The organism is Companilactobacillus mindensis DSM 14500, from assembly GCF_001434275.1.
GTDB lineage: Bacteria > Bacillota > Bacilli > Lactobacillales > Lactobacillaceae > Companilactobacillus > Companilactobacillus mindensis.
On the sequence record NZ_AZEZ01000025.1, the window covers coordinates 1 to 43658 of the forward strand.

The 43658-nt window shown below is 37.8% G+C and carries 38 protein-coding genes and 1 pseudogene; 10 read left to right on the top strand and 29 right to left on the bottom strand.

The annotated features are described in order from the left end of the window. Positions 1-748: 748 nt before the first annotated feature. The 9 genes from FD29_RS03150 to FD29_RS11730 form a co-directional block, all read right to left on the bottom strand. Positions 749-1612 carry a helix-turn-helix domain-containing protein gene (locus FD29_RS03150; protein ID WP_057887515.1) on the bottom strand — a complete coding sequence of 288 codons (864 nt, stop codon included), beginning with the start codon at positions 1610-1612 and terminating at the stop codon, positions 749-751. A gap of 220 nt (positions 1613-1832) precedes the next feature. Further along, complete coding sequence (locus tag FD29_RS03155) at positions 1833-2738, bottom strand: glycine betaine ABC transporter substrate-binding protein (RefSeq protein WP_147007956.1); 906 nt, start codon at positions 2736-2738, stop codon at positions 1833-1835. 10 nt (positions 2739-2748) lie between these two features. Next, the gene (locus FD29_RS03160) at positions 2749-3609 is read right to left on the bottom strand and encodes an ABC transporter permease (RefSeq protein ID WP_186810612.1); all 861 of its coding nucleotides are present in this window, start codon (positions 3607-3609) and stop codon (positions 2749-2751) included. Beyond that, positions 3602-4813: a quaternary amine ABC transporter ATP-binding protein gene (locus FD29_RS03165; RefSeq protein WP_057887517.1), complete on the bottom strand. Its 1212-nt coding sequence runs from the start codon at positions 4811-4813 to the stop codon at positions 3602-3604. The genes FD29_RS03160 and FD29_RS03165 overlap by 8 nt, the downstream gene beginning before the upstream one ends. Before the next feature lie 436 nt (positions 4814-5249). Next, positions 5250-6506 (bottom strand): D-alanyl-lipoteichoic acid biosynthesis protein DltD, encoded by a 1257-nt coding sequence (gene dltD / locus FD29_RS03170; protein WP_057887518.1) that lies wholly within the window; start codon positions 6504-6506, stop codon positions 5250-5252. A 3-nt stretch (positions 6507-6509) separates the two neighbouring features. Then, positions 6510-6749, bottom strand: a complete 240-nt coding sequence (gene dltC, locus FD29_RS03175; protein ID WP_057887519.1) for a D-alanine--poly(phosphoribitol) ligase subunit DltC — start codon at positions 6747-6749, stop codon at positions 6510-6512. A gap of 15 nt (positions 6750-6764) precedes the next feature. Continuing rightward, positions 6765-7973: a D-alanyl-lipoteichoic acid biosynthesis protein DltB gene (dltB, locus tag FD29_RS03180; protein WP_057887520.1), complete on the bottom strand. Its 1209-nt coding sequence runs from the start codon at positions 7971-7973 to the stop codon at positions 6765-6767. Continuing rightward, positions 7966-9486, bottom strand: a complete 1521-nt coding sequence (gene dltA, locus FD29_RS03185) for a D-alanine--poly(phosphoribitol) ligase subunit DltA (RefSeq protein WP_057887521.1) — start codon at positions 9484-9486, stop codon at positions 7966-7968. The genes dltB and dltA overlap by 8 nt, the downstream gene beginning before the upstream one ends. An 18-nt stretch (positions 9487-9504) precedes the next feature. After that, positions 9505-9654, bottom strand: coding sequence for a teichoic acid D-Ala incorporation-associated protein DltX (locus tag FD29_RS11730; RefSeq protein WP_057887522.1), 150 nt, complete (start codon positions 9652-9654; stop codon positions 9505-9507). Positions 9655-10534: 880 nt separating this feature from the next. On the opposite strand from FD29_RS11730, the gene FD29_RS03195 reads away from it, so the two are divergent. The 4 genes from FD29_RS03195 (at position 10535) to FD29_RS11360 (ending at position 14016) form a co-directional block, all read left to right on the top strand. Further along, positions 10535-11371, top strand: a complete 837-nt coding sequence (locus FD29_RS03195) for a WxL domain-containing protein (protein WP_057887523.1) — start codon at positions 10535-10537, stop codon at positions 11369-11371. A gap of 233 nt (positions 11372-11604) precedes the next feature. Beyond that, positions 11605-12666, top strand: coding sequence for a GDSL-type esterase/lipase family protein (locus tag FD29_RS03200; RefSeq protein WP_057887524.1), 1062 nt, complete (start codon positions 11605-11607; stop codon positions 12664-12666). 64 nt (positions 12667-12730) lie between these two features. After that, positions 12731-13459 carry a UTRA domain-containing protein gene (locus FD29_RS03205; RefSeq protein ID WP_057887525.1) on the top strand — a complete coding sequence of 243 codons (729 nt, stop codon included), beginning with the start codon at positions 12731-12733 and terminating at the stop codon, positions 13457-13459. Positions 13460-13818: 359 nt separating this feature from the next. Beyond that, entirely contained in the window at positions 13819-14016 is a 198-nt protein-coding gene (locus tag FD29_RS11360; RefSeq protein ID WP_157049377.1) for a hypothetical protein, read from the top strand. On the opposite strand, the gene FD29_RS03210 is transcribed toward FD29_RS11360, so the two are convergent. From FD29_RS03210 to FD29_RS03245, 7 genes and pseudogenes are all read right to left on the bottom strand, one after another. Beyond that, positions 13979-14710 (bottom strand): GntR family transcriptional regulator, encoded by a 732-nt coding sequence (locus FD29_RS03210; RefSeq protein ID WP_057887526.1) that lies wholly within the window; start codon positions 14708-14710, stop codon positions 13979-13981. The two genes, FD29_RS11360 and FD29_RS03210, sit on opposite strands and share 38 nt — an antisense overlap. A gap of 75 nt (positions 14711-14785) precedes the next feature. After that, positions 14786-16435: an alpha,alpha-phosphotrehalase gene (locus FD29_RS03215; RefSeq protein WP_057887527.1), complete on the bottom strand. Its 1650-nt coding sequence runs from the start codon at positions 16433-16435 to the stop codon at positions 14786-14788. Between the two features lie 291 nt (positions 16436-16726). Beyond that, positions 16727-18737, bottom strand: a pseudogene (locus FD29_RS03220) (PTS sugar transporter subunit IIABC). An 18-nt stretch (positions 18738-18755) separates the two neighbouring features. Then, on the bottom strand, positions 18756-19457 hold the full coding sequence (gene treR, locus FD29_RS03230; protein WP_057887528.1) for a trehalose operon repressor: 702 nt from the start codon (positions 19455-19457) through the stop codon (positions 18756-18758). 341 nt (positions 19458-19798) lie between these two features. Continuing rightward, positions 19799-21529, bottom strand: a complete 1731-nt coding sequence (locus FD29_RS03235) for an ABC transporter ATP-binding protein (protein ID WP_057887529.1) — start codon at positions 21527-21529, stop codon at positions 19799-19801. Next, positions 21526-23310: an ABC transporter ATP-binding protein gene (locus tag FD29_RS03240; protein ID WP_057887530.1), complete on the bottom strand. Its 1785-nt coding sequence runs from the start codon at positions 23308-23310 to the stop codon at positions 21526-21528. Before FD29_RS03240 ends, FD29_RS03235 begins: the two co-directional genes overlap by 4 nt. Positions 23311-23334: 24 nt before the next feature. Beyond that, the gene (locus FD29_RS03245) at positions 23335-23802 is read right to left on the bottom strand and encodes a MarR family winged helix-turn-helix transcriptional regulator (RefSeq protein WP_083477757.1); all 468 of its coding nucleotides are present in this window, start codon (positions 23800-23802) and stop codon (positions 23335-23337) included. A 142-nt stretch (positions 23803-23944) separates the two neighbouring features. On the opposite strand from FD29_RS03245, the gene FD29_RS03250 reads away from it, so the two are divergent. Then, complete coding sequence (locus FD29_RS03250; protein WP_057887532.1) at positions 23945-24484, top strand: GNAT family N-acetyltransferase; 540 nt, start codon at positions 23945-23947, stop codon at positions 24482-24484. Positions 24485-24697: 213 nt separating this feature from the next. On the opposite strand, the gene FD29_RS03255 is transcribed toward FD29_RS03250, so the two are convergent. From FD29_RS03255 to codA, 4 genes are all read right to left on the bottom strand, one after another. Further along, positions 24698-25825, bottom strand: a complete 1128-nt coding sequence (locus tag FD29_RS03255; protein WP_057887533.1) for a GGDEF domain-containing protein — start codon at positions 25823-25825, stop codon at positions 24698-24700. Positions 25826-25951: 126 nt separating this feature from the next. Next, a complete protein-coding gene (locus FD29_RS03260) occupies positions 25952-26635 on the bottom strand; it encodes a GTP pyrophosphokinase (RefSeq protein ID WP_057887534.1) in 684 nt (227 codons plus the stop codon). Positions 26636-26683: 48 nt separating this feature from the next. Continuing rightward, the gene (locus FD29_RS03265) at positions 26684-26902 is read right to left on the bottom strand and encodes a hypothetical protein (protein WP_057887535.1); all 219 of its coding nucleotides are present in this window, start codon (positions 26900-26902) and stop codon (positions 26684-26686) included. A gap of 40 nt (positions 26903-26942) precedes the next feature. Then, positions 26943-28175, bottom strand: a complete 1233-nt coding sequence (codA, locus tag FD29_RS03270; RefSeq protein WP_057887536.1) for a cytosine deaminase — start codon at positions 28173-28175, stop codon at positions 26943-26945. A gap of 187 nt (positions 28176-28362) precedes the next feature. Here codA and FD29_RS03275 point away from each other — a divergent pair, with 187 nt between their 5' ends. Next, complete coding sequence (locus FD29_RS03275) at positions 28363-29730, top strand: cytosine permease (RefSeq protein WP_057887537.1); 1368 nt, start codon at positions 28363-28365, stop codon at positions 29728-29730. Between the two features lie 153 nt (positions 29731-29883). Here the strand turns inward: FD29_RS03275 and FD29_RS03280 are convergent, their stop codons facing one another. Further along, a complete protein-coding gene (locus FD29_RS03280) occupies positions 29884-31302 on the bottom strand; it encodes an MFS transporter (protein WP_057887538.1) in 1419 nt (472 codons plus the stop codon). Between the two features lie 71 nt (positions 31303-31373). Between FD29_RS03280 and FD29_RS03285 the strand changes: the two genes are divergently transcribed. Together FD29_RS03285 and FD29_RS03290 are read left to right on the top strand one after the other, a co-directional pair. Next, the gene (locus tag FD29_RS03285) at positions 31374-31904 is read left to right on the top strand and encodes a PadR family transcriptional regulator (RefSeq protein WP_057887539.1); all 531 of its coding nucleotides are present in this window, start codon (positions 31374-31376) and stop codon (positions 31902-31904) included. Between the two features lie 547 nt (positions 31905-32451). After that, on the top strand, positions 32452-33300 hold the full coding sequence (locus tag FD29_RS03290) for an SLAP domain-containing protein (protein ID WP_057887540.1): 849 nt from the start codon (positions 32452-32454) through the stop codon (positions 33298-33300). Positions 33301-33365: 65 nt separating this feature from the next. Here FD29_RS03290 and FD29_RS03295 read toward each other — a convergent pair whose 3' ends face one another. The 5 genes from FD29_RS03295 to FD29_RS03315 form a co-directional block, all read right to left on the bottom strand. Next, entirely contained in the window at positions 33366-34214 is an 849-nt protein-coding gene (locus tag FD29_RS03295; RefSeq protein WP_057887541.1) for a DegV family protein, read from the bottom strand. A gap of 6 nt (positions 34215-34220) precedes the next feature. Next, a complete protein-coding gene (locus FD29_RS03300; protein ID WP_057887542.1) occupies positions 34221-34754 on the bottom strand; it encodes a DUF1836 domain-containing protein in 534 nt (177 codons plus the stop codon). A 130-nt stretch (positions 34755-34884) separates the two neighbouring features. After that, positions 34885-36513 carry an APC family permease gene (locus FD29_RS03305; RefSeq protein WP_057887543.1) on the bottom strand — a complete coding sequence of 543 codons (1629 nt, stop codon included), beginning with the start codon at positions 36511-36513 and terminating at the stop codon, positions 34885-34887. Between the two features lie 326 nt (positions 36514-36839). After that, a complete protein-coding gene (locus FD29_RS03310; protein ID WP_057887544.1) occupies positions 36840-38081 on the bottom strand; it encodes an amino acid permease in 1242 nt (413 codons plus the stop codon). Between the two features lie 103 nt (positions 38082-38184). Continuing rightward, positions 38185-38751, bottom strand: coding sequence for a TetR/AcrR family transcriptional regulator (locus FD29_RS03315; protein ID WP_057887545.1), 567 nt, complete (start codon positions 38749-38751; stop codon positions 38185-38187). Positions 38752-38875: 124 nt separating this feature from the next. Between FD29_RS03315 and FD29_RS03320 the strand changes: the two genes are divergently transcribed. Both FD29_RS03320 and FD29_RS03325 read left to right on the top strand, forming a co-directional pair. Further along, complete coding sequence (locus FD29_RS03320) at positions 38876-39943, top strand: ABC transporter permease (protein ID WP_057887546.1); 1068 nt, start codon at positions 38876-38878, stop codon at positions 39941-39943. Beyond that, complete coding sequence (locus FD29_RS03325) at positions 39943-40611, top strand: ABC transporter ATP-binding protein (RefSeq protein WP_057887547.1); 669 nt, start codon at positions 39943-39945, stop codon at positions 40609-40611. Before FD29_RS03320 ends, FD29_RS03325 begins: the two co-directional genes overlap by 1 nt. Positions 40612-40717: 106 nt before the next feature. Here FD29_RS03325 and FD29_RS03330 read toward each other — a convergent pair whose 3' ends face one another. The 3 genes from FD29_RS03330 to FD29_RS03340 all read right to left on the bottom strand — a co-directional run bounded on the left by FD29_RS03330 (position 40718) and on the right by FD29_RS03340 (position 43495). Then, on the bottom strand, positions 40718-41326 hold the full coding sequence (locus FD29_RS03330) for an NAD-dependent epimerase/dehydratase family protein (protein WP_057887548.1): 609 nt from the start codon (positions 41324-41326) through the stop codon (positions 40718-40720). A gap of 33 nt (positions 41327-41359) precedes the next feature. Next, positions 41360-42280: an aldo/keto reductase gene (locus tag FD29_RS03335; RefSeq protein ID WP_057887549.1), complete on the bottom strand. Its 921-nt coding sequence runs from the start codon at positions 42278-42280 to the stop codon at positions 41360-41362. 105 nt (positions 42281-42385) lie between these two features. Then, positions 42386-43495: a DMT family transporter gene (locus tag FD29_RS03340; RefSeq protein WP_057887550.1), complete on the bottom strand. Its 1110-nt coding sequence runs from the start codon at positions 43493-43495 to the stop codon at positions 42386-42388. Positions 43496-43658: the final 163 nt, after the last annotated feature.

A 43658-nucleotide genomic window follows, 5' to 3' on the forward strand; every position in this document is an offset into this window, starting at 1 on the left:
AAAAAAGGCTCCATAACTGTTAGATTTCTTGTCTAACAATTATGAAGCACTTTAAACATTAGTAATTTTATTTTATATTTCTATTATTTATACTTCCCGTCTTCCATGAACCCCCGGCGGATTGCTGGAACGCTGTGAGCGGCAACTTCGAACCAATTCTACGAATTGTTTTGAAGATTGGCTGTCTCTAACCTGGCAAAAAACGGCCAGCTAAGAGACTCCCACGGCTGAGCATCCGCCGGGGGTTCATTCCAGACTAAATAATCTTTTTCTTCTTTTAGATTCGTGATATCAAGATTGTCTTTAAACTCTTCGAATGCTTGAAAAAAAGAGTCCTACCTTTCGTTTTTTCTTAGATTGCTTGAGATATAACTCATGAAGTTACGCAACATAAACACAGATCAAAATATAGCTTTTTCTACTAAAAAATCACCTTTGATTCTAAATACTGAATCAAAGATGATTTTATGTTAATACTCAAAAATTGTCCCCATTTGAAGTGGTTCACTCTCAAGAAGATTACTTTATTCCTGATATACAAAAACATTAGTCTGGAATGAAACTTCGATAGATGCTCAGCCGTGGGAGGGTCTTAGCTGGCGTACTTTGACAGCTTAGAGCCAGACAAGCTTTGAAACAGTTCTACGAACTGGTTCAAAGTTGCTCTCACAGCGTTCCAGCGTCTATCGAAGTTTCATGGAAGACGGGAAACTAAAAACAACCAACTTTTCCCGCACCGTTACAACATCTACATTTTATTACTAGCAACCCAGCGTTTAATAAGCTCGATTTCTTTCTCATTTCGATTGAATTCTGAGAAGACCAAGGCTTTATTCATTAAATTACGGACTTTCTTATTGTTGCCGTTGACTCGACTTTCGTTCATGGCTAACTGTGCATAAATTCTGGCAATATAATAAGTCACATGATTTTCAGCACAGATTTTTACCGCATACTTCAACAAGGCATTGGCAGTTTCCAAATCTTGGCGTTCTGAATAATACAGTGCACAGTAGAAAATAATATTGATATAACGCCAAATCTTGCTGACATCATCGATCGACATCGTATAAATATTATTGAAAACTTTGCTAAAGTAATATTCACTCTTTTTATCGTCGCCTTGTTTGGCATAAACCATGCCCATACCAACGAATGAGAGGAAAGTGAAGATAGTTTCCCCATTAGCATCTAATTCCGCTAAGATCCGATTAAAATCGAATACAGCGTCAAAGAGATCCCCATCATCTAAAACATTCAAATAGCCTTTCAAATAATAATATTGCATCAAAGCATTCTTATCATCGGCCAAATCGTCGGGATTGATCGACTTGATGATTCTCCAAGAATCAGCGTACTCTTGAATTATCAAATTAAACTCAGCTTTATTCATTGCCTTAATAACTTCTTGACTCTTCGTATCACTGACACCAATGATACTATCTAAAGACAATCCTAAACGATTGCACAATTGAATTAAAATTTTTAGTGATGGTATCTTGCCGTTGTTTTCAAACTTACTCAAAGTTGCTTGCGTACAAATGCCATTGCTTAGCTCCTTTTGAGAGAGTCCCAACTCTTTTCTTTTATCAATAAACGTCTGTATATCCACGCCATCGCCCCTATATAATTATTTCATATAACAATTAATTTAATTATATACCCATAATTATTCCATGTCATTGATACCCCCGACGAATGAATTTTTTGGATAATGAATAATTTTTTTCTGTATGATTAAAACTATTGCACCCGGATAAAATTATTCCAATTATATATAAAATAGCATTTTTCGCACAAAAAAATCGGAATTTCTTCCGATTTTTAATTTGTTATTTATTTTTTAAATCTTCAATGGAATTAATATTTGTCATATATTTAGGTACCGCTAATCCTACTTTGGCACCTTCCAAATTTGGACCTAAATCGTCAAATTTGCCCTTATAATCCTTATAGAACAAACCAGAAGTCTTAGGCAACCAAGCACTGACTTGTGCATCAGCAGCCCCTGTTGCGACAGAAGCCCAAACTGGTTGGATCTCCATTGCTTGGATAGTGACCTTGTAGCCTTGGTTTCTGAGAACTTGAGCAATCACATTAGTGGAAGCTATCTCTGAATCCCAAGCCACATAAGTCAGCTTCAGTGATTGATTGTGAACCTTTTTGACTCCCTTAGTCCATGCTTGAACTTGTTTAGGATTGTCTTTGATCCACTTCTTAGCAGCTACCTGAGGATCTTTACCATTATTAACTTGCAACATCACTTCAGACATTTGAGCTGGTGTCCAGTGGAAACGATCAAGAATAGTATATGCTTCCGGCTTATCACTCTTCAAGCCTTTACGAACAATTGTGTTGATATGTTCAGCTTTTCCGAAAACATTCTTAGGATCTTTCAAGAATTTCAATGGATACTTAGTAAACATCCAGTGTGGCTGCCAACCAGTTACGACGATTGGTCGCTTATCTTGAACGGCCTTATCCAAAGTACTGGTCATGGCTGAAGTTGAACTGGTTTGTAGTTGCCAGTTATCTTGTTCCAGGCCATATGATTTCAAAGCCTTTTGGGTTGATGACATAATTCCGGCACCAGCATCGATACCAGTGATCGTATAGTTGATCTGTGAACCTAGTTTTTCTTTACTATTATAGGCAGCAGTCTGTGAACTACATGCAGTAATAATTGGGATAATCAATAACGATAGTAAGAAAAGTTTGATAAACTTATGTTTCTTCAAATAATCCCTCCTAATGTTTGCGACGTGTTCTAGTTAATGATTGTGTCAAACGGTCCAAAATAATGGCCAAGACAACAATAGCTAATCCGGCGGCAAAACCGTTACCGGCATCGTTTCGTCCTACAGCAAAGTAAACTTTAGTTCCTAGACCCATAGCTCCGATCATTGATGCAATAACGACCATTGAAAGTGACAACATCATACTTTGGTTGACACCGGCCATCAAACTGGTCTTAGCGATTGGCAATTCAACTTTGAAAAGTTTTTGCCATTCAGTTGATCCAAACGAATCAGCTGCTTCGATCAATTCATCTGGAACTTCACGAATACCCATATTTGTCATTCGAACTGTTGGTGGCATAGCAAAAATAACTGAAGCCACGATACCAGGCACCATACCGATACCGAACAAGGCAACGGCTGGAATCAAATAAACGAAAGCTGGCATTGTCTGCATGAAATCCAAAATTGGTTTGAGAATAACTTCAGCAGTGTGACTCTTAGCCATTAAAATTCCCAAAGGAATTCCGATAACTAAAGCAATCAAACTTGAAGTTAAAACTAAGGTCAATGTTTGCGTCATATCACGCCAGAAATTCAAGTTCCAGATCATCAATAGACCTAAGAATTCAAAAATCAATAAGCCCCAATTTTGCTTGTCACGATTAATGTAATACGTTAGTGCTAAGACTAAGACAATAAAGAGCCAAATTGGAATCAGATCAAAGACCCATTGAAAGGCATTGTTGATCGAACCAATGAAATTAGTAATAGCATTGAAAAAGCCAGTGAACTGTACTAGCCAGTCGACAAAATTGTCGATCCAATGAGCTAAAGGTATTTGGGGAATACTTCCTAAAATACTATTCAAAATCGCTCACCTCATTTCCCGCAAGTGCACCTAATACGGCACCACGTACGATAATTCCTCGTAATTGTTTCTTATCATTAATAACGGCGTAAGGAATACTTGTTTGCGAAATATCATCCATTAATTCGGAGATCGGTGTATCCTCATCAGTTGTTGGAACCTTCGTTTGTACAATCGATGTCAAATCACCGTTCTTTTCACGAACCAATCGGATAACATCGTTGGCATCGACGATTCCTAATAGATTACGACGACTATCAACCACATAAGCTGTTGAAACTTCGGAATCCTTCATCATCTTCAAGGCCAATCTTGGACCAGCCTTTTCGATATTAACAATAGTTGGTCTAATCATAACGTTGCTTGCTGTCAAGACCTTGCTTCGATCGACATTTTCGATAAATTCTTCAACGTATTCGTTAGCTGGATGTGTCAAAATATCTTCTGGCGTACCAGTTTGAATGACTTTGGCATCCTTCATGATCATAATGCGGTCACCGATCTTCAAAGCTTCATTCAAATCGTGACTGATAAAGATGATCGTCTTGTGCAAACGTTCTTGAATATCAAGCAGTTGGTCTTGCATATCAGTTCTGTTCAATGGATCAAGGGCTGAGAAAGCTTCATCCATCAAAAGTATCTCGGGATCATTGGCAAGTGCACGGGCCAACCCAACACGTTGCTGCATCCCACCTGACAATTGGTCAGGATATTCGTCATTATAACCACTGATACCAACGGTATCGAGGGCTTCTTTTGCTTTTTGTTCACGAGTAGCTTTGTCTACGCCTTGAATTTCAAGTCCGTATTCAGCATTCTCCAAAATGGTCCGATTAGGTAATAGACCAAAGTTTTGGAAAACCATACTCATTTTCTTACGACGGACTTCACGGAGTTGTTTCTTGTCGATCTTCATCAAGTTTTCACCATCGATCAAGACTTCACCCTCGGTTGGTTCGATCAAACGGTTGATCATTCGAACTAAGGTTGACTTACCACTACCTGATAATCCCATGATGACAAAGATCTCACCATCATAAATTTTGAAATTGGCTCGGTCAACACCGACTGTGGCACCAGTTTCCTTTAAAATCTCTGCTTTATCTTTTCCTTGACGACTTAACTCTTTGGCTTTGTTAATATGCTTACCAAAAATCTTTGTTAAGTTATTGACTTCTACTTTTGTACTTTTTTTAGTACTCATTAAATCCCCCATTCTTGGAATGTATCTTGGAATCGAAAATGAACATTTAAAAGTGTTCATTAATTGAAAATAAAAAAACTATTATTTAACAAAACGAATAATAGCGACTAAACCACCCTAACAAATATTTTTTACTTATGCAAATTATCAGTTTTTTTGTAAGCATTTTAAACGTCAAAAAAGGTCCCATTTTTGAATTTTTAAAACCGCATCAATGATAGTCATGTTATGGATTACAGCGATTTTTTAAAATTAAAACAAATTTTCTAAAAAAAATAATCTATTTTTTTATTTTTCATTTGTTTTCTTCCTTATTCACTGAAAAAATCATTCTGGTATTGGGCGGTTTTAGTCCCAGTAAACTTGCTATTTGATCGGCAAAATCGTTTTAAAGCGCAAAAAAACAGCATCTTTGAAAATGCTGTTTTTTTGCTATCTAAAATTTTGTATTGTTAGCCCAAGTGTCAGTTAAGAAGTAGCTATCCATCTTATATTGAGTATTCTTAGGATTTGCTTTCTTATCCTTATAGAATCCCTTGAGATGATGATCTAGCATCAACCAACCACGCCAGCCCATGTGAATGGTATCTTCAGCGATATAGTTAGGATTCTTAACGTTGGACAAGTCAACGATATTGTTGAAACCTTGTGACTTCAATTGATATTTGATCTTAGTATCGAAATTAGTGATCGAACTCATTGGCATACCAGTATATTTGACCCAATATGGATTAATTGGTTGAATGACAAACATCACTTCAGTGTGATTTTGAGCAAACATGTAAAGCAATGCTTGGAAATCATTATATTCTGGGGAATGTGTATAAGTTACGTGACGGTGCGCATTTCGATATGTATCCATCCGCTTCTTTAATTCCTTATTATAGAAGGAATTGCCAATTTGGAAGTCATTATCAGTTGAATGTTCCTTAGCCATCTTAGTAGCTAATTTATTCAAATGCTTGTAATCATATGTATCTGGTAACTTGCTAGCAGCTTCGTTGATTTGACCTTCGTGGTCATTCATCGACAAAGCACCGAACAAATCATCCTGGCTTTGCAAACTGGAACGGGCAAAGTTCTTAATATAAAAACGTTGGAAACTGGTAATCTGTTGTCCCTTTGAAATACGTTCTAGTGCATCATCTTCGATTGGTCCCTTGCTGACACCTAGATCAAGAATACGGCCGGCAACATATTTATTCATTGCTCTGTCGCCTTGATCGGAGTTTAAGATAAAACCAGTCAATTGCAATGGTGATAAGAAGTATTTGAAGGCATCAGATGGAACACCGGATTTGGTAAACCATTGTGGGGAAATAATGAAAACTGCTTTGTTCCCTTTTAAGTTAGTCATCCCACCAACATTCATTGCCTGTGTCAATGAAGCAGTTCCGGGATTACCTTGTAAGAATGGTTTATTCTTCCAATGATATTTTTGCGCCATGGAAGATGGATGGAACGGATCCATTCTAGAAAGTTCCGATGAACCAATGATAGGAATGTAGTTTTCCTTCTCAGCCGCATTCTTAACGCTCTCGCCCTTTAAAACACGGATGTCTAGTGAAGTAGCAGCTTGTTGAACTTTAGCTGGAGTAACCGTTTTAAAGTTGATTGGAGCCCAGAGAAGGATCAATAAAGCAGCAATAGCAACTATGACAGGTCCAAAAATCATCCATAACTTTTTTTTCATGATCTATTCCAATTCTTTTACTTGTTGAGCAATTTTGTTAACTGTTGACCATTGTGAACGGTCGAATTCTGAAACTGGTACAGTGATACCAAAAGTATCTTGTAATGTTACTAGAACCTCTACAGTTGCCATAGAATCAAGAATACCGTCTTTGAATAAGTCTTGGTCCATATCTTGACCAGCGTCATCCAAACCTGTTACATCTTTTAAAATACTTACAATTTGTGTTTTAATATCGTCCATAATATATTCTCCTATCTAAAACCATAATTTATCTAAAATACCTGAGAAAATCATAAAACTGAAACATACTACGTTGAACGTTAGAAAGACTGCAAAAGCATGCGTGAACTTGTTGCTTGGAATACTCTTGCGGTGTCTCTTCTTGTATCTCAACCAAGCATCGTTGGTAATCATAGCAAGTGCGTGGAAGATACCATAAACGATGTAGTACCACGTCTCACCGTGCCAGAATCCCATGATCAAGAACAAGGTTATATAACCGAAGTTGGCAATCGTAACTTTGTTTTTGATCCATTTGTGTTTGATCATTGTAAACATCAGACGCATATAGATGAAATCACGGAACCAGAATGAAAGGGTCATATGCCATCTGTTCCAGAAATCTTTGATATTCTTAGATTTGAATGGCGCATTGAAGTTCATTGGTGTCTTGATACCCATGAAATTACTGATTGCCACCGCAAAGAGTGAATAACCAGCGAAATCAAAGAACAAGTACATACTATAAACGTACATATAAGCTACTAAGGCCCATGATAAGTTCAAAGGCGTTTGACCTCTGTACGAAAGGGTCAAGATTTGAATCTTTGGTAAAAGCAATGTTCCAAAGAAATATCCGATGATGAATTTGTAAAGCAAACCTTTCATCAACTTGTTGACACCACTGTGCAACAGTTCGACATATTCCTCTCGACTAGGAACATTGTTGACGTCTTTTTGGAATCGTTTGAAACGGTCGATCGGTCCAGAAGTAATTGTTGGGAAGAATAGCAAGAAACGGACAAACTCAAATGGCTTTAGTTCCTTGATAGCGCCATCTCTTGTTTCCATTACAATTTCAACTGACTTGAAAGTTAAATAACTGATACCCATGAATCCAAACAAGGAAATTGTTGCATTGTTGAGCAGTGGATCGAGTTTAACAAATACCAGTGGTACGATTGCTAAAACGACGAATAAGGTGAAGACCCAGAAATTGTTGTACTTTTTCCGGTAGGCTCGATAAGTGAAGATAACCGCTACTTCAAACAGAATGTAGAAGATCAACGATATACCTTGCTTCATGTTGCCACCGAAGAAAGCTGTGATCAAAATAACGACAGTCGCAAAGAGGTCATAGATCCTAAAACGTTTGCCAAACCATAATCCAATGATTATAGGTAGTAAAAGTAGTAATAAGTATATGAAATAGTGAGGACTGCTGTAAGGCGTAATATTATTCATTAATCTCACCTATCAAAGTTTTTCTATCAATTTTTCCATTTTTACTAATTGGCAATTGTTTTACAAACTTCAACACATTGGGAATCATATATTCCATTGTCGTCTCTTTGAGTGAATCTTTGATCTCTGTAGCCAAATCACTTTGATCATCGTCGTTAAATTCATTTTCAAGTACGATACAAGCAATCATTTTGCTGACTTGTTTCTTATTGTTATACAGAGGTACGGTACACGATTGTTTAACTTGTTTTAGATTGCCCAGCATTGAGTCAACTTCTTCAAGTTCGATTCGGTAGCCGTGCATCTTGATTTGGAAATCAGTTCGACCGTGGTAATACAACAACCCATCTTCAGCCACACTGACCATGTCGCCGGTGTGATAAAATCTCTTGCCGTCGATCTCTTCAAAAGCCTTAGCCGTTTGCGTAGGGTTATTCAAGTATCCTTTAGAAACATCCGGTCCACTGACCAAAAGTTCTCCAGTCATACGACCAGTTTTTTCATCAACGGAACCGATAATCTTGTGGTCCATGTTGCCCTTCAAATAACCGATTGGAAGTCGATCATATTTGGCCAAAGCCGCTTGGTCGATTTTGATTGATGTAATGGCAACTGTATTTTCAGTTGGACCATAAGTGTTGTAAAGTTCTGCATCAGGGAATTTCTTCAATAATTTTTGCGCCGTGGCATGAGTCAACTCTTCACCACAGAAGATGAATTTGTTCAATTGTGGCATATGTTCAGCATCGAAACCTCTGAACAAGAGACACATTTCAAAGAATGATGGCGTTGAGACCCAAGTGTTGAAATCTGAATCAACAATGGCTCCTTGCAGCTTACCAAAGTTCTTAGTCGTCTCTTTATCCACAACGTTTAAAGTCACACCGCTCATCAGTCCTGGATAAATATCAAAAACTGAAAGGTCAAATGAGAATGGTGCTTGCAATAACATATTCATCTCAGCTGAGTAATTGAATTCCTTTTCCGCCCAGCTGGCGAAATCCAAAATATTATTGGTACTGATTTGAACCCCTTTAGGAGTACCAGTCGTTCCCGATGTAAAGATGATATAGAAGTCATCATCAGGACCTACGCTGCGATTGCTATCATAAATATTATTGTCTGAAGCCAAAACTTCTTTTAATTCTGTTTTGGTTACTTGAGGTGTATCGACGCCAAAATCTTCAATGTCGCTCCAATTCAAGATCAAGGCTGGTTCAGCTACACTGTTGATTTGAATAACTCGTGAAGGATCTGATCCGTCATCAACTGGAATGTATGGGTGACCGGCTTTGATGGAACCTAAGAACATCACTAACATTTCAAATTGTTGACCGCCGAAGATGATCAGCGGACTCTTAGCAGGCAAGAATTTTTCTTGCAAGAAACTGGCAATCCGATCAGAGGCTTGGAGCAATTCTTGATATGTATGCGTCTCTTCACCATTCTTGTAGCAAATTTTATCTGGTGCTTGTAATGCGGTAGTGGTAATTTTTTCAATGATTGTATTCATACTATTCCCTTCTTCCTGCTAAAACTCGTTATAAATAAACTTGGCACTTCCGACACCGTTGTATCCATAAATATATAAAAGGACTACGAATATAGCGAAAAATACAACTGTTTTTATAATAAAAACCGTGACGGGTTTCTTTAAAAAAACTAGAAGACTATTTTTCATAATTTACACCTCACTGAAAAAAGTTTGCTTATGCGGAAACTATCTAACCATTCAAGATAAATGGTGTCAAACCAAAATCTAGAGCTAAATAAATCGATATTATTTTTTCTATATCACCTGTATAAACATTATAATAAAAATTGTGACTATACTATTTAACTTTTTTGTAAAAAAATGTTGTCTTTTTTGACCAAAACCAGTATTTACAAGGGATTTCATCATATCTGTTTAAACAAATTAATTATAATTAATACGCTTATTTTTTTCAAAATATACGCTCCGTAATGAATTCCACTGATAATTGGCTTTTCGCCAAGTCGTCTTTTCCTTGTCATGACGGCCCGAATCAATTAACGGTTATCATTATTGAGCGTGGATAATCAAAAGTAAATAATTGATCGTCACAATTACTAAAGTGTTAGTCTCATGTGACAGTTTTGTAAGATAATACGCTTACATACCGAAATAATGGATTCTTGATTATTTTGCTTCAATAACATAAATAACTTATTTAATTGCTAATTATCTATTTTGTTTTGAAGAATTAAAAAAAATGAACCTTCAAATGAAGGCTCATTTTTATATTGGATTATTTATTATTGGTCACAAATCCTCGATCCATTCGCATAATTCAATTCTCATTTTGTGGCTTTAATATGGCATTTATTGATTAAATATTATATGAGATTTTAAAATTTATGTCTCTTTTTTAAAAATTGGAGCATTTTTTATAAATTTTCAAGGTCTAAAAATTATTCCAGTTTAGATAAAAATTATTTATCAATAGCGATACAATCTGTCTGTTTTATTTTGGTAAACTTTAAGCATGGAATAGGTCTGAGTAGGCCCATCAACAATTATGAATAAAGGGGGACAACTAATGAAACTACTTAAAAATATTGTTCGATTATTAGCCTTAGTTAGCCTTAGTTTGTCCGTTACCCCTTTAACAACAGCTAAAGCCGTTACTAATACACCGATCCAAGTTACTAAAGATACTGCTAGTTCATCTTCATCATCTCTTGGTATTACTACTAAACCAATTGCCGAAACTGAAAGTTTATCCGCCACAGCCGAGGATACAACTACAACTAACTCTGACGACCCAAATACTTCTAACGTTAGTGTTACCGTTCTTTCAGGTATTCTAACTTTAGAAGCTGTTCCTGACTTTAATTTCGGTTCTATGATGCAAGGTACGATTGCCCCTTTGAAGACTAACACCGTCGATACTTCCGAATTCAATACCGAAGGAACAAACGCCACAGCTTCTAAAGAGGGTAACGACGCCGGTTTGCTTGAGGTCATCGATTCCAGAAACGATATGAAGACAATGCCTGGATTTACTTTATCGGCTTCGATCAGTAAATTAAATCCCACTGTTGCTAATTCTACCGACGATAGTTTGAGAGCTATTTTACGTCTCAGTTCGATGCCTTTGCTCAACAGTGAAAACGTCAATGTTTCTAATTCTTCTAAGGATCTCACGACTGAAAAAACAACCATCGATAGTGGCAAAACTGGCAATGAGAACACAATGGCCGTTATGGCTTTGGATGCCGGTTCTTACAACGGTGGCGTCATTAAGGCTAACTTCAACACACCTGATTCAGCTAGTCTGGAACTTCCTGATGGCAAGGTTTCAACTGAAGCATCAGCTAAGAAAATGAACTCGATCGTCACATGGACTTTGAGTGCTAAGCCAGTAGTTAAATAACAATTATTCTCCTCAATATTCGTATTATGAATATTGAGGATTTTTTATTATGCACAAGAGGTTACGTTCTGTTGCACGTTTGTGCTGCATATTTAATGAAAAACATAATTGCGTCCCAAATTTTATTTTTTTATAAAAAATTTTGCCAATTTCAGTTTTTTTGAGTCTCAATTATTGTTTAAACATGTTATTATTAATTAAATAAGTCATTCACTGCAAAGAAGGTTCAGCTTATGATCACAACTACTACTTGGCAACACAACTTCACTAACTACACTTGTCTCAACGATATCAACCAATCTGATCGACAATATTTAAAAATTTTACAACCTATTGCTGCCAAAAGAATCAGATTACAGCTAAATAATTTGTTCGATGAAATTCCTTTAGAGGTTACCAGCTTGAAAATATTCTCTGAACCTGGCCATCAAAAAAGCGTCACTATGAATGACAATGATTCCTTTCAAATCGAACCCCATCTTAAAGTTTGGTCTGATTGGATAGATTTAACCGTCCCTGCTGGCAGTTTCTTGAACATCGAACTGATATCACCTAACCAAGCAATCCACACCGCCGGCTTAACTATTTCTAATGCTTTAGTAAAAACTGCCGTAACTGATCCTAAAATCGCCAAGTATTTCTTTGGCATCTCGGGAATCCAAGTTGAGACTAAAGAATCCTTCAAACGGCTAGCCTTCTTCGGTGACTCTTTAACTAATCAAGGCAACTTCAGTGCTCCTTTGGCTGTCGATTTGGAAAATAACTTTCAGGTGATGACTGCTAACTTTGGTATCTCAGGCAATCGCTTGTTGCGCCCAGGCCACAGTACTTCTAAGTGGTCTGATAGTTTTGGCGAAGCTGGATTGAGCCGTTTTGACCATATGCTAGTTGAGTATCGTCCCGATATTATTATTTTTATGGAAGGTATAAATGACCTCTTTCATCCTGGCACTGGTTCACCAATGAGCGAACTGCCATCCGCTAAAGCTATTATTCAAGCAATCTATCAACTGAAGGCCAAATGTCGCCAATTCAATATCACCTTTGTCCCTATGACGATTACCCCAGCTAGTAATAACTCCGGTTGGTCAGCCCAAAAAGAAGCCTTACGTTTGACGGTCAATCAAGCCATCTTACAGCTACCTCATGTTATTGATGTTGCGTCATTAGTTGATGAAAATGGTGGTCTCAAACCCGAATATGACTGTGGCGATCACCTTCATCTTTCTCAAATTGGTGGTCAAGTCGTGGCCAGACACATTAAAGAACAACTGATCCGCAAGAAAATGATTTAATATTTCTTCCTATATAGATTATCCTAAGGGCAATATTTTGCCCAATTAAATTGGAGTGCTATTTATGACTGAAACTATTGTTACTAACAAGGATATTTATCAAGAACTTAAAAGACGCGTCCTCAAGGGAAAATATAATATCAAAATGCGCTTACCTACTGAAGAAGAGCTTATTGATGAGTTCAATGCCAGTCGCTATTCGATTAGAAAAGCTATCAAACAGCTCTCTGACGAAGGTTTAGTTTACAGTGTCAAAGGTAAAGGCGTCGTTGTTTTGGAACAGACACCTCAAACTAATGAACTTAATTTGAGTTTGGATCAAGTCGACAGTTTACAAGTTCTCAATTCAACCCATGATTTCGACCGCATCACACTCATTGCGGGCTTCCAACAGATCATTGTTGACGAAGCTCTCAGCCACAAAACTTCCTTTGCCGTAGGTATCCCCGTTTACGCTATCAAACGTGTTCGTCGTATCAATAATAAGAATGCTGTTTTAGATATCAACTATTTCAATGCCCAATTAGTTCCTGACATCACTCCAGAAATTGCCAAAGGTTCGATCTATTCGTACATAAAGAAAACTCTGGGTATGAAAATTGCCATTCTCAAACGACAATTACGCTTCGAACGTGCCGGTCAAATCGACTACGAGCACCTCAATCTCGGAATCGATAATTGTGTCGGTAATATGGTCAGTTTTGCTTTCAATGATGATGGCCGTCAGTTCGAGTACACTGAGTCGCACTTTATTCCTGATAACTTTATTTTTAATCAGATTTTGAAATTCTAAAAAGGCAGCAAGGGCCTTTAGTTATTTTATACTTCCCGTCTTCCATGGGATTTCGGTAGACATTGGAATGCAGTGAGAGCAACTACCTAAATCTCATTCCAGACTAATCAATTTTCATATTTCGTATATAATCGTAAGCAATCAAAGCTAATAAAGAATAAAAATAGTTCTTTCTGAATCACAGTTACATACAATTATTTAGACAGAATAAAAGGCCATCCAAAAGAATTGGATGACCTTTTTAGTATTATTCTAAATAAAATATCTAAGTTATTAGAATCTAAAACCTTAATACTACTAATGAAAAACAAATAAAAAACCAACCTAGTCTGGAGTGAAATCCCGGTGGATGCTCAGCCGTGGTAGTCTTATCTTACTTCGCGTACTTTGCGGAGTTAGATAACACCTCGAATTTGAGACAATTTGAACTTCAATTGGCTCAAATCGATGGTCACAGCGTTCCAGCAATCCACCGGGATTTCATGGAAGACGGCAGTGACCCTCGATTTGTTCCACTCTCTAGTAAGACTCAAAGCCAACGAGAGAAAAATGATTAGGTACATATTTGGTTTCTGTGCACTCAAACAAATTACCAAGGTCAGTATAGACGTAACGTTTCAAAACGCCGACACAATTTGCTTCCTTGAGATCTAACAATTCAGACTCTCTGTCGGAAACTGTCTCAACAGTTGAAACTGAACGGGCAGCAGCTATTTTGAAGATCTTCTCGTCACGGATATATTGATAGATCGAACCTTGGGCATCATCGATCGATAGGCCCGGCAAATTCTCCTTACGGAAATAACTGAAATCAATTGCCATGGCACTGCCGTTGAAAATTCTCAATCGTTCAACATAGTAGGCCGTATCGCCGATACCAAAAGAAGTTCTTTTGGAAAGTTCATCATCGATCACGACTTCTTCAAAGTTCAAAACTTTAGTTGTCAGTTTTTTAATAAATTTGTTTTGTGGAAAGCTCATTAAATCTAGGAAACCAAAATGATTGGATGCCGAAAACATTACTCTATTATCAACAATCGGTTCCAAGACCACAACGCCACGACCCTTAACGGTGTAAACCAAGCCATCTTCCTGTAATTTTTTTAAAGCTCGGCGAATCGTATTTCTGGTAACGCTGAAACGTTCTGAAAGGTCTTCTTCACCTGGCAAAATTGTTTTTGGTGGATAAACATTACTATCAATTTCACCTTTTAAGATGTGATATATATCTGAATATAAATTTTTAGGCATTTTTTCTCCTCAATTAATACTGCTTTCTAGTCTACTCTTTATTTGACAAGAATAAAAAACACCCGCAGGTGAATTTTATTTATTTTCTAACATTATAGATTCGTATGGTCGTAAAGTTACTGTCCCATTGTTGAGTTCGATATTATCATAATTCCCCAATATTAAATTAAAACCGTCCGCAACTTTTCGTTCCTGGGTCTCTCCAGTAAAATTAGCCATTACTAAAATTTTACCCTTATCGTCAAATCTTTCATAGCTATAAACGCTATTATCATGAGAATCTAGCAATTTATATGCCCCATCGGTCAAAACTTGCTTGTTTTTACGCATAAAAATTAAGGCCCGATAGAAATTAAAGACATTACTCTTCTTTTTAAGAACTGTTTCGACTGAATAATCATCGTGATGAATTGGTTTCAACCAAGGCTGACCAGTCGTAAAGCCATAATTCTTGCTGGAATCCCATTGCATTGGCAAACGTGAATTTTCACGGGATTTTTGTTGCAAGATCTTAATAGCTTCATCTTTACTTACGCCTGACTTGATCAGCGCATGGTAAGCATTGATCGATTCGTGGTCGTTGTACTGACTGATATCAGTGAAATAAGCATTCTTCATCGCTATTTCGTCGCCTTGATAAATATAAGGCGTTCCTTGAAGTCCGAATTCGACCATTGCTAGTAATTTAGCTGATTGATCACGATATTTGCCATCGTCGGTAAATCTGGAAATTGCTCGAGGTTGATCGTGGTTATCCCAAAATAGGGCATTCCAACCGCCTTGAGCACCCATCTTAACTTGCCATTCACTCAAGATTCTTGTTAAGTCGGTCAACTTGTAGTGACCTAACGTCCACTTTTTACCACCAGTGTAGTCAACTTTTACGTGATGGAATGTGAAGGCCATTGATAATTCCTGACGTTTCGGGTTAGTATATTTTACTGCTTCGGAGATCGGTGTAGAAGATAATTCCCCAACAGTTACGAAATTATTAGGTCCAAAGACTTCTTCGTACATTTCGTGGAGATACTCGTGAACGTGTGGCCCATTAGTATAAAAGTTACGACCATCGTCCAACGGCGTCTTGAAGGTATCATTAGGTAAATTTTTATCCTTAGAAATGTTGTTGATAACGTCCAAACGGAAACCGTCGATACCTTTGTTAGCCCAGAATTTGAGCATTTTAAAAATCTCAGCACGAACTTTTTCGTTACGCCAATTCAAGTCAGGTTGCGTTACATCATAAAGGTGCAAATAATATTGATCCAATTCTGGAACGTACTTCCATGCACTGCCACTAAACTTGGAAACCCAATTATTTGGTTCATGGCCATCAACTGGATCACGCCAAATATAGTAATCGTGATAAGGATTGTCCTTTGATTTCAAAGCTTCTTGGAACCAACGATTTTGATCTGAAGTATGGTTCACAACCATATCCATAATGATCTTGATGCCACGTTCATGAGCTTGGTTCAATAAATTTTCAAACTCTGCCATCGTTCCAAAGACTGGATCGATTTGGTAATAATCGGCTATATCGTAGCCATTGTCGTTGCCTGGCGATACGTACATTGGCGTCAACCAGATAAGACCGATGCCTAACTTCTGCAAATAATCTAATCGTGAAATGATACCGTTGATATCCCCAATTCCATCCCCATTTGAATCTTGAAAACTACGTGGATAAATTTGATACACAGTTTCCTTTTGCCATTCCTTCATGTAAGTTCTCCTCAATTGTTTATAATTTAAGCCTACTTGACGCGATAATATTATAATATGTTTATACATCTGTCAATTGCTTATATTTTTGAAAAATATTAAAAATCTCACCTTATGATTGTCATGAGCGTTATTTTAATCAATTTTTTTACTTAAAAATAAATTTTCAAATTATCTAAAAATTCGTTAAATTGCCCCATCATCCCCTTCAAAATATAAAAGCTCCTTTAGACATGCAGACCTTTAGTCTGTCTATCCAAAGGAGCATTTTATCTTTGTAAACTAACTATTTTACTTTGTTGCATCTTTGAAGACGTTCTTCTTTTGTGCTTTCTTAACTTTATCTAAGTCAGCATCGCTAAAGCCCCAGAAGTAAACACAGATGAATGAGACAACGATTGTTGCCACACTGGCGATAACGAAGGCCCAGATATTGTTAGGGTTAGTCTTGGAGAAGAATGATGGGAAACCAATCAATGAACCGGTGAAACCAAACATATCGATCTTGAAGAGTCCGGCAATCAAACCACCGACAGCCCCACCGATATTTGCCATCCAGAAGACGTGACCATATTTCAAGTTGATACCATACATAGCAGGTTCAGTTACTCCGGCATAACCTGACAAGGCACCAGCCAAAGATAACCCTTTGATATCAGCACGTTTTGTTTTAGCCCAAACAGCCAAAGCACCAGTACCTTGAGCAATCATTGTAAAGTTGATCAAAGCATTTAGAACTGAGTGACCAGTCATGGCAATATCATTGGAAACAATTGGCACGACCATCCAGTGCAAACCGAAGATAACAAGTACTTGATACAAACCACCGATGATCAATCCGGCAATGGCTTCGTTTGATGTAACCAAGAGATTGATCACACTGGCAAAGGCACTAGAAATCAAGGAAATAACTGGTCCCATAACAACTAGAACGGCAGTTGTAACAATAAATACGGTAAATAATGGTTGGAAAATTGAACGTAAACTGAGTGGTAAAACTTTTTTGAGCCAATTACCAACTGGTCTAGCTAACCAAGCAGCGAAGATAATTGGGAAAATTGAATAAGTATATTGTGGGATATGAATAGGCAATCCGAAGAATGTAGCATTCATTGGAATTCCTAAGAAAGTTGACATCCCTTTCGTTGGTGCAGCCCACAAAGCAGCAATCGTAGGGTGAACCAATACCCCGGCAATCGCAGCTACGACGATTGGATCTGAACGTAGTTGTTTAGCGGCACTGAAACCAACTAATAATTGGTAAGAAATAAAAGGCTGAATCGCCCATGGCGTTAATAATAATGTAAGTTGTCGACTTCGTGTCGATCAAATTTAAATTGAATGTGAATAGCGTTAAAAATCCTTTTAAAATACCAGATGCGGCCAACAAACCGATAATCGGAATCATTGAACCGGTAATTGTTCCAATCAAAACTTGGAAAGCTCTAGAAATCCAACCCCATGGAGTAGTTGGCTTGGGTGCAGGTTTAGCTCCAGTTTCCTCAACGGCTGCTTCTGTAGCTTCATCATCAGCGAAACTTGAACCTAATTGTTTGATCACAGCATCGTAAACGTCGGTAACTGCTGGTCCAATAACAACTTGGTACTGTCCCAATCCTGCGTTATAAAGTGCCCCCACGACACCATCTAAGTTTGATAATTTATCCGTTTGAGCTTTAGTTTCATCCTTTAAATAAAACCGCAAACGAGATATACAGTGAATAACTTTATTAATATTCTCGGCGCCACCAACACCAGCAATGATCTGTTTTGCTAGAGCGTCGTAATCTTTTTTCTTTGCCATTTTTAAATCCCCTCTCTATTTAATTGTTGCCTGTCCAATCGAACCATTCTTAGCTACGGATTGTTCTGAAACCTCTAATTGCCCCAGGTTCGTTTTTGAATTAGGAATCAATACCATTACAGTTGGATCAAGTTTATGATCAGTAATTTGTTGCCAATCAACTTCAACTAACGGTGTACCTGCTTTGACCTTTTTGCCAGGCTTAGTTTGAATTGTAAAAGGTGCTCCCTTCAAAGAAACGGTATCGATTCCGACATGGATCAAAAATTCCAAGCCATCGTCTCGAATGATTCCTATCGCATGTCCTTGCGCAACACTGACTACGCCAGCAATTGGTGAAACCAATTCGCCATCGTTCATATCTGGTGCAATGGCAAATCCTTCTCCCATCATGCCTTGTGCAAAGACTGGATCTGAGACTTTACTAAGTTTTATCAATTCGCCTGTAATTGGTGCTAAAAGTTCATTTGTCTGTTTATTCTTTTTAAAGCCAAACATTTTTGTACCCCCTAGTGTTTAGTGATGGCGGCGAGCAAATTCCACGCTGCTGAATTTATCGCCTCGATGTCGCGATTCGGTGTATGCCAAGATGCGATTATCTGCCAGATGCGTTTCACTCCGAACGACCAACATTGGTACTGATTGATCGATTTTCAAGTAGTGACAGTCGTCATATTCAGCCGATTCAACGGTTAAATGCTTCACTGCGTAGTCAATATTGAAACCACGCTTTTCCTCAAAATAATTAAACAGTGAATCGCCTGACTTCAACGGAATATCTGGTGTGATTGCTTCGTTGACATAGTCATAATCGAGAATTGTTGGTTCGCCTGAAACAATGCGCTCACGTACGATCAGTTGTGCATAAATTGCTGGTGAACCAAATCTCAATCTATCAGGAACTAATACGTGGCTGACTTCTTTTAGAATCCGACTTTGTGATTTCAAGTTATTTTGATCAACTATTTCTTGATAACTCTTAATAGTTGACAGTGGAAACAGCAAACGTTCATTGTCTAAAACCAAACTGCCTTTTCCACGTATCGTTTGAATGTAGCCTTCATCTGCCAATAATTGCATCGCCTTACGCACCGTCTCCCGGGAAACACCGTAACGTAAAACCAACTGCTGATTACTTGGTAGAATTTCACCTGCTTCAAATTTTTTTGCTTGAATATCACTCAATAAATCGTGATATATCGCCAAATACTTTTTCATATGTCCTCCAACGAGTTTTAGATTACCACAACTATAAAAGCGTTTACATATTGTCTACACGCCATTTGTCTGAAAAAACTAGACATGTTACTTGTAAGCCCATACAACTGTGCCAAATCAAAACTAGACAAGTTTTTTTGATGTTTTTTTAGAATGCCTCTTAATAATAACAAAAGTTATTTAATTTAGTTAAAAAGCTGACAATAATGGATTATCGAGCAAAAAAAAATCGTCTCTGATTCGAAATTCCGAATCAGAGGCGACTTTACGTTAGTGCTCAAAAGTTAACCATGTTTTGTCTTTTTGAAACGAGTTACACACTCTCTATTTTTTCTAAAATTCTATTTAGTAAATTGACTATTGTACATGTTGGCATAGAACCCATTCTCATCCATTAATTCATCATGCGTACCACGTTCAATGATCTCGCCATCTTTGACAACTAAGATCAAATCAGCATTCTTAATCGTTGAAAGTCGGTGCGCAATAACGAAGGATGTCCGATTCTTCATCAAAATATCCATCGCCTTTTGGATCTGTTCCTCAGTTCTTGTATCAACCGAACTAGTTGCCTCATCCAAAATCAACATTGGGGCATTTCTGATCAAAGCTCGGGCAATCGTCAAAAGTTGTTTTTGACCAACTGATAAACTGACCGAATCGTCCAGAACAGTATCATAGCCGTTAGGCAACGTTTCAATAAAGTGGTCCAAGCCGACTGCCTTAGTAGCTTTTTTGATCTGTTCATCGGTGACATTTTCTTGATTGTAAACTAAGTTATTTCGAACCGTATCGTCGAACAGCCAAGCTTCTTGTAAAACCATATCGAATTGTTTTCTGACTTCAGAACGTTTCATATGGGTAATGTCGACCCCATCGATTTTAATATTGCCGTGATTCATATCGTAAAAACGCATCAAGAGATTGACGGTCGTTGTTTTACCAGAACCAGTTGGTCCGACAATAGCAATCTTTTGACCAGCTTTTGCTTGGAGCGAGAAATTCTTGAGGATCTTTTGACCAGGTAAATAGCCGAATTCGACATTGTTAAATTCAACATTAACTTTAGTACCAGCAATTTCTTGTTGATTCTTTTCATCGTCGACTACTTCGTCTTCTTCCAAGAAACTAAAGACCCGTTTCATAGCTGCTTGAGCTGATTGTAAACTGGTAAAAGCCTGAGTGATCTGGGACAAGGGTTGAGTAAACATTCTGACATAAATCATGAAGGCAACGATAACGCCAATCGTTATGTGACCGTTCAAAACTAAGATTGCGCCGATCACACTGACCATAACGTAACCAAAGTTCCCGATGAAGGCCATCAATGGTTGCATGATTCCGGAAAGGAACTGTGATTTCCAAACATTATCTTGAAGTTCATCATTCATTTGATTGAATTCAGTTTTAGCTTGTTTAGTGTAATTGTAAGTTTTAACGACATCGTGACCAGTGTAAATTTCTTCCAAATAACTCGAAACGTCAGCTAACTTGTTCTGTTGGTTGTTGAAATATTTTTGAGAATTGGCCATTAAAACAATTGTCAAAACAAAACCTAACAGAGCCGAAAGCACTGCAGTAAAACCTAATGTAACGTTGGTCGTAAACATCATCACGATACTGCCGATCAATAAAGTGATGGCCGAGACGAGAATCCCCAAACTTTGGTTGAGCGATTGACCGACGGTATCCAAATCGTTGGTTACTCGACTCAAAGTATCACCTTCGTTGTGAGTATCGAAATATTGCAACGGCAGACGATTGATTTTTTCAGTAATTTTAGTTCGTAATTTCTTCGTGAATTTCTGCGTGATTGTCGCCATGATGAAGCCTTGGCCATACGACAAAATAGCTGCCGTAATGTAGATAATTGCCAATAGCAAAACGATATTCATGACTTTAGTTATATTGATCGTCCCAAACAAGCCTTTGGTAATTAAATCAGTGATTTTACTCAACTGATTGGGGCCAACAATTGTTAAAATACTACCAGCCATCGCAAAGACGACGGCAATCAACAATGGTCCAAAATACTGTGAGCCATATTTTTTAACACCTTTTAAAACTCTCATTCAGCGAGTTCCTCCTTTGATAGTTGTGAGTAAGCAATTTCTTGATAGACTTCATTATTTTTCAATAATTCTTGGTGCGTTCCTTGACCGGCTACCCGACCTTTATCCAAGACGATAATTTGGTCGGCGTCCATGATCGTACTGATTCGTTGGGCGATAATAACTTTAGTTGTCTTTTGAGCCTGTTCTTTCAAAGCCGTTCTAAGTTTCTTATCCGTCTCATAATCCAAAGCTGAGAAGGAATCGTCAAATAGCAAAATTTCTGGTTTACGAGCGATGGCTCTAGCAACTGCCAAACGTTGTTTTTGACCACCTGAGAAGTTGTCACCGTGTTGTGCAACTTTGGCGTCCAATTTCTTATCTTTTTCAGTAACGAAGTCTTTTGATTGAGCAATATCTAACGCATCATAAAGGTCATTGTCCGACTTCTTATCGTGTTGTCCCGTTGAGCCAAAGTTCAAGTTGGAACGGATCGAACCGCTGAAGAGTACTGCTTTTTGTAGAATGTAACCTAACTTATTATTCAAATCTTCAATCGCATAATCTTTTACATTGATTCCATCGACCAAAACTTGGCCGCTCGTTGCGTCGTAAAGTCTGGGAATCAAATTCATAGCGGTCGATTTACCACTACCAGTTGAACCGATAAAGGCAATTGTTTGACCTTGTTTAGCTTTGAAATTCAAATTTTGAATCGCATCAGCTTCGGCGGCTGGGTATCTGAAACTGACATTTTTAAATTCTAAGGTTCCTGCTTCCGTTGTTTTTCCAGTCGTCTCTTCGTTGTCATCAATCGAAGGTTTAACATCCAACACTTGGTTGATACGACCAACAGATACGGTTACACGAGGTAACAAGATGAAAATGATCGACAATAACAAGAATCCCATAATGACTTGCATAGCATACGATGAGAAAACGATCATGTTACTAAACAACGTCAAACGAGCTGCTCCAACTGTTGCTTGATTGATGATGATTGCACCGATTCCGTATACTGCCAAAGTCAAAGTACTGGAGATAAAACTCATGCCCGGATTCATCAAGGCCAATACTCGGTTAGCAAACATATTCGTATCGGTTAAATCTTTATTAGCTTTATCAAATTTCTTGTTTTGGTAGTCTTCGGCGTTATAAGCGTGAACTACTCGGATACCGGAAAGATTTTCGCGAGTGACCAAATTCAAACGGTCAGTCAAACTTTGGATCATCTTGAATTTTGGTTGAACCATTAACAAAATAAATGTCAGCATCAAAATCAAAACTACTACCGCAACAGCTGTGGCCGTTGTCCATTGCCAACCTTTGTTAGCAATCTTAGTAATTGCCCAAATAGCAGTGATTGGTGCTTTGATGATAACTTGTAGACCCATAGCGATGAATTGTTGCAACTGAGTCAAGTCATTGGTTGAGCGTGTTAACAAACTTGAAACAGAGAATTTTTTGATGTCTTGTGTTGAATAATCCATAACTTGGTTGAAGACATCTTTTCGCAAACGAGCCGTGAAGCCTGCCGCTACGTGAGCCGCAAAATAGCCAACGATAATCGATGCGATGGCACTTAAAATTGAAAATAGGATCATCATCATCCCTGGTTGGAGAATTTGGTTCACCGTCGTACCATGTTGCTCTAGTTTTTCTGTGATAGTTGACATGTAACTAGGAATTTCTAGTTCTAGCCAAACTTGTAAAACAATAAAAATCAAACTGATACCAATCATTGAATATTCTTTTTTATTCAATCTTTTGAATAGTTTTATAGTTCCTCCTCTAGTTCGCATGCGAACTATTACTGTAAAAAAACACTATTTCGTATTTTCTTTGATTTGTTTAAGTACCTTGAAAAAGACCTGCAAATCCTCGTCGTCGATACCTTTACGCAATTGTGCTTCTGTTCTAATGGCTCTCTTATCCATTTCGCGCATAATATCCAGGGCATAATTGGTCAGATTCAAGCATTTGACCCGTGCATCATTCTCGGCTGGCGTCGTATAGATTAAACCATTCTTGACCATCCGTTGAACTAAGCCACTCGCCGTAGACTTACTGATGTACATGCCTTTCTCCATATCTTTTTGAATAACTTGTTGACCATTGTGACTGTAAATATAGCCCACGGCCATCCCTTGCAAACGAGAGACCCGATCAGTAGCCGTCTTGTCCTCGAAAGGATTCTTGCCCTCCTTTTGACCTTCGTGATGAATATAACGACCAATATGTAACGAAACATCTCTAATACTAAAAGCAATCATTTTTTTATGATCTATCATCATTCCCACCTCATTTGTTCGTATGCGAACTATATTAATTCTTTCTGTAATCAAAGTCAATCTTTTTCGGTAAACAAATTATTTTACAAATACATTCATCAACGTTATTATTTTCAATCTAATGAAAATTTGGAGATAAATAATTATGCATTCAATTGAAACAGAAAGATTGATCATCCGCCCTTTACAACCTAAGGATCACGATGATCTACAAGCCATTATTTTGGACCCCGAAGTAGTCAAATATACCCGTTATCGTGACACCACTACCCCAGAATCCTTCACTAAAATTTTTGAAGAGCACTTCTTAACTGAAACAAAGTATACCTTTGGCATCGAAGACAAACTCAGCCGTCATATAATTGGATTTTACGAATTTCATCCTTCAAAAGATACTGGCATCTTAACTTATGCCTTGGGACAAAGTGCTTGGGGTCATGGTTACGTGGCCGAAGTTGGCAGAGCTATGATGAAATATGGTTTCACTGAATTAAATTTCCAACGTATCGAAGCTCACTACGCCAACCTCAATCCTCGTTCCGGCCGTGTCATGTCTAAAATGGGCATGCGCGATTTGGGTGAAGTCGAAGTCTTTACCTTTCCCACCGGCGGAGTAGTTCACGTCTTAGCCTACGAATTAACTAAAGATGATTGGTTGAACGGTAAACAAGAGCAAGCCGTTTAGTTGTATTTCATCTTTCATTTTTAAAAAATTGTGTTAAAAAACAGGCCATCCTTCTTTGGATGACCTGTTTTACTATCTAAATAACTATATTAAGAATTATCATTTTAAATGTACGATTTAAATTTTTCAGTGATAATCACCAATACTTAGCTGGCGTTCTTTGGCGGCTGCTGAATTTCATGGAAGACGGCAGTGACCCATGAGCCAAACCATTTAAGCAGCTGTAATTTGCATCCGCCCATTCCGCTTTGAATGATAAAGATTTTGATCGACCCGTGTATAAAAATCGTTCGGTTTACTATCAGCTTTAGCAATCATAGACACACCAACTGAAATCGAAATATTGATTTTTTTACCATTAATATCAACATCCAAATGATTCAAAGCTGCAAAGATTTGCTTGACGATTGATTTCGTTGCCTGCAAATCATAGCCAGGAAAGAGAATATTGAATTCCTCGCCACCGGTTCGATAAAATTTAATTTTAGAATCATTGGCTTCAATGATTGTTTGGACAACGCTGGCCGTATGCTGCAAAACTTTATCCCCAGCTAAATGTCCATAAGTATCATTAACTTGTTTGAAGTGATCGATATCAAACATCATCATCGACAAGTCTAATTTATTATTCGTACTATTGTTAAAGAGATGTTGCATTTCTGACTCGTACGCCGCATAATTTTCAATTTTTGTCAGCGCATCGTGGTTAGCAAATTCCAACAGATGCATCTTCAATTGTCCATCACGTAAAATCATCGTCACATAACTGTATTGGAAAGCCATAAAAATCATTAAATAAAGGTATTCTTCTCCATAAACCTTCCACGAAAAACCAAACTTTATCTTCATATAAAGCCACAACAAGGCACAGAAGAAAGCTCCTGGTAAAATGTAAGCTTTAAATGTGTAAGTATTTCCCTGTTTTCGCCGGAAATAATTCAAGGTTTCGTAATAACAGATCAAGGTAATCCCATGACACCATGATTCCCAATAGCCGATCGAACCATTGAAAGCTAAGTAGAATAACATAATTGGAATAAAGTAATAATACTTCATGCGGATATTTAAAAAGTACGCACAAAAAATCAATGCCAGCAACTGAAAATTCATAAATTCCCAGGAAATTGCTGTCCCTACTACACTGGCCTGCATACTAAAGATAAGGATCAAGACATACAAAATACCAAACCAAGCATTCAATTTATCATCATCAATATTGAGATTCTTGCGATGAACATAACTTTTTAACTCATCGTATAGCACCTGATAGAATGTGAATACTCCTAAAACAAAGAATAAGCCTGTAATAAACGGTGAAACCCGCCAAACATTCCATGTCAAAGGTTACGAAGCCTCCCACTGATCAATTTTTAATTATTTCCATTTAACGATACTATTAAAAATATATTTTTTAAATAGAAAAATAATTATTTTATATAAATCATTCAAAAGCTCCGCATCGCTGTACTAAATTAAATCCTTATGGATTTCCTGCATTCCGCGTTCGATTTTTTCCAATTCATCCGAATAATCGTGCAACTTATCACCATACTTATCAACTAACGCTTGATTGGCATCGGTCTTATAACGTAATTTGTGTTCCAAACTAGCCCACATATCCATGCCGACAGTGCGAATTTGAATTTCTACTGGCACATCGACTGGTCCGGTAGATTGAAAAACAGGCACTTTTACGATCAAGTGCAGACTACGATAGCCACTTGCCTTAGGGTGCTTGATATAATCCTTGCGACGTAACAGCGTTACATCAGTTTGGTGCGTTAACATTTTTTCAACGCTGTAAATATCATCGAGATAATTCGTTATAACTCTTATTCCAGCAATATCATAAATATTCTTTTGGATACTCTCAGCCGTTAAGTCATAGCCCTTGCGTTCAGCTTTTTGTAGCAGGCTCTGCATATCCTTCATTCGTGATTCCATATGATGGATCGGATTGTAATCGTAATTAACTTGGAATTCAGCGTCCAAGTTTTCTAATTTCGTACTGATTTCCCTTTGTCCAGATTGATAAAGTTGAGACATTTTAATTAATTTAGCAAGTTCATTGATAGCCGGACGGTTCTCTAAGCCACCCAATTGTGAACGTAATTTTTTTAAATTAAGAACATTTTGTCGTTCTAATATCATATTCCCATCCTTTTGAATAAAATAAAAAACAACCTCGAAAGGTTGCTTCTATTCTAGCTCAAATTGCTTTAATTTGGAGCGGATATAATTCCAAACTTTTTGATCATGCGTGTCGATCGTATCTGGAAAGTATTTTTGAAGATCATCCTGGATGAATCGTTCATTGATCCGATACCATTCATCCTCGGCCTCAGCATTCTCAAAAGTATTGAAATAAAATGGATCGTCAATCGTTAACAAAGTGTTCAATATCAAGTCTTTATCCATAACATCCTCCCTAAGCAAAGAATATTATTCTAACACAAATTTAAATATATAACTCTGTTTCAGCTGGTTTAGTTTTACCGATAACTTTACCATTGTGAACTGACAGCAAAACTTCAGCATGCTTGTTCAAAGCATCATAGAAATTGTGAGCATTGATCAAAACAAAATTAGCTGGTTTACCCACTTCAATTCCGTATTGGTCTTGAACGTGCATAGCTTGTGCTCCGTTGAGCGTAATGAACTTGTAGGAATCCATGATCTGTTGATGGCCCATCATTTGCGTAGCGTGCAAGCCTTCAGCCAAAACATCATACATATTGCCGTTACCCATTGGGTACCAAGGGTCTTTAATATCGTCTTCGCCAAAAGCCACATTGATTCCTTCGGCATCTAATTCCTTAACTCTTGTCAAACCACGACGCTTAGGATAAGTATCGAAGCGACCGCCAAGATACATATTTACCAATGGATTAGAAATGAAATTCATCTTGGATAATTTCAGTAGACGCATCAATTTGTACATGTAAGCATCGTTATACGAACCCATAGCGGTAGTATGCGAGGCAGTTACTAAATCTCCTGAACCACTTTCATAAGCTAAAGTGGCTAAAGTTTCCAAACTTCTTGAACTAGGATCATCGATCTCATCAGTATGAGCATCGAATAAGAGGTCATTTTTTTGAGCCAAATCGAAAGCAAATTTTAATGATTCGACTGAATATTCACGGTTAAATTCATAATGAGGAATGGCTCCAACCACATCAACACCAAGATCAACGGCTTTTTCCATCAATTCCTTGCCGTTAGGGTATGACAAAATTCCTTCTTGTGGAAAGGCGACTAATTGCAAAGTCATCCAATCTTTGACACTTTCACGAACATCGATCAAAGCCTTCAAAGCTTTCAAACTTGGATCAGTCACATCAACGTGGGAGCGTACGAACTGGATTCCGTGACTGGCCTGCATCTTCAAAGCTAAAATGGCCCGTTTTTTGACATCTTGATAAGTCAGATCTTGTTTACGTTCGGTCCAAATACGAATGCCATCAAACAAAGTGCCATTCTCATTCCACTCCGGTTGTCCAGCCGTCAAAGCTGCATCCAAATGAACGTGAGGATCGACGAACGGTGGCAACAGTAATTTCTCGTGGCCAACAATAACTTCTTCACCGTCTTTTGGTTCCAGATGTTCAGCAATCTCAACAAATTTGCCGTCTTCAATACGGACATCTTTGGCTGATTGATTTTGAATCTTCACTTGTTGTAATAACATCGTCATACACTCCTCTGAATTTTTGGTATAGTATACAATTCCAAGTTGACATTGACAAATATCTACTTTAGACTATCAACAATATAATTCTTTTAAGTCAGTCACAGAGACTGATGCGGTAAATTAGGAATCGGGGACTGCCTAAGCGCGGCCTCCTTTTTTACTGCCTAAGATTACGGGGGTAAAAATGGATAAAAAAGAACACATTCAAGCAACAACATCTGACCAGCGTTCCATGTCCAAATGGGATATGTTCGCTACCTGGATTGGAGCCAATGCCAACAACGGAACTTGGTATATCGGTGGCGTCATTGCGGCCGTCGGTTTGATCAAGGCATCTAGTCTGTTAGTTATTGTCGGTTCAGTTTCTTATGTTCTCTTAGCTTTAGCTTCATATATGGGATACAAAACTGGTCTGCCAGCAATGGCTTTGACGAGACCATCATTTGGTGTCAAAGGCTCTATTCTGCCATCGATCGTCAATGTCATTCAGTTTATCGGTTGGGCCGCTATCAACACATTCATCGCAGCCACTTCGATCAGTTTTATTTTGAAAGATATTCTCGGTTGGGACAATTCAGCGTTCCACAATCAATTCAGTATTATCATTGGAATTGTAGTCATGTCTATTTTACATCTAATCAGTATTTCATTAGGTGAAAAATCAGTTAAATGGATCGAACGATTTGGAATAATTTTAGTCATTATTCTCGTCGTTTGGGAATCAGTCGTCATTTTAAAGACTGTACCATTTCACGATATCGTCAAATGGCAACCAGCAGCCAAATTTCAACTGCCTAGCGGTAAAATCGTCGATATTTTAGCAGCTTTCAACTTGGCTTGGGTCACTGCAGCAGCTGATTTCAGTCGCTTTACGAAAGATAAACACGCTGCCACTACGGCTTCATTCTTAGGCGCCAATATCGGTCTGTTCTGGTTTGCTTTCATCGGTTTGATTGCCACCATCGCCACGGCTATCACGATCAACAAGTTCGATCCCAATAATGCTGATCCTAGTACGATTGCTGCCAAACTTGGTCTAGGAATCCTAGCTATGCTGGTCATTGTTATTACCAGTACCACTGCCAATGCAGTCAACTTAATGGCCGCCGGTTCAGCTTTAACTAATATCTTTCACCGTCTAAAACTGACTCCAGCACTTTGGATCGTGACTTTAGTAGCCACCGTTATGACCTTTATTCCGGTCTACATTGCCAGTTTCTTAACTACTTTTGAAACTTTCTTGGACGGTATCGGCATGTTCTTAGGACCTGAAATTGCTATTTTCTTAATTGATTTCTTCCTAATTAGAAATAAGCATTATTCAGTTGACCAATTCTCAAAGCCACAAGGTTTTTATTGGTACACCAAAGGTATTAATCCCATCGCCATTATTACTTGGATCATTGGAGTTCTCAGTTACCTTGGTTTAAATAAATTGAGCTTTATCGTTTCAACTGTTGGTGCCACCTTCCCAGCCATGATCATCACTGCTATTTGTTACTACCTAGCAACTCGTCTGATCAACTCCACAGCCCCACAGAAAAATAAGTAAAATCAATAATACTGGCGCTGTAATTGAAATTACGCCCTAAAGACATCGTTTGGGGAAAAAATAATAGACTGAAATCCATAAAATACTCCTTTGGATATCAGTCTATTATTTTTGTGTAAATTAACGATTTAATTACTGTAAAAAATCTGTAAATTATTTTGCTGTGGCTCGTTTATGCCACAAATAGATACCTACTAACAAAATCACACTGATAATACAGGATAAACCAAAAGTAACGTGCATCCCATCAATAAAGAGCTGCGGTTTACTTGGTAGATAAGACTTGACCCGACTGCCATTGATAATTGACATCGATCCAAACAATAAGGTTGTCGACATTGCCGAACCAACTACCATACCAACAGTTCTGGCTAAACTGTAGACACTGCCGGCCGAGCCATAGTCTTTTTCAGCCACGTTATCCATAACTAAAACATTATTGGGTGAATGGAACAAGCCATTACCTAACCCAGCCAGAGCCGCTCCGATTGCGAAAATTAAGACCGTGTTATGTAAACCACTGACAACGTAGAAGATTTGTCCAAAACTAATAATTGCTAAACCAATCAAAGTAATCTTAAACGGATCATGTCGATCGGCTAAACCACCTGACAAGGGTGCGATGAATAGCTGTACGACTGGGAAAATCAATAAGAAGAAACCACTGAATAAAGGACTGAATCCCCGCGCATTCTGCAAGTAAAATGGTGCTAAGACGTCAAAGAAGAAATCGACAATAAAGACCATGAAACAGGCCAACAGCTCCATCGTAAACCACTTATTTTTGAATAATTTTACTGGCAAGATCGGTTCAGATTGCTTGCTTTCATAACGGTAAAGCATGATTAACAAAATTAATCCGACAATCGTCAAACAAAGAATTCGCCAATCACTCCAACCTAATTGCTGACTCATCAAAATGCCGACAAACATGCTGGTGAAGCCGACTAATAAAAGTAGCGAACCAATCAGATCGAAACCTTCATTAACAAAGGTTTTATCCAAACTGCTGGGCAAATATTTAAATAAGATTATCGTTGCTATAATTCCGATCGGTACATTCAACCAAAAAATAATGTGCCATGGGAAAAAGTTCAATAAAATCCCCCCGATACTTGGGCCAATGATTCCGCCTAAAGAAACAAACGACCCCATCCACCCCAAGGCTTGCCCACGTTGATCATCTGGAAAAACTTCGACGATGATACCATTTGAGGTTGCCATCGTCATTGCGGCTCCGATTGCTTGCAGACTTCTAGAAATAATTAAAAATAGCCAGCTAGTCGACAATGCACACAGAGCAGAGCTGATCAAAAATATCATCGTTCCCCATTTGAAGAATTTGATTTTGCCATACTTGTCCCCGAGTTTTCCAAAAATCATCAGAGTACTGCTCATCACGATCAAGTACATCGTCACGACCCAATTTATCAAACTCATATTGGTCTTTAATGCCTTACTCAACACTGGTAGTGCCACAGTGACAATGCTACTATCAAGTGTAGACATGAAGGTGACTATCCCTATACCAATCAGGATCATCGTCAAGTTTTTATCCTTTTTTTGTTCCATAATCCGCCTCAATACTATATATTTATATATATAGATTAATACACAGTTTCTTTTTAGTAAAGGAGATTTAAATGGCACGTTCAAATACGCTTCAATACATCATTTTAGGATTGTTGACCCGTCAACCAATGACTGGTTATGACATCAAACAAACTTTCGATAAAGAAAAGGCCGAATTCTGGAGTGCCCCTTTCAGTCAGATCTATCCGGAATTGAATCGACTCCTAAAAGAGCAATTGATCAGTTTAGTAGAGAATACTGACGAAAGTTCGCGTAAGAAGACTTATCAAATAACCGCTAAAGGCCATGATTACTTCCACGACTGGCTCTGCTTACCATTGGCGCCTACTACGATTGAGATCAATAACGACGATTTTATCTTACGTCTACACTTCTTGGGCGTTCCACATAAAAAAGAACTCAACCAATTGTTGGAGTTGCGTTGTCGCACTCTTAACGTTGAGATTGCCCAGTTGGAATTAGAACTCGCTGAAGTCGTCAATCACCCCGAACAATTTGGCCGGGAACTTATTATTGAAAAGGAATTAGCTAATAAGAAAGCTGACGTCAAACTTTGGAAAAAAGAAATCAAACGTAAATAATCTTGACGAAAAAAGGATTTCATAGTGACTGAATGATGATTCTTTTTCAAGTTTGGTTGTTCACTGCCGTCTTCCATGAAATCCCGGCGGATTGCTGGAACGCTGTGAGAGCAACTTAGAGCCAATTACGGTTCAAATTGTCTCTAAGCTTGTCTGTCTCTAAACTGGCAAAGTACGCCAGCCAAGAGACTACCACGGCTGAGCATCCGTCGGGATTCCACTCCAGACTAAACGGTTTTTTATTTGTTTTACATTAGTAGTATTAAAATTTTATATATAAAAATTCGATACTTTATTTAAAACAATACTAAAAAGGCCATCCAGTTGTTTTTTGGATGACCTATTAGTATATCTAAATAATTGTATGTAACCAAAGTTGAAAAAGAACTAAATGATCAGTTATTATGAGATCCTTTTTGTTGAATAATACTATAATCATAATTTTTTCATAATTAAATAATTTATTTGAAGTCCATTTCTCAAATGTCATATCGTGTCAGCCTACTCTGCTAGTCTATAACAGTAATACAATTTAGGAGGATTTGATATGAAAAAATATTATGGACCAATTGTTATGGGGTTAGCAATTTTGATGGCAGCAGCACCAGTTGTGACTGCCACAACAGTAAAGGCGGACGTAAATAATAACGCACCTATTACTCAGAATTCTTATGATGAAACTCATGCCGGAGTTGAAGAATTTAACAAAGTTCAAATTAGAGTTGATGCTCTAAGAGATTCTGGTAAATATAGTAAAGCTCAAGATCTTACTCTATTTACCAGAGAGATGAATATTGCCAATAGTATTGGTTCTCATACTGATGCACAAATTATGCAAATGTCAAAACAACTAGAAGCATATCTAGATAAAGGAGATATTGGTTATTCTGTCTATGGTGATGATTTTTTAATTCCATCCGATGTTGATCACAACCATATTAGTACGCCATACGTTGAAGTGGCAACGGTTTTCACCTTTGATGCGCTCAACAAGAAACAAACTCAACAGATTCCTGTAAAAGGATTCACCGTTCTTGATAATAGTGGAAATGCTACTGATGGTAAAGTTACCATGTGGCTAGATGATCAAGAACACCTTCACATCGACCCTAACTTTACTACTTCAAAATATGATGATAGTTACATTGATATCAGTGTCTTAGAAAACGGCGACCCATACAATCCTAAAAAGACTTCATCAGCTTGGACTGCAAACAAGAGTGTCGTTACAACAAGTCACATGTCATACCTCTTCACTTATGAAGGCAAAGCCGTTGGCAACCGTGCTTTAGGTGCTCACTCAGCTTGGTTCACTGACCGTTATGCTACAATCAATGGTGAAAAGATGTATCGTGTCGCTACTAACGAATGGGTTAGAGCATCTGATGTTGAATAATTTTTACGCAATATCTTAATAACTAAAAAGACGTCTGGGAAAATTTTCCTAGACGTCTTTATTTTTTAGATTTTAACAATTGCGATTCCAATCAAGCCTGGTCCAGTGTGGACTCCCAAAGCAGGTCCCACTTGGCCAACGAACTCTTGTTGACCCTTGATGTCATTGTCATGCAACAGTTCTAGCATTTTTTGACCGCCAGCTTCATCAGCACCATGACCTATGGCCAAAAGATACTTCTTATCATCGCCCAAAAATTCTTGAGCGTAACTGAGCATCAACTTTTGACCTTTTTTAACGCCACGTGGTTTAGCCGCAATCGTGTAAGAACCATCGGCCTTACAAGTAATGATCGGTGCCAATTTCAAAGCACCTCCAATAGCTGAAGCAACAGGACTGATACGTCCGCCTGCCCGCAAGTATGTCAACGTTGGGATACAGAAATACACGATGGCATTTTTGATCATTGATTCTACTTTCGTAGCTACTTCTGCAAAAGGAGTACCTTCGTCGATCAAATTTTTAGCACCAACTGCAATCAAACCTGAAGCTACCGCTACTTGTTTCGTATCAAAGTACTTAGTTACAAAACGGTCGTCATCTTCCAAAAATACTTTTAGAAAATTAAACGTACCACTCAAAGCTGAAGATACTGAGATAGAAATAATGTGCGTGTAGCCGTCAGCCGCAATTTGGTTCAAAGTTTTTTGAATTGACTCACCAGATGGTAAAGATGTCTTAGGAATTTCAACTGGAAGGTTTTTATAAACTTCCTCAGCTGAAATTTCGATCCGGTCCAAGTAAGTTCTATCATGGTAAGTAATTTGCATTGGTAATTCATAAATACCAGGTTTATCGAGATATTCTTTTGGCAAATCGCAACAGGAATCTACCAATACAGCAATCTTTTCCATTTATTATTAACTCTTTTCGTCTAAATTATTGGTTTCAAGCATTAATATTTTTTTCGTAATTAGTTTGGTAGCGAAAGCCATCGTTACCATTTCAACCATCAAATAAGCTGATGATTGATTTTTTTCGGAGAGTATTTGCCCTTCTTCACGATGATTCAACATTCGCAAAGCTAGTTCCTGTTTCTCACAGAAGAAGTCAAAAGCTTTGGCGATCCCACCATTGAGGTTGGTTTGAATCTCGAGTCCTTCTTGAATATCGCTAATAGAAACGACTTGCTTCAAGAACGTAATGGCAATCAAATAAGCTAAATGTTCGCGCGTATAACGCTTCTTTTCTGGATGCGGCAAAAGGCCGTTTTTTACATAGTTATTGACCATCGACGTCGTTACAACAGGACCATCCTCTAACCAAATAGGACCAATATATTTATCTACTAAGGTCAATAATTGATCTCGATATAAATCTAGTTCTGGTAGGTCCTCAAATCTAGGTAGACGATAGTTCTCCATTTTATCTAGCCATGCTTGCAATTCATCCATTAGAAGCGCTCCCTTTTGTAATTACTGTTATAATTTATCATAGTTATAGTAACTATTCAATCTAGTTTTAAAAACTAGATAACAAATTCATGTGAATTATTATAATTTTGATAACAAAAAAAGCTTGGCATCAGTCCAAGCTCTCCTTCAAATTGTATTCTCTGCGACCAAAAGCAATGACAATTGCCACGCCCGCAGCTGTTAATAATGCGATATAGCCAATATTACGATTGAAGTTAGCATCGCCGAGGTATAGATCACCTAACAATGTTGCCAAAACGGCCGTCCAAATCCCAATCATCTGGAATCTTGTAAAGGCACTGCCAGTCTGACTTCTTCTTTCTCTCTTCGTAATATATGGTAGTACAAATCCTAAACCAATTAAAACAATAATAGCTATAAAGTTGATCGTCAATTCATACCACCACATTGGTGATGCGAATGGTACATCTTGTGGTCCGATGGCAGCAAGCGTAGCGATTCCAGTAATTCCCAGACACCACCAGCCAACGGCCAATGACATAGCTTTATTTTTAATATAAACATAACCAGAATGATAAATATCATCACGCATTCTCACTTTGATAAAGGACCAGAAGATCCAACAAGTAACACCCGGTGAAATAATACCATTCAAATTCAAGAGCCAATTGAAAATATCTTTCATATTTGGCAAAAGAATTCCTAAGAACATAATAAAAGCACTCAATCCAACTGTGAGTAGGTAGCCATTGATTGGCAAACCAGCTGAATTAGTCCGTCTCAAGAATTCAGGCATGTATTTATTACCTGTATCTGAGATCAACATTCTCGTCATAGCATTTAATAATACGGCTAACAAAGCAGCCAAATAAAAAATTTCAGTAAGAGCAAATAAGTACATCAAAGTATTTCCCATGTGGAATCTTTGACCTAAAGCTTGAAAGGCATAATATGAGCCGTTGATCTTCAAGTCATTAGGCAAATGATAGGCATTGAAAAATACTCCCAAAGAAAATGATCCAAAGATCGTTAAGAAACCGGTCATCAGTGACAACATGATCATGGCCTTAGGAAAATCTTTGTTAGGATTACGCATCTTGGTTACAAAGGGAGCAATTCGTTCAGCCCCGTTGATAGCAAAGATCAAGAATCCCAAAGTAGTTAAATAATGGAGATTAAACGTTGGTACGATCGTGTGCATCGTTAAGGGTTTAGTCGCAATGTGTCCGCCCATCATCAAAGCCGTAACGGTCATGATAACGAATAAGACTGTCATACCAAACATGGCGACTCCACCGATCGTACTCAGTACCTCCAAGGAATGTTCAAAACGTGATTGAATAATAATGAAAAAGACAAAAATCAGCAGCGTGAATAAAGCAAATTTACTATTCGACATAATTGTCTGTAACTTTGCATCCCCGAAGTAGACCCAGCCGATAGCGACTGCAATCGTATTAGCAGTATCAACTACGTAGGGTATCGATGCGGCCCAATAAGTCCAGGCGGCAAAGTAACCCATAAACTCCCCACTAGTCTCTCTGACCCATGATGTCAAACCTCCACCGTCGTCATCGAAGGTCGAGCCCAATTGGCCCACCATCAACGAGTACGGTACAACATACACGGCAATCATAATAATCCAGGACGTTATAACGCCCATCCCTTGATTTTGGAAGTTGTAAGTTAAATCGTCGAAACCAACAACTGTCACAAAATCCATCAAGGCCAATACTGGCCAGCTTATGTATCTCTTCTTTGTTTCTAGTTCTGTCATGGCGTTTTCCTCAAGTGAAAATAAATCATTCTTCCCAATTTATTCACCTAACGGTTATTTCAAATATACAATATTTTTCGAATAAAAGGAGGAAAATGATTTAAAAATATTAAAAAATTAAAGCGCTTACTTACCCGACATGACCGCAATCTATCCAGACTGCCTTTTGGTGTACATTATGGAAAGTTAAGCAACTCGAAATATTTTACCAAAAAAAAACTTGCTATGATATAGAAATCGTATTACAGCTATATTTCAAAAGATGTATTCATCTTTAGAGCAAAAAAGCCACCTAGTTTTTCTAGACGGCTTTTCTATTCAAATAATTAAGCTTCTTTGAGATTATATTCTTTCCAACCAAAGGCGACCACTAAGGCAATTCCCACGATACTGATCACAACGATTGAAATGATATTGTGTTGGTAATTTGAACCACCAAGGTACAAATCTCCAACAATCGTCAGGAAGATGGCAGCCAAGATACCTGTCCATTGTAGGCGCGTGAAAGCAGAACCAGTTGTACTGCGGTTTTCACGACGAGTAACATATGGCAAAACAGTACCCAAGCCGATCAAAACGATGATAGCAACGAAGTTAATAACCAATTCATACCACCAAGTAGATGTTCCGAAACTGACATCTTGAGGTCCAATTCCGAAGATCGTAGCTACGGCTGTGATGATCAAGCACCACCAACCAACAGCCAAGGCAACTTTGTCATTTTTGATATAAACATAGTCTGAGGGGAATTTTTGACTATCTTGTCTGATCTTAATGAATGCGAAGAAGATCCAGCAAGTAACACCTGGTGAAATAATTCCGTTCAAGTTTAAGAGCCAGTTGAAAATATCATTCATACTTGGCAAGAAAATACCCAACAACATGATGAAGGCACTCAAACCACAAGTCAACAAGTATCCATTAACTGCATAGATCAACAAACCGATAGTTGTTAGATAATGCAAGTCGAACTTAGGAATAATTGTGTGAATATTCATCGGTTGCGTAGCGATATGGCCACCCGCAGCCAATCCAGCAAATGTCATCAGTACGAACAAAACAGTCATACCGAACATGGCGATTCCACCGATCGTACTCAAGACTTCCAAAGAACGTTTGAATCTTGACTGTACAAAGATAAAGACGACGAAAGTAACTAAAGTCCAAAAAGCAAACCAGCCATTCGACATTTGACTTTGCATCTTAGCATTACCGTTGTAAGCCCAACCTAGACCAACAACGATCGAATTAGCAGTATCGACAACGTAAGGAATCGAAGCTGCCCAGTAAGTCCAAGCTGTGAAATATCCTAAAAATTCACCACTCGTACCTCTGACCCATGAAGTAAGTCCCCCACCTTCATGATTAAAAACTGAACCTAATTGTCCAACCATTAATGAATATGGAATAACATATAAAAATAGCATGATAACCCAAGAAGTAATAACACCCATACCTTGGTTTTGAAAGTTATAAGTTAAATCATCAAATCCAATTACGGTAACAAAATCCATTAAGGCTAAAACCGGCCAGCTTATATAATTCTTTTTTGGTTCCAGAGTTTCCATTAAATAAGCCCCCATAAAAACATAAATTAAAATACATTTTTAAATTCTACACTTATTGCCATTAATTAATAGATTCTGGAATCGTTTACTTCACTTTTTTTGATTATTCTTGACTTATTCCGTCAACTTCTAAAGTTTTGGTCAACAAATTATCCGCTAAAACTGACAAATTCGTACTGTCAAAATCCTCGTGACGCATTGCTGTGTGCAAGATGCCAACCATCCCCCAACAACAGTAGTTCAAAATATATTCACTGTGTTCCTCATGAGTAAAAGGAATAACTCTTTGACCATCCCTGACAGTCATTTCAATCAGTTTTGACATCAATTTAGAATCTGGATTACGACATAACACGCCGATCATTTTCTCGTTAGCTTCGATATACGTCAAAATGTTTTTGAAAAAAGCCGTTCCAATAATTTCTTGATTTTCAGGTACCACAAATTCCCGCAGCATTTGTTCAAAGTGCTGCAAGACATAATCCTCTGTTTTGTTCAATAGATCGTAAATATCTTCGTAATGCAGATAAAAAGTCCGGCGGTTGATGTCCGCTTTATCGGCTAAATTTTGAATCGTGATCTCATTGATTGGTTTTTGCAACATCAGATCGATAAAATTCTTGCGGATCAAGTTTTGAGTTCGTCTAGTTCGGCGATCATTTTCGTTCATAATGTATTCCTTTCTAATGCACATATTAGGTAGATCTGTGCACTAAAACACAGACTCCTATCTTTTGTTTATTGTTCCTTTGATGCCCTCCCCATAAAATAATCAATATCAGGAGGTACAAATTATGTATTTAACTTTTAAAGACTTACGACATGATAAATTAAAATTCAGTGCTTTAGGTTTAATAATTTTCTTAATCGTCTTTTTGGTACTCTTCATCACCGGTCTAGCCAATGGCTTAGCCAATGACAGTGGTTCAGCTATCAAAGAGACTTCAGCTCAAAGTTTTGTTTTACAGAAAGGTTCACAAGCTCGATTGAACCGTTCAGAACTGTCGGCAACTGATTGGAACAAATTCAAAAACAAGTATCACGGTTCCGCCGCCAAGTTGAGCGTCAATCAAGCCACCATCCAAAAGACCAACAATGCCAGTAAAAAGACTGACATCACTTACTTTATGATCGATGCCAACAGTTTTTTAAGTCCCAAACTCACCAGTGGTCAAAAATTAACTAATAAAGATAACAATCAAGTTGTCGTCTCTGACAAATTGAAGTCTTCCGGTTATAAAATCGGTAGCTCAATCAAAGACTCCGCTAGTGGTCAAACTTTCAAAATTGCCGGTTTCACTGACAATAAGGCTTATTCACACACACCAGTAATTTATTTGAATCAGAAACAAGCCCAAAAAGTTTTACCAATGAAAACTGGCTTCAATGCCATTGCTTTAAAGAAAAATCTTAATAGCAGTTCAAAATATCAAGTGATAAATAAAAAGACGCTGATCAACGCTATCCCCGGTTATTCGGCAGAACAAGGCTCGCTTTACTTAATGGTCGGCTTCCTTTACATTATCTCCTTATTCGTTCTAGCTGTCTTTTTCTACATCATCAACTTACAGAAGCTCAACGATTTTGGTACTCTCAAGGCTTTAGGAACTGACACCTCCTACTTAGTAAAACACGTTTTAAGCGAAATGGGAATCTTAGCCATCGTAGCTATTTTAGTATCTTTCCTAATAACTTATCTGATCGAACTAAAGATGCCAGCTTCAATGCCATTCAGTCTCAGTCTACCGGTTCTCTTAGGAACTGGCGGTCTATTCCTACTTATTACGCTAATAAGTGCCATTCTTTCACTGATTAAAGTTGTGAAAGTCGATCCAATCACAGCCATAGGAGGTAACAATTAATGACAAATATTCTCGAATTGAATCACATTATTAAAAACTATCCCGATGGACAACAAGTCAATGAAGTTTTAAAAGACATCTCTTTTCACGTTCAAAGAGGTGAATTTGCGGCTATCGTCGGTCCCAGTGGTGCTGGTAAAAGTACTCTATTGACTATCATGGGCGCTCTACTGACACCATCATCTGGAACCGTTAGCCTGAATGGTCAAGACATCAGTAAGTTATCCAAAAAACAACAAACCTCCGTCCGACTCAATAACATCGGCTTTATCTTTCAAAATTCCGACTTGATCCCCTATTTAAAAATTTCTGAACAATTGCAGTTCGTTCAAAAAATATCTCAAAAACCAGCTATCGATGCCAACGAATTATTAACAAAATTAGGTTTAAAACATCGCCTTAACAGTTATCCCAACGTTTTATCCGGTGGTGAAAAACAGCGAGTCGCCATCGCCCGAGCTTTTATCAATCAACCTGATTTAATTTTGGCCGATGAACCCACTGCTAGTCTGGATTCCAAACGTGGTCGCGAGGTCGTTCAAATCATTCAAGAAACCGTGCATCAAGAAAACAAAGCTGCCGTCATGGTAACTCATGATGAAAGAATCCTAGATCTAGTCGATTCGATTTGGCAAATTGAAGATGGACAATTAAAAAAAGTGAGATAATTATCTCACTTTTTTATTTTTAAGAGATTAAAAAAACGTATTGCAAATTATCTGCAATACGTTTTAGTTTATTTTTATTAAAACCGGTTTGCTCCACTCTCTAGTTCTAAGCGTCGATCTCGTCATTTTCAATTTCTTTGAGTCCTAAAGTAACGTTTTCTTTAGAATTCTCAACAGCATCGAGTCCAACCAAAGCAACCATATCAACTGGAATACTGTGGTATTCTTCAGTACTGTCGATTTTGTCATCATCAGTGACCATGGTTGTTGGTCTCAAAATAACTGTTCTGAATTTACGCTTGTTCAAATTATCTTCAGCGTCACGTTTCGTTTGGATGTAACGTTTGTTAGCACCAGGAATATCGTCAGCCGAGATATAAACGAAAACTGGAACATTATTTTCTTCTGCGGCATCAGCAATGTTTAGAGCGCTTTGGTAATTGACCTTTTCAAAAGTTAAATTCTCATTAGGTTGTTCCTTGTATTCACCGATCGTATCAACTACTACGTCAGCATCCTTTAAATTCTCAGCCCAGAAGCCTTTTGACAAAGCATTACCAATCTTCCATTCTACTTTGTTGTACCATGATTCGTTGCCCAATGGTTCACCAGTTCTTGAAACACTGACAACCTTGTCGCCATTTTCAATAAATTGTTTAGCAAATTCTCCACCTACGAAGCCATTTGCTCCAAAAATTACTACTTTCTTTGCCATAATTAAGATTCCTCTTTCAATTAATTAACAATTCTATGCAAAATCAGCGAATGCCTCATCAATTGCGTGATAATCGCTGTTTCTTAATTCAACATCAAGTGCTTTTACATTTTGTTCAACTTGTTCTGGTTTTCTCGCACCAGGAATGACGATTGAAATATCGGGATTCTTCATGTACCATGCCAAAATAACTTGGGCAACGCTAGCTTCGTATTTGTCAGCTATCTTGCGTACTTGTTCAACGGCTGCCAATAAATCAGTATATTGAGCCTCAGTATACTGACTAAATTTCTTATGATCGGCGGCACTGTATTTACCAGTCAACAAACCTGATGCTAGTGGGAAATAAGGCACAAAGGAAATATTGTTTGCTCTTAAATATGGGAACAATTCACTTTCCGCATTCCGATGTACCAAACTGTAGTTATCTTCAACAATATCAACCAAACCATCCTTGTTGGCTTCCTTGATTTGATCCAATGAAAAGTTTGAAACGCCGATTGCTCTAATCTTGCCAGCTTTTTTGAGTTCATTCAAAGCTCTGACAGCCTCATCCTTAGGTGTCGTTTCATCAGGAAAATGGATGTAAAAGATATCGATATAATCAGTTTTGAGTCGCTTTAAAGCCGAATCGACCGCTGCCTTTAAAAATTTTGGACTATTATTATTTTTCAAATCATTATCTGGATCTTGAGCGGCTTTAGTAGCGATCACTAATTTACTGCGATCATAATCCTGAATAACATCGCCAATGATCTCTTCTGAACGCCCTAAACCATACATATAGGCCGTATCCAGAGTCGTTATTCCACTGTCAATAGCTTTCTTAACAACGGCATAACCATCCTCGTCCTTTAAATTATCGAATAAATTGTGGCCACCAACTTTATTAGTTCCAAGGCCAATCTTTTTGCTAGTTACTTCTGTGTTGCCAATTTTTATCAAATTATTCATGTATTTTAAGACCTCCTAACTTTGAAACCGTTATCTTCATAATAGCTCAATTAGGGCAAAAAAAATAAGATTATGCATAATTTACATAATCTTATCGATAATATTTTAATCTTCAGAAGGTAATTCTTGACCTTCACGTTCAGATTCAAGTTTATTGCGAACCGCTGCTTCGGTAGCTTTTCTATGTTTAGCAAGTTCACTATTTTCAATTTTGTCTTTAACAACTTCCAATTCGTCTACTTCTTGATGAGCCTCAGGGTTATTACGTCTGAAGATTGCCATAACGCTGTATGCAATATTTTCGCCCATAAGTGTGATCAAAGAACCGAGTAAAATAACTACGATACCGATAATAGTATTAGCCGTCATAGCTTCACCAAGTATCAACAAAGCTAATACTGGAGCCAAAGCTGGTTTAACTAAGAAGATCAAGGAAGCCTGTAAAATACCGACTTTTTCCATTGACACAAAGTACAAACCAAAAGCCACACCAGTAACTAAGATTGAGATGTAAAGCAATAGTGGCAAGTTTTGTAACGTGATTCCCTTGAAGAAAGGAATGTTAGCAAATTCCGCATAATTACTTGGAATCATTCGTGAAACGGCTGGAATGTGGCTGATACCCATCAAAACGCCGAGTTCAGTTGAACCGAACAAGAAAGCTAAACATGTCATAGATAATCCGTTCAAACCGATCTTGTTACCATTGACACGTGACATAACGCCGTACAAACCAAAGATAACTGACGAGATCAAACCGAGAATAATTCCCATCGCACCAGTTAGGTGGAATGGATTGATGATGATCAAAAGACCAACCAATGTTAAAATCAATGCTAAAACGTTAGTTCTTGATAATTTTTCTTTGAGGAACACAAAACCAATGATCAAACCGAAGATTGGGTTGGCACTCAACATGATGGCAATGACTGATGCCTTAGCCATACCGATTGAGATTTGATAGAGCGTCATACTCAAAACTACAATGACAAATCCTGTCAAAGCAATTCTGCCCCAGTCCCCTTTAGAAATTTTTACATTGTTCTTTCTTAGGTAAAGAATTGTAAATGGTAGTAAGGCCAATCCACCGATCAAGAATCGAATGAAGTTCAACTCGATTGGATTGAATTGGTTACCAGCGATTTTTAAAGCAATTTCCATTGAACTGAATAAAAATGTTGGTATTAATATGTATAGAAAACCTTTAAAATTCAAAACTTAATTTCATCCCCATTTTTTGTTAGTGAATATGTTTAGTGTACTCTCATATTTGGGGTCCAAAAAATGAAAGTGTTTCCAATTTCAAAAAATTATTTTGTTAGATGGTTCACTGCCGTCTTCCATGAAATTCTGGTGGACGCTGGAACGCTGTGAGAGC

What these genes read in the sequence shown, in the direction of transcription:
- FD29_RS03165 (WP_057887517.1), bottom strand. Translation starts at nt 4,813, where the DNA reads ATGAGTACTAAAAAAAGTACAAAAGTAGAAGTCAATAACTTAACAAAG.
- dltD (WP_057887518.1), bottom strand. Translation starts at nt 6,506, where the DNA reads ATGAAAAAAAAGTTATGGATGATTTTTGGACCTGTCATAGTTGCTATT.
- dltC (WP_057887519.1), bottom strand. Translation starts at nt 6,749, where the DNA reads ATGGACGATATTAAAACACAAATTGTAAGTATTTTAAAAGATGTAACA.
- dltB (WP_057887520.1), bottom strand. Translation starts at nt 7,973, where the DNA reads ATGAATAATATTACGCCTTACAGCAGTCCTCACTATTTCATATACTTA.
- dltA (WP_057887521.1), bottom strand. Translation starts at nt 9,486, where the DNA reads ATGAATACAATCATTGAAAAAATTACCACTACCGCATTACAAGCACCA.
- FD29_RS11730 (WP_057887522.1), bottom strand. Translation starts at nt 9,654, where the DNA reads ATGAAAAATAGTCTTCTAGTTTTTTTAAAGAAACCCGTCACGGTTTTT.
- FD29_RS03195 (WP_057887523.1), top strand. Translation starts at nt 10,535, where the DNA reads ATGAAACTACTTAAAAATATTGTTCGATTATTAGCCTTAGTTAGCCTT.
- FD29_RS03200 (WP_057887524.1), top strand. Translation starts at nt 11,605, where the DNA reads ATGATCACAACTACTACTTGGCAACACAACTTCACTAACTACACTTGT.
- FD29_RS03205 (WP_057887525.1), top strand. Translation starts at nt 12,731, where the DNA reads ATGACTGAAACTATTGTTACTAACAAGGATATTTATCAAGAACTTAAA.
- FD29_RS03210 (WP_057887526.1), bottom strand. Translation starts at nt 14,710, where the DNA reads ATGCCTAAAAATTTATATTCAGATATATATCACATCTTAAAAGGTGAA.
- FD29_RS03215 (WP_057887527.1), bottom strand. Translation starts at nt 16,435, where the DNA reads ATGAAGGAATGGCAAAAGGAAACTGTGTATCAAATTTATCCACGTAGT.
- treR (WP_057887528.1), bottom strand. Translation starts at nt 19,457, where the DNA reads ATGAAAAAGTATTTGGCGATATATCACGATTTATTGAGTGATATTCAA.
- FD29_RS03235 (WP_057887529.1), bottom strand. Translation starts at nt 21,529, where the DNA reads ATGAGAGTTTTAAAAGGTGTTAAAAAATATGGCTCACAGTATTTTGGA.
- FD29_RS03240 (WP_057887530.1), bottom strand. Translation starts at nt 23,310, where the DNA reads ATGCGAACTAGAGGAGGAACTATAAAACTATTCAAAAGATTGAATAAA.
- FD29_RS03245 (WP_083477757.1), bottom strand. Translation starts at nt 23,802, where the DNA reads ATGATGATAGATCATAAAAAAATGATTGCTTTTAGTATTAGAGATGTT.
- FD29_RS03250 (WP_057887532.1), top strand. Translation starts at nt 23,945, where the DNA reads ATGCATTCAATTGAAACAGAAAGATTGATCATCCGCCCTTTACAACCT.
- FD29_RS03260 (WP_057887534.1), bottom strand. Translation starts at nt 26,635, where the DNA reads ATGATATTAGAACGACAAAATGTTCTTAATTTAAAAAAATTACGTTCA.
- FD29_RS03265 (WP_057887535.1), bottom strand. Translation starts at nt 26,902, where the DNA reads ATGGATAAAGACTTGATATTGAACACTTTGTTAACGATTGACGATCCA.
- codA (WP_057887536.1), bottom strand. Translation starts at nt 28,175, where the DNA reads ATGTTATTACAACAAGTGAAGATTCAAAATCAATCAGCCAAAGATGTC.
- FD29_RS03275 (WP_057887537.1), top strand. Translation starts at nt 28,363, where the DNA reads ATGGATAAAAAAGAACACATTCAAGCAACAACATCTGACCAGCGTTCC.
- FD29_RS03280 (WP_057887538.1), bottom strand. Translation starts at nt 31,302, where the DNA reads ATGGAACAAAAAAAGGATAAAAACTTGACGATGATCCTGATTGGTATA.
- FD29_RS03285 (WP_057887539.1), top strand. Translation starts at nt 31,374, where the DNA reads ATGGCACGTTCAAATACGCTTCAATACATCATTTTAGGATTGTTGACC.
- FD29_RS03290 (WP_057887540.1), top strand. Translation starts at nt 32,452, where the DNA reads ATGAAAAAATATTATGGACCAATTGTTATGGGGTTAGCAATTTTGATG.
- FD29_RS03295 (WP_057887541.1), bottom strand. Translation starts at nt 34,214, where the DNA reads ATGGAAAAGATTGCTGTATTGGTAGATTCCTGTTGCGATTTGCCAAAA.
- FD29_RS03300 (WP_057887542.1), bottom strand. Translation starts at nt 34,754, where the DNA reads ATGGATGAATTGCAAGCATGGCTAGATAAAATGGAGAACTATCGTCTA.
- FD29_RS03305 (WP_057887543.1), bottom strand. Translation starts at nt 36,513, where the DNA reads ATGACAGAACTAGAAACAAAGAAGAGATACATAAGCTGGCCAGTATTG.
- FD29_RS03310 (WP_057887544.1), bottom strand. Translation starts at nt 38,081, where the DNA reads ATGGAAACTCTGGAACCAAAAAAGAATTATATAAGCTGGCCGGTTTTA.
- FD29_RS03315 (WP_057887545.1), bottom strand. Translation starts at nt 38,751, where the DNA reads ATGAACGAAAATGATCGCCGAACTAGACGAACTCAAAACTTGATCCGC.
- FD29_RS03320 (WP_057887546.1), top strand. Translation starts at nt 38,876, where the DNA reads ATGTATTTAACTTTTAAAGACTTACGACATGATAAATTAAAATTCAGT.
- FD29_RS03325 (WP_057887547.1), top strand. Translation starts at nt 39,943, where the DNA reads ATGACAAATATTCTCGAATTGAATCACATTATTAAAAACTATCCCGAT.
- FD29_RS03330 (WP_057887548.1), bottom strand. Translation starts at nt 41,326, where the DNA reads ATGGCAAAGAAAGTAGTAATTTTTGGAGCAAATGGCTTCGTAGGTGGA.
- FD29_RS03335 (WP_057887549.1), bottom strand. Translation starts at nt 42,280, where the DNA reads ATGAATAATTTGATAAAAATTGGCAACACAGAAGTAACTAGCAAAAAG.